39 protein-coding genes and 2 tRNA genes are annotated in these 56,674 nt (G+C 42.3%); 34 read left to right on the forward strand and 7 right to left on the reverse strand.

The genetic code is table 11. The features are described from left to right. The first annotated feature begins 280 nt into the window (after nucleotides 1–280). From M2135_RS13020 to M2135_RS13085, 14 genes are all read left to right on the forward strand, one after another. Nucleotides 281–1,111 carry an MBL fold metallo-hydrolase gene (locus M2135_RS13020; RefSeq protein WP_280748954.1) on the forward strand — a complete coding sequence of 277 codons (831 nt, stop codon included), beginning with the start codon at nucleotides 281–283 and terminating at the stop codon, nucleotides 1,109–1,111. 59 nt (nucleotides 1,112–1,170) lie between these two features. Beyond that, entirely contained in the window at nucleotides 1,171–3,651 is a 2,481-nt protein-coding gene (locus M2135_RS13025) for a prolyl oligopeptidase family serine peptidase (RefSeq protein ID WP_280748955.1), read from the forward strand. Between the two features lie 127 nt (nucleotides 3,652–3,778). After that, nucleotides 3,779–4,198 (forward strand): PH domain-containing protein, encoded by a 420-nt coding sequence (locus tag M2135_RS13030; protein WP_280748956.1) that lies wholly within the window; start codon nucleotides 3,779–3,781, stop codon nucleotides 4,196–4,198. A gap of 34 nt (nucleotides 4,199–4,232) precedes the next feature. Beyond that, nucleotides 4,233–5,585: a dihydrolipoyl dehydrogenase gene (gene lpdA / locus M2135_RS13035; RefSeq protein ID WP_280748957.1), complete on the forward strand. Its 1,353-nt coding sequence runs from the start codon at nucleotides 4,233–4,235 to the stop codon at nucleotides 5,583–5,585. 657 nt (nucleotides 5,586–6,242) lie between these two features. After that, a tRNA-Gly gene (locus M2135_RS13040) sits at nucleotides 6,243–6,315 on the forward strand. Between the two features lie 419 nt (nucleotides 6,316–6,734). Continuing rightward, nucleotides 6,735–7,361: a hypothetical protein gene (locus M2135_RS13045; protein WP_280748958.1), complete on the forward strand. Its 627-nt coding sequence runs from the start codon at nucleotides 6,735–6,737 to the stop codon at nucleotides 7,359–7,361. A 7-nt stretch (nucleotides 7,362–7,368) separates the two neighbouring features. Next, nucleotides 7,369–8,811: a leucine-rich repeat domain-containing protein gene (locus tag M2135_RS13050; RefSeq protein WP_280748959.1), complete on the forward strand. Its 1,443-nt coding sequence runs from the start codon at nucleotides 7,369–7,371 to the stop codon at nucleotides 8,809–8,811. Between the two features lie 349 nt (nucleotides 8,812–9,160). Continuing rightward, a complete protein-coding gene (locus M2135_RS13055) occupies nucleotides 9,161–10,213 on the forward strand; it encodes an SPOR domain-containing protein (RefSeq protein ID WP_280748960.1) in 1,053 nt (350 codons plus the stop codon). A 45-nt stretch (nucleotides 10,214–10,258) separates the two neighbouring features. Continuing rightward, nucleotides 10,259–12,262 (forward strand): tetratricopeptide repeat protein, encoded by a 2,004-nt coding sequence (locus M2135_RS13060; protein WP_280748961.1) that lies wholly within the window; start codon nucleotides 10,259–10,261, stop codon nucleotides 12,260–12,262. A gap of 93 nt (nucleotides 12,263–12,355) precedes the next feature. Continuing rightward, a complete protein-coding gene (locus tag M2135_RS13065; RefSeq protein WP_280748962.1) occupies nucleotides 12,356–15,688 on the forward strand; it encodes a TonB-dependent receptor in 3,333 nt (1,110 codons plus the stop codon). Between the two features lie 176 nt (nucleotides 15,689–15,864). Further along, nucleotides 15,865–16,629, forward strand: a complete 765-nt coding sequence (locus M2135_RS13070; RefSeq protein WP_280748963.1) for an AAA family ATPase — start codon at nucleotides 15,865–15,867, stop codon at nucleotides 16,627–16,629. A gap of 77 nt (nucleotides 16,630–16,706) precedes the next feature. After that, nucleotides 16,707–17,588, forward strand: coding sequence for a ParB/RepB/Spo0J family partition protein (locus M2135_RS13075; RefSeq protein ID WP_280748964.1), 882 nt, complete (start codon nucleotides 16,707–16,709; stop codon nucleotides 17,586–17,588). Further along, a complete protein-coding gene (locus M2135_RS13080; RefSeq protein ID WP_280748965.1) occupies nucleotides 17,585–18,316 on the forward strand; it encodes a DUF5683 domain-containing protein in 732 nt (243 codons plus the stop codon). The genes M2135_RS13075 and M2135_RS13080 overlap by 4 nt, the downstream gene beginning before the upstream one ends. Before the next feature lie 11 nt (nucleotides 18,317–18,327). After that, a complete protein-coding gene (locus M2135_RS13085; RefSeq protein ID WP_280748966.1) occupies nucleotides 18,328–19,899 on the forward strand; it encodes a lytic transglycosylase domain-containing protein in 1,572 nt (523 codons plus the stop codon). Here the strand turns inward: M2135_RS13085 and M2135_RS13090 are convergent. Then, complete coding sequence (locus tag M2135_RS13090; RefSeq protein ID WP_280748967.1) at nucleotides 19,896–20,801, reverse strand: CPBP family intramembrane metalloprotease; 906 nt, start codon at nucleotides 20,799–20,801, stop codon at nucleotides 19,896–19,898. The genes M2135_RS13085 and M2135_RS13090 overlap by 4 nt on opposite strands. A gap of 415 nt (nucleotides 20,802–21,216) precedes the next feature. On the opposite strand from M2135_RS13090, the gene tig reads away from it, so the two are divergent. The 11 genes from tig to mutL all read left to right on the forward strand — a co-directional run bounded on the left by tig (nucleotide 21,217) and on the right by mutL (nucleotide 36,364). Then, nucleotides 21,217–22,569: a trigger factor gene (gene tig / locus M2135_RS13095; protein WP_280748968.1), complete on the forward strand. Its 1,353-nt coding sequence runs from the start codon at nucleotides 21,217–21,219 to the stop codon at nucleotides 22,567–22,569. Nucleotides 22,570–22,747: 178 nt separating this feature from the next. Beyond that, on the forward strand, nucleotides 22,748–23,410 hold the full coding sequence (gene clpP / locus M2135_RS13100; protein WP_280748969.1) for an ATP-dependent Clp endopeptidase proteolytic subunit ClpP: 663 nt from the start codon (nucleotides 22,748–22,750) through the stop codon (nucleotides 23,408–23,410). A gap of 83 nt (nucleotides 23,411–23,493) precedes the next feature. Next, nucleotides 23,494–24,726 carry an ATP-dependent Clp protease ATP-binding subunit ClpX gene (gene clpX, locus M2135_RS13105; RefSeq protein WP_280748970.1) on the forward strand — a complete coding sequence of 411 codons (1,233 nt, stop codon included), beginning with the start codon at nucleotides 23,494–23,496 and terminating at the stop codon, nucleotides 24,724–24,726. Nucleotides 24,727–24,757: 31 nt separating this feature from the next. Beyond that, nucleotides 24,758–26,938: a DNA helicase RecQ gene (recQ, locus tag M2135_RS13110; RefSeq protein WP_280748971.1), complete on the forward strand. Its 2,181-nt coding sequence runs from the start codon at nucleotides 24,758–24,760 to the stop codon at nucleotides 26,936–26,938. A 224-nt stretch (nucleotides 26,939–27,162) separates the two neighbouring features. After that, complete coding sequence (gene guaB / locus M2135_RS13115; RefSeq protein ID WP_280748972.1) at nucleotides 27,163–28,638, forward strand: IMP dehydrogenase; 1,476 nt, start codon at nucleotides 27,163–27,165, stop codon at nucleotides 28,636–28,638. Nucleotides 28,639–28,768: 130 nt separating this feature from the next. Next, nucleotides 28,769–30,343, forward strand: a complete 1,575-nt coding sequence (locus M2135_RS13120) for a peptidylprolyl isomerase (RefSeq protein ID WP_280748973.1) — start codon at nucleotides 28,769–28,771, stop codon at nucleotides 30,341–30,343. A 10-nt stretch (nucleotides 30,344–30,353) separates the two neighbouring features. Beyond that, entirely contained in the window at nucleotides 30,354–31,205 is an 852-nt protein-coding gene (locus M2135_RS13125; RefSeq protein ID WP_280748974.1) for a peptidyl-prolyl cis-trans isomerase, read from the forward strand. Nucleotides 31,206–31,250: 45 nt separating this feature from the next. After that, nucleotides 31,251–32,615 carry a peptidylprolyl isomerase gene (locus M2135_RS13130; protein WP_280748975.1) on the forward strand — a complete coding sequence of 455 codons (1,365 nt, stop codon included), beginning with the start codon at nucleotides 31,251–31,253 and terminating at the stop codon, nucleotides 32,613–32,615. Then, nucleotides 32,612–34,201 carry an OstA-like protein gene (locus M2135_RS13135; RefSeq protein WP_280748976.1) on the forward strand — a complete coding sequence of 530 codons (1,590 nt, stop codon included), beginning with the start codon at nucleotides 32,612–32,614 and terminating at the stop codon, nucleotides 34,199–34,201. Before M2135_RS13130 ends, M2135_RS13135 begins: the two co-directional genes overlap by 4 nt. A gap of 13 nt (nucleotides 34,202–34,214) precedes the next feature. Next, entirely contained in the window at nucleotides 34,215–34,520 is a 306-nt protein-coding gene (locus M2135_RS13140; protein ID WP_280748977.1) for a hypothetical protein, read from the forward strand. After that, nucleotides 34,517–36,364, forward strand: coding sequence for a DNA mismatch repair endonuclease MutL (mutL, locus tag M2135_RS13145; RefSeq protein ID WP_280748978.1), 1,848 nt, complete (start codon nucleotides 34,517–34,519; stop codon nucleotides 36,362–36,364). The genes M2135_RS13140 and mutL overlap by 4 nt, the downstream gene beginning before the upstream one ends. A 9-nt stretch (nucleotides 36,365–36,373) precedes the next feature. Here the strand turns inward: mutL and argB are convergent, their stop codons facing one another. Continuing rightward, entirely contained in the window at nucleotides 36,374–37,141 is a 768-nt protein-coding gene (gene argB / locus M2135_RS13150; protein WP_280748979.1) for an acetylglutamate kinase, read from the reverse strand. 1,455 nt (nucleotides 37,142–38,596) lie between these two features. On the opposite strand from argB, the gene M2135_RS13155 reads away from it, so the two are divergent. Further along, nucleotides 38,597–39,565 carry a helix-turn-helix domain-containing protein gene (locus tag M2135_RS13155; protein WP_280748980.1) on the forward strand — a complete coding sequence of 323 codons (969 nt, stop codon included), beginning with the start codon at nucleotides 38,597–38,599 and terminating at the stop codon, nucleotides 39,563–39,565. Nucleotides 39,566–39,735: 170 nt separating this feature from the next. Here M2135_RS13155 and miaB read toward each other — a convergent pair whose 3' ends face one another. Next, on the reverse strand, nucleotides 39,736–41,094 hold the full coding sequence (miaB, locus tag M2135_RS13160) for a tRNA (N6-isopentenyl adenosine(37)-C2)-methylthiotransferase MiaB (protein ID WP_280748981.1): 1,359 nt from the start codon (nucleotides 41,092–41,094) through the stop codon (nucleotides 39,736–39,738). Between the two features lie 272 nt (nucleotides 41,095–41,366). On the opposite strand from miaB, the gene M2135_RS13165 reads away from it, so the two are divergent. The 3 genes from M2135_RS13165 (at nucleotide 41,367) to M2135_RS13175 (ending at nucleotide 44,449) form a co-directional block, all read left to right on the forward strand. Then, a complete protein-coding gene (locus tag M2135_RS13165; RefSeq protein ID WP_280748982.1) occupies nucleotides 41,367–41,810 on the forward strand; it encodes a hypothetical protein in 444 nt (147 codons plus the stop codon). Between the two features lie 79 nt (nucleotides 41,811–41,889). After that, entirely contained in the window at nucleotides 41,890–43,383 is a 1,494-nt protein-coding gene (locus tag M2135_RS13170; protein WP_280748983.1) for an acetyl-CoA hydrolase/transferase family protein, read from the forward strand. A 160-nt stretch (nucleotides 43,384–43,543) separates the two neighbouring features. Continuing rightward, nucleotides 43,544–44,449 (forward strand): hypothetical protein, encoded by a 906-nt coding sequence (locus M2135_RS13175; RefSeq protein ID WP_280748984.1) that lies wholly within the window; start codon nucleotides 43,544–43,546, stop codon nucleotides 44,447–44,449. A gap of 3 nt (nucleotides 44,450–44,452) precedes the next feature. On the opposite strand, the gene M2135_RS13180 is transcribed toward M2135_RS13175, so the two are convergent. Then, nucleotides 44,453–45,679 carry a DcaP family trimeric outer membrane transporter gene (locus M2135_RS13180; RefSeq protein WP_280748985.1) on the reverse strand — a complete coding sequence of 409 codons (1,227 nt, stop codon included), beginning with the start codon at nucleotides 45,677–45,679 and terminating at the stop codon, nucleotides 44,453–44,455. A 145-nt stretch (nucleotides 45,680–45,824) separates the two neighbouring features. Here M2135_RS13180 and M2135_RS13185 point away from each other — a divergent pair, with 145 nt between their 5' ends. Then, nucleotides 45,825–47,186, forward strand: a complete 1,362-nt coding sequence (locus M2135_RS13185; protein WP_280748986.1) for a TrpB-like pyridoxal phosphate-dependent enzyme — start codon at nucleotides 45,825–45,827, stop codon at nucleotides 47,184–47,186. Between the two features lie 10 nt (nucleotides 47,187–47,196). Here the strand turns inward: M2135_RS13185 and dacB are convergent, their stop codons facing one another. Next, nucleotides 47,197–48,672 carry a D-alanyl-D-alanine carboxypeptidase/D-alanyl-D-alanine-endopeptidase gene (dacB, locus tag M2135_RS13190; RefSeq protein ID WP_280748987.1) on the reverse strand — a complete coding sequence of 492 codons (1,476 nt, stop codon included), beginning with the start codon at nucleotides 48,670–48,672 and terminating at the stop codon, nucleotides 47,197–47,199. Between the two features lie 57 nt (nucleotides 48,673–48,729). On the opposite strand from dacB, the gene M2135_RS13195 reads away from it, so the two are divergent. The 4 genes from M2135_RS13195 (at nucleotide 48,730) to M2135_RS13210 (ending at nucleotide 52,700) form a co-directional block, all read left to right on the forward strand. Then, nucleotides 48,730–49,884: an AI-2E family transporter gene (locus M2135_RS13195; RefSeq protein ID WP_280748988.1), complete on the forward strand. Its 1,155-nt coding sequence runs from the start codon at nucleotides 48,730–48,732 to the stop codon at nucleotides 49,882–49,884. A gap of 76 nt (nucleotides 49,885–49,960) precedes the next feature. Then, nucleotides 49,961–50,036, forward strand: a tRNA-Lys gene (locus M2135_RS13200). A gap of 689 nt (nucleotides 50,037–50,725) precedes the next feature. Beyond that, a complete protein-coding gene (locus M2135_RS13205) occupies nucleotides 50,726–51,541 on the forward strand; it encodes a KilA-N domain-containing protein (protein ID WP_280748989.1) in 816 nt (271 codons plus the stop codon). A 73-nt stretch (nucleotides 51,542–51,614) separates the two neighbouring features. Beyond that, entirely contained in the window at nucleotides 51,615–52,700 is a 1,086-nt protein-coding gene (locus M2135_RS13210) for an alpha/beta hydrolase-fold protein (RefSeq protein ID WP_280748990.1), read from the forward strand. Between the two features lie 68 nt (nucleotides 52,701–52,768). Here the strand turns inward: M2135_RS13210 and M2135_RS13215 are convergent, their stop codons facing one another. Both M2135_RS13215 and M2135_RS13220 read right to left on the reverse strand, forming a co-directional pair. Next, nucleotides 52,769–54,148: an aldo/keto reductase gene (locus M2135_RS13215; RefSeq protein WP_280748991.1), complete on the reverse strand. Its 1,380-nt coding sequence runs from the start codon at nucleotides 54,146–54,148 to the stop codon at nucleotides 52,769–52,771. Nucleotides 54,149–54,161: 13 nt separating this feature from the next. Continuing rightward, nucleotides 54,162–55,703 (reverse strand): 4Fe-4S binding protein, encoded by a 1,542-nt coding sequence (locus tag M2135_RS13220; RefSeq protein WP_280748992.1) that lies wholly within the window; start codon nucleotides 55,701–55,703, stop codon nucleotides 54,162–54,164. Nucleotides 55,704–56,674 lie beyond the last annotated feature (971 nt).

The raw sequence follows: 56,674 nt of genomic DNA on the forward strand, positions 1-56,674 counted from the left end.
ACCCCGGGTCGATCCGCTACGCTCCTCTTCACCCGGGGTTATGCACATTAAATCCCTGCGGGATTTGGCCTTTGGAAAACCTTCAATTCTTACACAATCTGAAGATAAATCTTTAATCGAATTCACATTAAAATAAGGATCATTTGACAGTAAGCCTAAGGCTGTGATTGAGGAGTATTTAAACTACGACAGGATTACAATTCAGAGAGAACACTTTTCGGCTCAGCTATTCACAAAACACTTTATAAGCTAAGATTTTGTACCTTTGAAATAAAAAACGATGGTTATCCGACTCATTGACACCGGATATTTTTATGCCGACGGAGGAGCGATGTTCGGTGTCATTCCCCAAACAGCTTGGAGCCGCCGGTATCCCTCTGAAGATAACAACAGCTGTGTACTGGCGATGCGTACACTTTTGATCTGCACCGATGAAGGGCGGGTGATACTGATCGATAATGGAGCCGGCAACAAACAGTTGCTTCAACTTGATTATTACCGATTCTTCAATATGTCTGACCTGCATACTTCGCTGCGAAATTACGGGATCGAACCGGAGCAAGTCACCGATATGATACTGACGCATCTGCATTTCGATCATTGCGGATATACGACACATCAACAAGATCAAAAAGAGAAGTATACACTCGCTTTCCCGAATGCCACACATTGGGTCGGGAAAAAGCAGTGGGAAAACTTCCTTCATCCCAACGCACTGGAAAGAGACTCCTATTTTCCGGAAAATATGCAACTTGTCGAAAAAGCCAGTCTACTCCAACTCGTCGAGTGCGATATGCAACTATGCGATTGTGTTCAACTCCGATTGTATGACGGACATACGCCCGCGCAACTGGTTCCCTATATCACGACAGCCGAACAGACCTTTGTTTTCGCAGGTGATGTGATCCCGTTAGCTGCCAGTATCTCTCCCCAATGGATCTCCGCTTATGACACCTATCCGGTGACCTCCTATACAGAAAAAATCAGGATGCTCGACGAAGCTGTTGAACAGAAACAGGCGATTATTTACTGTCACGATGCTTACACCAGTTGCTCGACCATAAAAAAGGTCAACCACTTTTATGTGAAAGACCAACTCCTCTCACTTTGAGTATCGCCTAAAAATATGTACTATTGCAAATCAAATAAAGATTAAATACTTACAGGAGCATGAAACACAAGTACGCCTTTTTATTCATCGCCTTATTCTGTTGCATAAATGCCTTCTCTCAGAAAATAACAGTAAAAAATTATTACTACTCAGGCCCTCACCCTATCCATATCCCTTTTATTGCCGATAGCACCAATGTGCAAGGACAAAAGTTCAATGACAAAGAGTTACTGAATACCCCCCTGTCGCTGAATCTGGCTACCCAAAAGGGAGAAATCAAAGAGACCTCTTCCGATGGGGAACTGATCTTATCCGCATCCGCATCTTATGCCCTGCACCTTGTCTCTTTCTATATTCAGAGCAACGGGTACGGAAAAGGCACCTTGACGTTGAAAGGCCCGGAACTGAAAGAGGTATATATCAATCAACAAAAACAAAATAGTCATTCAACGATTCCATTAACACTCGAACCTCAACAGTATGAGGTGGTGGTTAAATACCTGACAACCGGAAATGCTGTCGATACACTTCAAATAGTTCTTACACATGATGACTTCCTGACGGTTGAGGCTGGTCTCTTCAATAAAAGAAACTATACGTTAAGTGATGTCACGGATGGAAAACGCGTTCAGTCCGCTTCTATTTCGCCTGACGGTAAATTTGTGATCGTCAACTACAACGAAGTATTTCCCGGAGGACGGAATACATCATACACACACATCATAGACAGAACAAACGGTATGTTGATCCTCAACAGTGGGAATCGCCCGTTGCAATGGATGCCGCGTAGCAGTAAAGCCTATTACACCCGGCAAGGCATACATGGAAAAGAGTTAATCCTGGTGGATCCCGTAACGAAAGAGGAAACAGTTTCAGCAAGCAACTTGCCCGACGGGACTTTCCGCTTTTCTCCAACCGAAGATTTCCTTTTATTTTCCATTCAGGAAGAAGGACCATCAGAACGTCGTGATGTTCAACAGGTTCTGGTACCCGACGATCGTCAGCCGGGATGGCGGAACCGTTCGTTTATTCACCGCTACGACCTGAAAACGGGCTTACTCGAACGCCTAACATACGGTTACCTCTCGACTTCCATTCAAGACATCTCGGCCGATGGGAGATTTCTATTGTTCAGTTGCTACGAATCGGTATTGACCGAACAACCGTTTAGCCGTACCTCATTATACCAAATGGATTTAAATAGTCGCCAGGTGGATACGATTCTGCAAAGTGCGAAATATGTGGATAGAGCCTCTTTTGCCCCGGATGGGACACAACTATTGATCACCGGATCAGGAAATTCATTTGAAGGAATCGGTCTGAATACCCAATCGGGTCAGCAAGCCAACATAAGCGATGGGCAACTATTCCTGTATAATCCGGCTAACCAGCAAGCGACACCGCTAACGAAAGATTTCAATCCGTCTATCGATTACGCACGATGGAATCCCTTTGATAAACAAATCTATGCATTGGCTAAAGACCGTGATTATGTGCGACTATATACTATTGACCCGGTAAAAAGAACGATCCGGCAGCTCCCTGTACAGGAAGAAGTATTAAATAATATCTCTTTGGCCACAAACGCGCCGGCGATGGTCTATTATGGCATGAGTGTTTCTAATCCGCAACGGTTGTATGCGATGGATCTAAAAAAAGGAGCCTCCACCTGTCTGATAGATCCGGCACAGGAACTGATGAAGGATATTCAGTTGGGAGAAGTGCATGACTGGAACTTTGTCTCCGCATCCGGAGACTCCATTTACGGACGGTATTACCTCCCACCCCATTTCGATCCGAACAAAAAATACCCGATGATTGTCAATTACTATGGAGGAACCACCCCTACGGCAAGAGTCTTGGAGAGTCGTTATCCTTCACACGTCTATGCCGGCATGGGATTCATTGTTTATATCGTACAACCGAGCGGAGCCACCGGGTTCGGACAGGAATTCTCAGCCCGTCACATCAATGCGTGGGGGAAATATACCGCGGATGAAATCATTGAAGGAACGTGTAAGTTTTGCGAAACACATCCGTTTGTCGACCCAAAGAGAATCGGTTGCATGGGCGCCTCCTATGGTGGGTTCATGACGATGTATCTCCTGACACAAACCGACCTCTTTGCCGCCGGTATGTCACACGCCGGCATCAGCGACATTACCAGTTATTGGGGTGAAGGGTATTGGGGATATTCATACAGCGAGTTAGCCAGCGCCAACAGCTACCCCTGGAACGCACGGGAGATGTATACCCTTCAAAGCCCTCTGTTTCATGCCGATAAAATAAACACTCCCCTTCTTTTCTTACATGGTGCAGCCGACACGAATGTGCCTGTAGGAGAAAGTATTCAGATGTTTACGGCCTTAAAACTGTTGGGTAAAGAAACCGCCTTCGTTCAGGTGGAAGGTGAAAACCATCATATTCTGGATTACGACAAACGTATTCGTTGGAATCAAAGCATTTATGCCTGGTTCTTCAAATGGCTGAAAGATCGCCCTGAATGGTGGGAGGCCTTATACCCGGCTAAAAAATTATAGTTGAAGAAGGAAGAGATAGAAGTTAGAAGTTAGAAAATAGAAGTTGGGAGATAGGAGATGGGAATGAGTCGTATTCTTTTTTCTTCATTAATCTCAAGATCACAGTTCATTCAAAACAAAAAATAGTATGGAGAGAGAATTTAAGTCAAAAATAGGATGGTGGTACCACTTCCTGATTATCCTGATCATCGGAGGATGTATTGTCGCTTTTCTGAGTACAAATATTGGAGCCATGATCGGTATGTTGTTGATTGCCGCATTGGCTTTACATGCGATGATGAATACATACTACAGAATTACAACAGACGGGACATTGATTGCACATTGCAGTATTTTCCCGGAAAAGAAAATAGCTATTGCCGATATTCAGGCGTTAGAATCTACCGTTATGCCGATGTTCAGCTATGCGTTATCCATGGAACGGATTATGATCTGGATCGATGATAAGCCATGGATGATGGTTTCACCAAAAGAAAAACAAGATTTCGTCAAAGCTCTAAGGAAAATCAATCCGAATATTGTTATTAAAAAAGATAATCTCTTTTAAAGAAAATACGTAACACCATAAATCGACAAGACACATGAAATATGATGTAGCCATTATCGGCGGGGGACCTGCCGGATACACCGCAGCCGAGCGTGCTGCCCACGAAGGTTTATCAACCATTCTTTTCGAGAAAAACGCACTCGGAGGCGTCTGCCTCAATGAAGGATGTATTCCGACAAAAACATTGTTGTATTCCGCCAAATTATACGATAGTTTTAAACACGCCTCTAAATACGGCCTCTCTGTCGAACAGCCGGATTTTGATCTCGGACGCATCGTTGCCCGGAAAAATAAAGTAGTCAAGAAACTGGTTGCCGGCATCCGCATGAAGATGAACGATGGCGGAGTGACCGTTGTCAATGGCGAAGCCAGTATCCAAACACAGGGTGCAGACGGTTCACTCTTGATCGCCTGCAACGAGGAGACATTCGAAGCGAAACACCTGTTGATCTGTGCCGGATCCGAACCGGTTATCCCTCCTATTCCGGGATTAAGCGACACCGCCTACTGGACAAGTCGTGAAGCTTTGCAAAACAAAGAATTACCAGCTTCTATTGTGATCATCGGCGGCGGTGTGATCGGTATGGAGTTTGCATCGTTCTACAACAGCATGGGCTGTGAGGTGCATGTGGTAGAGATGATGGATAAGATTCTCGGTCCAATGGACAGGGAACAGTCCGAAATGCTTCAAGCCGAATATGCCAAACGGGGTATCCGGTTTTACCTCAAACATGCAGTCACGGGTGTGGATGGAAACAAAGTGACCGTCAAACATGAAGAAGAGACAATGGTTTTAGAGGCAGAAAAGATACTCGTCAGTGTCGGACGCAAGCCGGTAACCACTGGTTTCGGTCTGGAGAATCTAAACCTGGAGTTACACGGCAAAGGCATTCGGGTGAATCCTTTTATGCAAACATCCCTTCCGAATGTATATGCGTGTGGTGATATCACCGGTTATTCCCTACTGGCACATACGGCCGTTAGTGAAGCCGAGGTAGCCATCAAACATATTGCCGGAAAAGCCGACAAAGGCATGAGCTATAAAGCAATTCCTGCTATCGTATACACCAATCCGGAATTAGCCGGAGTCGGAAAAACAGAAGACGAACTGCAAGCGGCCGGTGTAAAATATACTGTGAAAAAACTACCGATGACCTACTCCGGTCGCTTTGTGGCCGAGAATGAGCTCTTCAACGGACAGTGTAAAATCCTCTTAGGCGAAGAAGATCAGGTGCTTGGTGTACATCTGTTGGGCAACCCATCTTCCGAGTTGATTGTACTGGCCGGTATCGCGATCGAAAAAGGAATGACGGGTGATGAACTTCGTTCGTTTGTCTTCCCCCACCCGACCGTAGGAGAGATTCTTAAAGAGGGATTGTTTATTTAAAGAGGACTCGTTTCATTTTGTCAAAATGTCAAATAAACCTCGCCATAAGCACGTATATCACGGGTAACATCCTTCAAAGAACAAATATCGCCTTCTCACACGATTCACCACGAACAAAAAGAGCGCTTTTCAATCGATAAACAGTGAATTATCAACCCCCTTCGGAGATGATCGCAATCATTCTCCGAAGGGAGTTATCCGACCGGCCGGTTCGACAGAAAAATGTCAGTTGAAAACGGATCGATATTTTACGGCTTCCAGCCGGAAAACAGGCCATTTTCAGCGCGTTTTTTTGCCGTTCTCCCCCATAAACAAAAAGAATCCAGGGAAACACACAAAATCATTCAAATGATTTTAGTAAAGGTTCTCAATGTTTTTAAAATTCTTTTAGACAACTCCAAGTGATCATCTGCATCATTTGGAAGAGTTCCTGTTTTTTTCACTTCACGCGACCCCAAATAGGGGCTATTGAGGGCTATTTGACCGTATATACAGACTTTATGGGTTAGTAAATATGTGAATTTAGCATCATAATGACAGCCTTTCGCTTATATTGTTTCACTTTGTCACTTAACTCAAAGAGAACCAATCCGAAAATTCGTATCACTTTCGACTATTTTTTTCAAGGTCTTTTTTGTATCTTTGCATACAACATACGCGAAAGTAGCTCAGTTGGTAGAGCACAACCTTCCCAAGGTTGGGGTCGCGGGTTCGAACCCCGTCTTTCGCTCCGCTCCGAAAAGGATACTCTAAAGAAATAAATTCAATCCGAAGATAAGGTGAAGACAAATCTTGATATGAAATTCATGCAAAAACCATCTTTTTGTTTGCAAAAACAAAGTAAATCACTCAAAATGGAGGAGATATGTAATAAATAATACGATAAATTTTGTATTAAATCTAAAAATTATTCTATTTTTACGCCAGCTACTTATACAAAAAAAGGGAAAATTTGAACTTTACCCTGCAAACGAAAGAATAAACCAGTGATCAGAACACAACTATCGATAGTTGAATTACTTGTAGCAGACCGGTTATACGCAATGCTCAAAAAACACCAACAGACAGCAACCGTTGCTACTGACGGTCATTGTATATCACGTCCTCCTTCCCGCTACTACTACATAAACCACCTAAATAAAATAACAAATGAAACGAGCATGTATTCTTATTTTGACTTGCGTATTGGCAGCGGTTAACACTGCCGTTGCGCAAGATGGAGAGGATTCTCCTAAACGAAACACATACCTGAACGTTGGATATGTGTTTCAACAACTCAAGGGTGTAGACAACAATATGCTATTCAACAGCGACTATGGAGTATCATTCTCCATCGGCCACACGTACTATCTGCACCGCAAACCGATTGCTAACCTGATGAAGGTAGGACTGGACGCGACCTTCTTCGATCTCAACGTGGCAGACTACACCGACTACAACTCGCGTCACTACAATGATGGCGAAGATAGCGACCGCACTATGCAAATAGCGGCCGGTATGCAGATAGGGCCATCACTGACATTCTTCCCACCGGTCAATGAATTGAAAGGGCATCTCTACGTCCGCTATGCACCATCGTTCTCAGGAATTGTGGCTAATGAGGACTTATACGCTAATTATGCAGGCTTCTGGCTCTCTGGCTTGGCCGTATCTTACAAGATGATCTCTGCCGGAATGGAACTCCGATGGGGGTCGGCCAATTACAAAACAGGAGATGAGGTAAAAGAGAAGTGGCAAACACGTGCCACAAGGTATTATGTAAGTTTTAGATTTTGAGAATATTATGAAAAGAACAGTTATAACAATGGCATCCTTGCCGTTAATGAAGACATTTAAAAATACCCTGTTGGTATTGTTTTGCGTGGTGCTTGCGGGCTGTAACTTGATAGCCGAAGATGAACCGGACTGGGATAATCCGCCACCGGACACCGAAAATAACTTCCGTATATACAACGGTACGTTAATGGGTTATAATGGCCACGGCGGAGATATAACTATCCCTTCCGGGGTGGTCGCCATCCACATGGAAGTATTTGAAAACAACAAGGCCATCACCTCTGTGGTAATACCCGAAGGCGTGAAAATTATCGGTATGTATGCGTTTTACAACTGCACAAATCTGAGATCAGTCAGTTTGCCTTCCACATTGCAATATATAGGAAGTCAATCTTTTACAGGATGCACTGCACTCACATCCATCACGATACCGACTTCAGTAAAAGAGATCAATTACGGAGCCTTTGAGAATTGCACGGCCTTGAATACGGTTTCGGTAGGATGGGGCATGCCTTTGTATTCGGCCGAATATGCCTACGACGATATTTTTGATCTGTCAGCGATGACAGGAAATATAATCCCTGACGATTTTCGTGGAACTACTTATACTTATCGCTTCGCTGATGCTGACATTTTTAGCAATGTCGACCTGAGCCGTGCCACCTTAAAAGTGCCGAAAGGAGTAAGTTTTCGATATGAAAACACTCTCGTATGGAACAAATTCGGAACGATTGTAGAAGATGCCAATATAACCATACCAGCCGATGGTATTACAACGAAACCACAGGCACACAGCGCTTACGACAATCAAAGCGGAGGAATTTACAAAGGGGTCGTGGCAGGTACTACCGGATCATTTATGATTGACCTGCAAGGCACCAAACCGCAAGCAATGCTCTTCTATGACGGCATGCTTACCGACCTGATGAAACCATGGGGAGATGAAATTTTCGAATCCGGCCAGGCCATAGATTTATCATTCTTTGCCTTCTGTGGAGAGAATAATGGAGTTTCAAATACTGTATATCTCACTTTTAGCGTTGAGGCCGACGGCAGTAACCCGCAAGTCCGTATATCGGATATGAAAAGCGAAAAGATGGTGACTGTCGTAGAGAAAGAGACCTCTACGATGCATATTGAAGTCTACGAAGGCACATACTCTGGCGTGGTAAACGACTATGGCACTACCAACGGCATGTTCAACGTATTAATCAAAGGGGATGAGATAAAAGGGCTAAGCTGTTCGAATCAAGATTTTATGCCTTATACCTTGATTGGAACGATTAGCGGCAGCGACCTCTCCGTAACAGGCACGGACGGGAAAGAAGAAACACCACCGCTTATTATCACAGGCACTATCGCAAGCGGTACCATCTCCGGTTCTTATAGTCAAAATTTAGGTGAAGAACGCATGAATAACGGCACATGGTCGGGACGAAGACTCTTTTGAACGACCTATCGACACAAGCAAAACACGACGTCTAACCCGGATAACAAAAAAGAGAGCTGTTCTTCTCAGAGCAACTCTCTTTTTTTGTAAGGAACGGTAACCAATAAAAAAACCGTTCACCTGATGTTTATCATCTTACATGCTTACAATATTAGCAAAGGATTTTGGTCATAGCGATTATACTAATAGTGTCATATTCTTCACAATGCAAAGATAGGGCGAGCGGCATCCCTCCGCAATACCTATAAATGAGTAAAAACAACACGACTCACTACCCATCTTTGGTGATGCTCTGATAATTTTCAAGGCAATACTTGTTAATTCACCAAAAAAATCTTATCTTTGCAGTATGCATCGAATAGCGACACATATCGAACACTTGTTATTGATACATGATTGTGTGATCATTCCAAGCTTCGGCGGATTTGTTTTGCAATCCGTATCCGGAGAGTACAATGCGGATGAACACAGCTTTACACCTATGTGGAAAGAGGTTGTTTTCAATACGGCATTACAACATAATGACGGATTGTTAACCGAGTCATACATGCAAGTATACGGTGTCGATTTTCAAAAAGCCTGTCGGATGCTGGAGGAAGATGTTCATGAGTTGAAATCGGTATTAAAACATTACCGGAAAGCGACATTCGGTACGGTTGGATCATTTACAGTCGGTACGGAAAAACAGATCATCTTTCAGCCCAACAAAAACGAATCGTTCGATATCAACAATTACGGATTGTCGACATTCACACTTCCTTGTTTAATAGTTGCTCCGGAAGAAAAAGAGACACACGCTTTCCCGGCAAAAACCCACAAGAGAGAGAGACTTCATATCCCGATCAATCGGCGCTTTATACAAACAGCCGTCGCCTCAGCTGCTGCTATCGGACTGTTCTTATTGGTATCCACTCCCGTGAAAGAAGTGAACCAATCAGCATATACTGCCAGCTTTATTCCTTCGGAGATTATATCATCTACGGTTTCCACACCTGAACCTGAGCCTGTCATTGATTTGCCGGAAGAGGTCGTTTCGGAAGAGATGGAAGTCGTTTCGGAAAATACGCTTGATGCAGTAGCTGTTGAAACAGAAAAACCCGCTACAACATTCACTCCGGTTGAAGAAAACACCAACACGGTTGTAGAAATCGCCCAGCCAGAGGCACCCAAACCACTGATGTATCATGTGGTTATTGCCAGTTTCCCATCGGAGAAACAAGCTAAACAGTTTATTAATCAGGCCGACCGCAATCGTTTTCATACGATCGACATGATCTACCGCGACAAGAAATACAGAATATACGCCGACAAATTCGACAACCGGCAAGAAGCTGAAACGTATATTGAACAGCTCCGTTTAAATTCGGCTTACCGGGATGCGTGGGTGTTCACAAGCAGGTAAAATAGCGCCTATCTCTTAACCAGTCACATTTAATCTGTTGTTTTTTTGGAATTTCAATTAGACACAAACAACAAAGAGTTTCAGGATGCGTTGCAACTGATCACGCATACCCGTCAATCGGTCTTTCTGACCGGAAAAGCCGGGACAGGTAAATCTACATTTTTAAAATATATCTGCTCGCAAACCAAAAAGAAACATGTCGTATTGGCACCTACCGGCATCTCAGCCATTAATGCAGGAGGGGTAACTTTACACTCTTTTTTCAAATTACCCTTCCGACCGATTTTGCCCGACGATCCCGATCTCAGCCTGAAAAACGGACGTATTTTCGATTTCTTTAAATACCGGAAACAACACCGCAGAATTATCGAACAGGTGGAATTAATTATCATCGATGAGATATCCATGGTTCGCGCAGATATTATCGACTGCCTGGATCGTATTTTACGTGTTTTTTCAGGACAGATGCGACTACCATTCGGCGGAAAACAGTTGTTATTTGTCGGTGATATCTTCCAATTGGAACCTGTAGTTCCGAATGATCAAAAAGAGATTTTAAGTCTGTTTTATGCCAGTCCGTTTTTCTTTTCGGCGCGGGTGTTCAAAGAGATCAACCTTGTCCCGATTGAATTACAGAAGGTATACCGGCAGACCGACTCGACTTTCATCAATATATTAGATAATATCCGGACGAATACGATCAAACAGCAGCAGTTGGAAATACTGAATGCCCGTTATTTCCCGTCGTTTGTCCCCCGAAATGAAGATATGTATATCACCTTAGCGACGCGGCGCGATCAGGTAGACTTCATTAACGAAAAAAAACTGGCCGAACTGCCGGGAGAGGAGTTTATATCAAAAGGCCGTATTGATGGAGAATTCCCGGAATCATCCCTACCGACGCAACTCAACCTCTCCATTAAAGAAAATGCGCAGGTGATCTTTATCGACAACGATCCCGACCGAAGATGGGTGAACGGGACAATCGGCATGGTGTCGGGCATCGATGAAAATGGGAACATCTACGTCGTCCTTGAAAGCGGAGTAGAGTATCTGGTAGGCCCAACATCCTGGAGAAACTACAAATACAAATACAACGAAAAAGAGAAACGGATAGAAGAAGAAATTGTCGGCACGTTTGAACAGTTACCCATTCGGCTCGCTTGGGCCATCACCGTACATAAAAGCCAAGGACTCACCTTTCATCGAGTCGTCATTGACCTTACCGGAGGGGTTTTTGCCGGAGGGCAGACCTATGTAGCTTTAAGCCGATGCATCTCATTGGAAGGAATCGTCTTGAAGAGTAAGATATCCTTACATGATATTTTTGTTCGAAAAGAGATTGTCGCATTCAGCCAGGTATTCAACAATCAGCAATTAATCGAAAAGAGTCTGCAGGAAAGTGAAGCGGAACTAAAATATGCAGAGGCACTCAAACTCTTTGACTCCGGTCAGATGAGAGAAGCCGTCAATGCCTTCTCTATAGCCGTCGGCAAACGAAACGAACTGACAAACCCGATCGTTCAACGGCTACTGAGCGCCAAACTGCAAAAAATCAACAGCCAGCAAAAACAGCTAAAAGAGCTACACAAACAGTTGCACGAACAGCGCGAAATTCAGAAAGAGTATGCACGTGAATACTATCTGATGGGCAATGAATGTGTCACAAAAGCAGGAGACCTACGCGCTGCCATTCGAAATTTCGACAAAGCGTTAACACTTTATCCCGGTTATCTGGACGCCTGGGTACGAAAAGGGATCACATTAATGGATTTAGGAGAAGACTTCGAAGCCCAGACCTGCTTAAATAAAGCTGTCAAACTGAATGCACACTCTTTCAAGGCACGCTACAACCGGGGAAAATGTTTATTGCACCTCAAATATCACGAAGAGGCCATTATCGACTTCCAACATGCAATAAGTATAAAGCCGACCCATATTGCTACTCATGAATATCTTGCAGAAGCCTTCAGTGCAATCGGAGATAAAGAAAATGCACTTCTCCACCAGGAGATGGCCGATCGTCTGCGCCAGTCCGGAAAGATTTAGTCCAAAATTAACTCGTATTCTTATGCCACGAATATATAATTTCATAATTTTGCGACAATTATAAACAATAACTATACTTAGTTCATTATCCACATGGAAAAGAGTCGGCTATTGCCTATTATTCTATTTCTCTTTTTGTCTATTTCTACCACTATCCACGCTCAAGTAACGACAGCGACGATCAACGGCCAGACACAGGAATTCTCCGGAAATTATTTAGTCGGAGTAAACATTAAAGCGACCCATACTCCTACAGGAACAGTTTATTATACCATTTCGCAACAAGATGGTACTTACCACCTGAACAACCTTCGCATAGGTGGCCCATACACAATCGAATACACCTATATCGGCTTCAACAAAGAGACCAGAACCGGTATCGATCTGACATTAGGAGAAAATGTCAGACTAAATATCATCATGCAGGAAAACACCCAGGCCTTAGAAGAAATAACCATTACTGCCGACCGAAACGCCGTCATCTCAAGAAGCCGCACCGGCGCGCAGGAGACTATAACCAGGGATAAATTAGATAAATTACCGACCATAAACAGGGCTTTGGCAGATTTCATAAAATTAACTCCGCTCAGTAACGGTATGAATTTCGGAGGTATCTCCTACCGTTTTAATAATATTACCATAGACGGAGCCTCTTTCAACGATTCGTATGGTTTAAGTCCTGCCGCCACGCCAGGATTAGGAGCAGCAGGTATTGAACCGATCTCATTGGAGTCACTCGAACAAATCCAGGTCATGATTGCGCCATACGATGTCAGAAACGGTGGATTTACGGGTGCCGGGGTTAACTCTGTCACAAAATCAGGATCCAATGAATACCAGGCATCGGTCTATATGTATACCAAAAGCCCGTCTTTAAAAGGGTACCGGGTAAAAGATGAAATATTGAGTGTGAAAGAGTTCTCTAATCACCAATACGGAATTAGTCTTTCAGGACCTATTATCAAAAACAAACTGTTCTATTTTGTCAACGCCGAGATGGATCGCATTGAGGAACCGATCACTTATACCACAGAAAATTCGGTTGTTACGGAGAGTGATCTACTAGATATCAGTCAGTTTCTATATGACAATTTCAATTACAACCCGGGAAAATACAATGTAACAAAAAAAGAGACATATGCCGATCGCATAACAGCAAGAGTCGATTGGAATATTAATCCTAAAAATGCGTTAAGTATCAAGTATTATTACCTCAAATCGTATGCAACAAGTACTCCCTCCCCTTCCGGAGCTCCGGCGAACGGCAGAGGACCGAATGAATATGCGATACCTTTTTCATCCACATTCTACAGAAGCAATAACAACTTCAACATCTGGATGGCCGACCTCAACACCATTATCAACGACCGGATGAGCAACTACCTAAAAATCGGCTTTTCCCGCCTACGTGATTTCAGAGACATGGATGGAGGATACTTCCCGCAGGTAGATATATTAAACGATGGGAACCAAGCGTATACCACATTCGGAACAGAAGCCAACTCATACAACAACATGATCAACACAGATCTCTGGCAAATACAAAATAACTTTGTCATGAATCTGGGCAAACATCAGATAACCATAGGCACACAAAGTGATTACAGAGCATTTAAGAACGGGTATGCACAAAATTATCCGGGCGCATGGGTATTTAAAACAATCGATGATTTTAAATTCAACGTCAGAGCCACACAGGATTATCTGAAGAACAACAATGGCAATATCAACGGCTTTGACATCCGCCATTTCGACCCTGCAGATTATGGATACGCATCTACAGTAACAGGTATTACCAATTCGGCCTCTACCGGCAATCAATATTATCAACAAAAATATGCGATCGGCAATACGTTTCCTTTCTCCGAAGTCAAAGTGTTTCAGATCGGATTGTATGCACAGGACAGATGGATTATAAGCAATAAACTGAATCTAACATTGGGATTACGCATAGATATCCCTCTATTTGTCACAGACCTTCCATCGAACGATCGCGTGGCGGCCGAAACTTATCGGGATGGCATAAAAATCGATGTATCCAAATATCCCAATGCCAAACCTCAGTTTTCGCCAAGACTTGGATTCAACTACCAACCACTGGATGACAACAAACTACAAATCCGCGGAGGTTCGGGATTATTTACCGGAATGCCGCCATACGTCTGGATAGGCAATCAGGCCGGTAATAACGGTGTATTATTCGGAGATATCAATTATTCCGGAGATGATTTAGCCAAATTAGGGTTTACCGGCAGTTTTGACACCTACAAACCAACAGACGGCACCCCTTCACGTGCAGATATTTCGATAACTGATCCGGATTTCAAATATCCCAATCTGTGGAAAAGCAATATTGCTGCCGATTATCAATTTTACGATGGCTGGATAGCTACCGTAGAAATGCTCTATTCAAAAGATGTAAACGCTATTTATCACGACAATATCGGCATCATAAAAACCGAACATAAAGTCAACGACGGAAGTCCGGCTATGGATCGACCGTTCTATAACGGGTATTACAGTAATATGGAAGGAAATCAGCGAGCGGCCTACAACGTTGTGATGTTGCGCAACACAAATAAAGGTTATGCTTTTTACACCACTTTCCAGTTACAGAAAACTTTTAAGACAGGCGTCCTGAAAGGATTCGCTTTAAATGGCTCCTATACGATCGGCAAAGCCAAAAGCGTAACCGATGGCTCTTCCTCTGTTGCCATGTCGTCCTGGAAATACCGCCCGGCTTTAGATCCGAATTCACAAGAACTGGGATACAGCGCCGCCTCTTTCAACGGAAGAGTTCTGCTTTCAGCATCCTATACGGCGAATTGGAGTAAATATGCAGCAACAAATTTCGGTTTGATTTACCAGCGTTACCGTCCTTTCCGCTATACCTACTCCTACAATGGTGATGCAAACGGTGACGGACAATTTGCGAATGATCCGATTTATATCCCCAGAAATTTTGATGAAGTAAAAGATCATTTATTACCTGACGGTTTTGAGTCGCAGGAGGAAGCGTGGCAAGCCATGGATCGATTCATCGAACAGGATCCTTATCTGAAAAAACACAGAGGAGAATATGCCCAACGTAACGGAGCATCAGCCCCTTATGCCAATCAGTTGGATTTAAGCATCTCTCATGACATCAGAGTGTTTCAAAACAACGGACGTCCGCATACACTACGTTTCAGCTTTGATATCGCCAATTTCCTGAATCTGATCAATAAAGACTGGGGCGTTCAGCAAACAACCACTTTAGGCAATCAGCAATACCAGTTCCTCGAAGTGGATAAAAACAAACCCAGTGCAGCCAACAATTATACGCTTAAGTACAAAATGCGTAATAACCTTTCTGAGACATTCAGGGATAATATGACAGACGTCTCCTGTTGGCAAGTGCAATTCGGAATTAAATACATTTTCTGACAAACGGTCTCTCCAGCCCATTTTGCAGAAGAGATGCGAACAAAACGATATATCTTTGTAAGTTATCAACAGTTTGGGTGACTTTTCAACAAAACGGTTAAAAGTTTTAAACCAAGTGATTCTCAATCTATAGAGAATCATTAGTTTTGTCCCCCGAATAAATTAAGGAAATAGTAATGGGAAAAATTATCGCTTTAGCGAATCAGAAGGGAGGGGTTGGAAAAACAACCACAGCAATCAATCTGGCGGCATCACTTGCTGTTCAAGACAAAAAAGTGCTGGTCGTTGATGCAGATCCACAAGCCAACGCATCCTCCGGTTTAGGTATCGATATCCGGAAAGTTAAACTTTCAATCTACGAATGCCTGGTCAATGGGAACGATGCCAAAGAGGCTATTATCCCGACTGAAGTAGAAGGATTAAAAATTATCCCTTCACACATCGACTTGGTTGGTGCGGAAATTGAGATGTTAAATATGGATAGCCGGGAAAAAATACTAAAAAGTGTTTTAGTCCCCTTAAAAGAGTTCTACGATTATATCCTGATAGACTGCTCTCCTTCATTGGGTCTGATTACCGTAAATGCGCTTACAGCAGCCGATTCAGTCATCATTCCTGTACAATGTGAGTATTTCGCCCTTGAAGGGATCAGCAAACTGCTTAATACCATTAAGATTATCAAATCGAAACTCAACCCGTCACTCGAGATTGAAGGCTTCTTATTAACGATGTATGATTCACGTCTGCGTTTAGCCAATCAGATCTACGAAGAGGTGAAACGACCGTTCCAAGAGTTGGTTTTCAATACCGTTATCCAACGCAACATCAAACTCAGCGAAGCTTCCAGTTATGGAAAACCTGTCATACTATATGATGCAGAGTCTAAAGGGGCTTTGAATCATATCCAGTTAGCACAGGAATTAATTAGTAAAAATAGTTGACAAAAATCATTAATTGGTTTCCGGTACAGATACAGGCTAACCGTATTATACTTATTTTTGTACATTAAGAATAGATTATGGCAGTAGGAAAAAAGTCAGCACTTGGCCGTGGATTAGATGCGTTGATAACAATGGATGACCTGACAACAGGCGGATCATCGTCTATTAGTGAGATAGAACTGAGCAAAATACAACCCAACCCCGACCAGCCCCGTACCGTATTTGAGGAAGAGACACTGGAAGAACTGGCTACATCGATCCGTTCACTTGGAATCATTCAACCGATTACACTAAAAGAAATTGGTACGGATAAGTATCTGATCATATCCGGCGAACGCCGTTATCGGGCGTCCCTAAAAGCCGGACTCGAGAGAATCCCCGCCTATATCAAAACAGCAGAAGATGAGAATGTGATGGAGATGGCGTTGATTGAGAATATTCAACGCGAAGACCTCAACTCCATTGAAATTGCTTTGGCGTATCAACGACTACTCGATCAATATGGGCTGACCCAGGAACGTTTAAGTGACAGGGTAGGAAAAAAACGAACAACGATTGCCAATTACCTCCGTCTCTTAAAACTTCCCGCCGATATTCAGATGGGGATTAAAGATAAAAAAATCGATATGGGTCATGCACGTGCATTGATCTCTGTTCAGGATCCCGAAGTGCAATTGGCTCTATACGAACAAATACTGGAACAAGGATTCTCTGTGCGTCAGGTAGAAGAGTTGGTTCGCGGCACAGCCGACAACAACAATGCCAAACCGGAAATAGAGAAATCCCGTAAACAAAAGATGTCTGAAGAGTTTGATTTACTCAAAGACCATCTCTCACAATTTTTACAAACGAAAGTACAATTATCCTGTAACGAAAAAGGAAAAGGAAAAATTACTATTCCATTCAACTCTGAAGAAGAATTGGAACGATTGATCGGACTACTGGATAAATTGAAATGAAAAACAGTATCATCCTCCTGCTGATCCTCCTGTTCTCCTTTCCTTTTGGAATAAAGGCACAGGAACTTCGGGTGGAGTCCCCTGATTCTATAACTATTGAGGCCTCCAATTCGAACGAGGCCTTTTTGTCTTTACCCGACAGCAGTATCAGTTCCGCTACAGACTCCATTATACAGGATGTACTGACAAAAGGCAACACATCCGAAATACCTGTTATTAATCCGAAAGCCACCTTTATACCGAATCCGACAAAAGCCACTTTACTGGCCATTGTTCCGGGATTAGGACAAATTTATAACCGCAAATACTGGAAACTACCGCTTGTCTATGGAGGATTAATGGGTTGTGTATACGCCGTAACCTGGAACAACACCAACTATCAGGATTACAAACAAGCCTACTTCGACGTCTTATCGAGCGATCCTGAGAAAAACGACAGCTGGAAAGACTTTGTCTCCTGGGGAGAAGATCCTGAAACAGCCAAAAACAGTTCTGCTTTTTGGGACAGACTGAAAAGACAAAAAGATTATTTCCGGCGTTACCGGGATTTAAGTATTATCATTATGGTAGGCGTTTATGCGATTTCTATTATAGACGCATATGTCGATGCCCAACTATTCACATTTGATATCTCTCCTGATTTATCTATGCATGTCGAACCCGTTTATATGCCGAAAACTCCCTACAACGGACATACATACGGTATCAACTGGAGTGTCAACTTTTGATTATTATCCTTATGAAAAAACAGCTATTTATACTTTTAGGCCTTTGTTGTTTTACTCTTCTCTCCCATGCACAAAATTTGGTTGAGTCGTCCGAAACAGAATTCAGCGAAGAGCAAACCGACGAAGAGTTGCAATACTCCACCCTCTCGGAAGATTCCGATATTACTGCCGAAATCGGCCTCATCCCGGAAAGTCTGGATGCCAATGTAGACAGCCTTCTCCATTCATGGCATGTCCAATATTTCAGTAAACGAGATGATTTCTGCCACGACGACGAGTCCAATGTCTTTTTCCCCGATTCGATCTATATAGACCGATTGCAAAGCATGCCCTGTATCATTCCTATGACTTATAACAATATTGTCAGAAACTGCATCGATATCTATGCCGAACGGCGACGTAGCCTGATTCGCTATATGCTGGGAATGGCCGATTTCTATTTCCCGATCATCGAACAAATTTTGGACGAACACGGTCTGCCACATGAACTGAAATACTTAACCATTGTGGAAAGTGCGCTAAACCCAACCGCCCTCTCCCGGGTTGGAGCAAGCGGGATCTGGCAATTTATGCTGCCGACAGGGAAAAACTACGGTTTGGAGATCAACAGCCTGGTCGACGAACGCCGCGATCCGGTGAAAGCAACTCATGCCGCCTGCCGCTATTTTAAAGATATGTATGCGATCTATGAAGACTGGCAGCTGGTCATCGCCTCCTACAACTGCGGCCCCGGAAATATCAATAAAGCGATTCGCCGGGCGAATGGGAAAACCGACTTTTGGGACATCTACCCCTATCTCCCCCGCGAAACCCGTTTGTATGTACCCCTGTTTATTGCGGCAAATTACATCATGACTTATCACTGCGATCATAACCTATGTGCGGTAGAAACCAACCTCCCTTTAGCCACCGATACGGTAATCGTCAACAATATGCTTCATTTTGAACAAATAGCAGATATACTCGACATCAATATCGAACAATTACGTGTATTGAATCCGCAATATCAACGCGACATTGTTCCGGGAAACACCCGCCCTTCCATCCTCAAACTACCCGTAAGAGATACGTATACATTCATTGACAAAGAAGATACGATCTACACCCATCGAGCCGAAGAGTTATTAGCCCATCTCCGCCCAATCAATAGTCCGGAGGGGAATACTTCCAAAACAGCGACCCGTGAAAAAATCACCCATACGGTGCTCAATGGCGAAAACCTGTATACAGTAGCCAACCGCTATGGTGTGACTGCCAAAGATATCCGCAAATGGAATGGTTTAAGATCCAACCGTGTTGCTAAAGGACGACGACTCACATTATATGTAGATAACGGAGGAGTCAGCTTTGCTTCCAATACAGCCAAAAAGACAACACCTTCCACAGCTGCCACACAAAAAGAATCCACTTTAGAGAAATCCGAAGGCGGTTATATCACCTATATTGTTCAATCGGGAGATTCACTCTATTCGATCGCAAGAAAATACCCAGGCATCTCGGCTACGACGATTCAACACGCCAACAACCTTTCGAATTCAAGAATCCATCCCGGCCAGAAACTCAAAATCCCTGCAGCCGGTTAATTCGAACAGTTTAACACCTTTTTTAATCGGCCTGTCAAAAGCCAAAAGAAAAGAAAAGAAACAACAGCGATTAATGTAAATGGTAATAGTTCGACCTCTTCGGCTTCGCCATTGAGATAAGGGTTATTTTTCAATGTATCATCGCTCATCACCAGGATAGCAAACGTATTGTTGGCAAAATGGGCAAATATCGGAACCCATATATTTTTACTCCAAAACAATAAATAGCCCAAATAGGCTCCTATCATCATCCGGGGGATCAATCCAAAAAACTGCAGGTGAATCGCACTAAAGACAAAAGCGGCAATCCAGATCACCCAATGATGGTTCAACCCCCATTTTTCAATTACCCGTTGCAATGCACCCCGAAAAAAGAACTCTTCGGTCACTCCCGCAGCAACACCTATCACTAAAACATTAAACAACAAAGATACGATATCCGTATCTGCCAGTAACAGCTTGGTCAGATCCCCCGCCGCCTCTTCCTTGGCACGCATCCAATGTTCCACAGGCTCCATAAAAGCCGGAAATTCCATCTGCCGGTTCAACATTTCCGTCAGTCCGATCATCGGAGACAAAAGCAACATGGAGACAAAAACAAGTAAAATCACGCGCAGATTCGGACAACGCCCAAGAGAAAGATATTTCGCCGGTTCTTTACTGCACAGCCAGGACATCCCCAAGGCCGGCAAAAGGAAAATCCCGACAGCAGATATCAGCTGAACCCACCGCAACATATGAGGATATTTGTACAGATCGGCCGTCCATCCGTAAAATGGATAAAAAATCAAAAAACCGATTAAAGAAGAGAAAATCATCCCTATCAAAACCAATGAAATCAATACAAACAATTGACTCCATGCCGATTTGTCGGCAAAAATACCCTTCAGTTTCATATGCATATAATAGCTAAAATTTGACCAAAGATAGAGAGAAGTTTTTTAGGGATCGTCATCATTCCTTGGTTTATTCTGCAACTATTTTTCCAATTAACTGACATACTTTTCTGTTACACGTAGGTCTGTTTTCTGTTAGAGGTACGTCTAAAACAATTTAGAGGTACGTCTAAATCTGTTTAGAGGTACGTCTAAAATCATTTAGAGGTACCTCTAACAAAAAACTCATTTAGACGGAACACTTATTCGTCGCTTATCAGTGAGAAAAACGGCCGTATAACTTCAAATTATGCACCCATTTTTCATACAATTAACGAATCGTGCCGACAAATTCCCCGAAGCATTTGCGAGATTGAAAGAATAAATCTAATTTTGCAGGCTAAATCCGGAAGGAGTAAAACAATTAAATAAATCATTCATAATGAACGTTTCGCTTAAAAACAATGATGCCGTCAGTGGTATTATTACTTTGGAAATTGCAAAAGCTGATTACACCGAGTTGGTAGAAAAGAATTTACGCAACTACCGCCAGAAAGCAAATATACCAGGGTTCCGTAAAGGAATGGTTCCCATGGGTATGATCAAAAAAATGTATGGCAAATATGTCTTGATTGAAGAAGTAAACAAACTTGCTTCTGAGAACTTGTATAAATACATCCGTGAAAACAAGCTGAATCTTTTAGGTGAACCCATTCCGAATGAGACTGAACAGAAAACGATCGACTTCGACACACAGGAAGATTTCGAATTTTGCTTCGATATTGCTTTAGCTCCGGAAATCAACATCACGCTGAACAAACGCGACAAAGCACCTTATTATCAAGTGATCATCGATGAAGATATGATCAATAAACAGGTTGATTCGTATCGCTCAAACTTCGGCAGTTATGAAAAAGCCGACAATGTTGAAGAGAGAGACATGGTCAAAGGAACTGTTGCCGAACTGGAAAATGGTTCTCCGAAAGAAGGAGGAATCGTTGTAGAAGAAGCCGTCTTGATGCCGATGTACATCAAAGAGGAGTCGGAAAAAGGAAAATTCATTGGAGCGACAGCCAATAGCGTGATCGTTTTCAATCCGCACAAAGCCTACGAAGGAGCAGAAACAGAGATCGCTTCATTCCTGAAAATCGATAAAGAAAAAGTGGCCGAAGTAACCGGTGATTTCAGTTTTGAAATAAAAGAGATCACCCGTCATAAAGATTCCGAATTAAATCAGGAACTGTTCGACCGCGTGTTGGGCGAAGGAGTTGTCGCTTCAGAAGAAGAATTCAAAGCCAAAATAAAAGAGATACTTGCCGGACAATTCACTCCGCAAAGTGACTATAAGTTTTTGCAAGATATCCGTCAGGTACTGTTGAAAAAAGCGGGTGAACTGACTTTTGCCGATGATATTCTGAAACGTTGGTTGTTAATGGCTAACGAAAATAATACAAAGGAGAAAATCGAAGATGATTATCCACAGATTATTGAAGACCTGAAATATCAGCTGATAAAAGAACATCTGGTAAAAACAAACGAGTTGAAAGTAGAAGAGGCAGATATAGAAGAGTTGGCCAAGCGTGTTGCACAATCTCAGTTTGCCCAGTACGGCATGCTCTCCGTTCCCGACGATATTCTGACGAACTATGCCAAAGATCTGTTGAAAAATAAAGACACTTTACAAAATGTTATCGACCGTGCCATTGAAGACAAGCTGGCCACCTGGTTGAAACAACAGATCAAGTTAGAAGAAAAAGAGATCACAGTAGACGATTTCAACAAGCTTTTTGAATAAACTATTTTTCGAAAGAAGTTTTTCTTAAGAAAAAGAGGATTTCTCTCTAAAAAATACCTTTGCGGACAATAAATAAATTGTTTCTTTAAGAAATTTATTTATAACTTTGTTTTCCGTTAAGATTTTAGGAGAAATCCTCTTTTTATGTCTTTACGGAAATAATCAGACAATAAAAGATATGGAAGATTTTAGAAAATATGCGACAAAGCATTTAAGGATGAGTGGTACGGCTCTTGACAGCTATATGAAGATCACCAGCAGTTACATCTCGCCGACGATTATTGAAGAACGTCAGTTGAATGTAGCACAAATGGATGTATTCTCCCGGTTGATGATGGATCGCATTATCTTTTTGGGCACACAGGTCGACGACTACACTGCCAATGTGATCCAGGCTCAACTGCTCTATCTTGATTCCAGTGATCCGGGTAAAGACATCTCGATCTATATTAATTCACCGGGAGGATCTGTTTATGCCGGATATGGCATATACGACACCATGCAATTCATTGGTAGTGATGTCTCTACGATCTGTACCGGAATAGCAGCATCGATGGCCTCCGTATTGCTGGTTGCCGGCACAAAAGGAAAAAGATTCGGACTGAAACATTCACGCGTGATGATCCATCAACCGCTGGGAGGGACTCAGGGACAAGCCTCTGATATTGAAATCGCAGCACGTGAAATAATCAAAGTCAAAAAGGAATTGTATACGATCATTTCAGAACACTCAGGCAAACCGTTTGAAGATGTTGAGCGAGATAGCGACCGCGACTACTGGATGACTGCCGTCGAAGCCAAAGAGTACGGTATGATCGATGAAGTTTTAATGCGCAAGTAATCAATATAAAATATAGGTGCATCAAAAACATTCGCGTTTTTCAGGATGTTTTTGATACACCTTCTTAAAAAAACAAAGACTCTATGGCCAAAACAACAGGTGATTCATGTACGTTTTGCGGAAGAAACAGTAAGGATGTTAAACTATTGATCAATGGACTTTCAGGTGCGATTTGCGATGAATGTACACTACAGGCATACGAGATCGTTCAGGAACAAACGACCTCAAAACAGAGTTCATTCCACATCGACCAGAAAGAACTCCCCAAACCAGGAGATATCAAAGCTTTTTTAGACCAATATGTAATCGGACAAGATGAAGCCAAACGATATCTTTCTGTCTCTGTATACAACCATTACAAACGTTTACTTCAGAAAGTGACCTCCGATGATGTGGAGATTGAAAAGTCCAATATCATTATGGTAGGTGCTACGGGAACAGGAAAAACATTGTTGGCACGTACAATAGCCAAATTATTACATGTTCCCTTTACCATTGTCGACGCGACCGTACTGACTGAAGCGGGTTACGTCGGTGAGGATATCGAAAGTATCCTGACACGCTTGTTGCAGGCCGCTGATTACGATGTCGAGGCTGCCCAAAGAGGCATTGTCTTTATTGATGAAATAGATAAAATTGCCCGTAAAAGTGATAACCCTTCGATCACACGCGATGTCAGCGGTGAAGGTGTACAACAAGGATTATTGAAACTACTCGAAGGATCCATCGTGAATGTCCCTCCACAAGGAGGTCGTAAACATCCCGAACAACGTATGATCGCGGTAGATACCAAAAACATTTTATTCGTTTGCGGAGGAGCTTTCGACGGTATTGAGAAAAAAATCGCCCAGCGCCTCAATACACGCGTAGTGGGTTATGCTGCCAGCAAAGAAACAGCTACTGTAGACAGAAATAATCTGTTGAGATATATTACTCCGACAGATCTGAAATCATTCGGGCTTATTCCCGAAATCATCGGACGTTTGCCGATTTTAACCTACTTAAATCCGCTGGATCGCAACACCTTACGCAGCATTTTGACCGAACCGAAAAATTCGATCATCAAACAATACAGCAAATTGTTTGAAATGGATGGGATAAAGATTATCTTTGATGAAGCGGTCTATGAATTTATTGTTGATAAAGCATTAGAATTCAAACTGGGTGCACGCGGACTCCGCTCCATTGTTGAAGCTATTATGATGGATGCCATGTATAGTATGCCGTCGGAAGAAAAGAAAGAGTTACACGTCACACTGGAATATGCCAGGGTCAAATTTGAAAAATCGGATGTTAACCGCCTACAAGTCGCATAGTTAACCGGTTCATTATTTTAAGATACTAAGAATGGTAAAAAAGGACTATTTATCTGAAAAACTCAAATTACATTTTGGCTTCGATACATTTAAAGGGAATCAAAAGCCAATCATCGAAAATGTATTAAACGGCAACGATACTTTTGTGTTGATGCCTACCGGAGGCGGAAAATCGTTATGTTACCAGCTACCCTCTTTATTGATGGAAGGAACAGCTATCGTGATCTCTCCATTGATCGCCCTGATGAAAAATCAGGTCGATGCCATGCGTAACTTCAGCGAAGAAGACGGAATAGCCCACTTTATCAATTCGTCACTCAATAAATCAGCGATCGATCAGGTCAAAGAGGATATTTTAGGCGGCCGGACAAAACTATTGTATGTGGCTCCGGAGTCATTGACCAAAGAGGAGAATGTCGATTTTCTACGTCACATACCTATCTCTTTCTATGCTGTAGACGAAGCACATTGTATTTCGGAGTGGGGACATGATTTCCGCCCCGAATACCGACGCATCCGCCCGATTATTAACGAGATAGGCAAACGTCCGTTAATCGCCCTTACAGCTACGGCTACCCCCAAAGTACAACACGATATCCAGAAAAACCTGGGAATGATCGATGCGACCGTATTCAAATCATCATTCAACCGCGAAAATCTTTACTACGAAGTACGGCCTAAAACCAACACAGTGGATAAGGATATCATTAAATTCATTAAGTCGAACGAGGGGAAATCGGGAATCGTTTATTGCTTGAGCAGAAAAAAAGTTGAAGAATTCAGTGATATACTCAAAGCAAACGGTATAAAAGCATTGGCTTATCATGCCGGGATGGACTCTCATGTCAGATCATCCAATCAGGATGCATTCCTGATGGAGTCGGCTGATGTGATTGTGGCGACCATCGCTTTTGGTATGGGCATAGATAAACCGGATGTCAGATATGTGATCCATTACGATATCCCCAAAAGCCTGGAGGGGTATTATCAAGAAACCGGCCGAGCCGGTCGCGATGGCGGTGAAGGACACTGTATCGCATTTTACACGTACAAAGACCTTCAGAAACTCGAAAAGTTCATGCAGGGAAAACCTGTAGCCGAACAGGAGATAGGCAAGCAATTGTTACTCGAGACAGCAGCTTATGCCGAAACGGCCGTCTGCCGTAGAAGAGTTTTATTACATTATTTTGGAGAAACCCATGATGTCGAGAATTGTGGTAGTTGTGATAATTGTTTGAACCCCAAAAAGCAAGTGGAAGCAAAAGATTTATTAGTAGCAGTGCTAGAGGTTGTCAGCACACTCAAAGAAAAATTCAAAACCGAATATATCGTAAATATGCTAACAGGAACGGAAACGTCCGAAATGCAGTCGTATAAACATAATGAATTGGAGGTATTCGGTTCAGGTCAGGATGAAGATGAAAAAACCTGGAATGCCGTTATCCGGCAAGCGTTAATTGCAGGGTATCTCACTAAAGATATCGAGAACTACGGCCTATTAAAGATCACCAAAGAAGGTAAAAACTTTCTGGCAAAACCGGTCTCTTTTAAGATCACAAAAGATAATGAATTTGAAGAAGAGGATGAAGAACCTCCAGTTCGTGGCGGAGCATCCGGAGCTGTAGACCCGGCTCTCTATTCCATGATGAAAGATCTTCGTAAGAAATTATCTAAACGTCTTGAAGTGCCTCCTTTTGTCATTTTCCAGGATCCTTCTCTGGAAGCTATGGCGACGACTTATCCGATCTCACTGGATGAACTGCAGAATATTCCCGGAGTTGGAGCAGGCAAGGCAAAACGTTATGGAAAAGAGTTTGTCGAACTAATCAAAAGACACGTTGAAGAAAACGAAATCGAACGGCCGGAAGACCTGCGTGTTCGGACGGTGGCCAACAAATCAAAACTGAAGGTCTCAATCATTCAGCGTATCGACCGGAAGGTAGCGTTAGATGAAATAGCCCTGACAAACGGATTGGAATTTTCAGAACTGTTAGATGAAATAGAAGCAATCGTTTACTCCGGTACCCGGATCAATATCGACTACTTTATCCAGGATGTCATGGATGAAGATCATGTGGAGGATATTTATGAGTATTTTAAAGACTCTGAGACCGATGATCTGGAAGACGCCATAGAAGAGTTGGGAAGCGACTATACGGAAGAAGAGATCCGATTGATCCGTATTAAATTCCTATCAGAAATGGCCAACTAAGACAAATAAGTATCAGATAGATTGATCAAAAGGCTGTCCAAAAACAAAATTGGATAGCCTTTTTCTGTACATCATCTACGTTTTATAAAAAAGAATACAGAATAGCCTACTTATACACTTTTATACTAATAATTGTCAATTATCACCGACCAAAACCCGCTTCTGCTTTGTCAAGTCTGTATTAATTCGTAAGTTTGCGCGCAATAATTTTAAAACCTGTTTTTATGTCATTTATTGCAGACAGATTTGTAATGGATGGATTAACATTCGATGACGTTTTGTTAATTCCGGCCTATTCGGAAGTACTCCCCCGTAATGTAGATCTTACAACAAAGTTTTCACGTAACATCGCTTTGAATATCCCCATGGTTTCGGCAGCGATGGACACCGTTACCGAAGCGAAAATGGCGATTGCCATCGCCCGTGAAGGCGGCATAGGAGTTATCCACAAAAATATGACTGTCGCCGAACAGGCCAAACAGGTGAAAACGGTCAAACGTGCTGAAAACGGGATGATATATGATCCGGTGACAATTACCAAAGGGAAACATGTCGCGGATGCTTTAGCCATGATGGCCGAATATAAGATCGGTGGCATTCCGGTGGTCGACGATAACGGATACCTGGTAGGCATTGTGACCAACCGTGATTTGCGATTTGAAAGAGATATGAATCGCTCTATCGATGAGGTAATGAGCAAAGAGAATCTGGTAGTCACAGAGCAATCGACCGATATGGAAGCTGCTGCTCAAATTCTCCAGAAACATAAAATAGAGAAACTACCGGTAGTCGACCAACACAATAAACTCATCGGGTTAATCACCTACAAAGACATTACCAAAGCGAAAGATAAGCCTTATGCATCCAAAGACTCAAAGGGTAGATTACGAGTTGCGGCAGGCTTAGGAGTCACTTTCAATACATTGGAACGCGCAGCTGCACTTGTGGATGCCGGAGTGGATGCTTTGGTGATAGATACTGCTCATGGACATTCTAAAGGGGTAGTCGATGTTTTAAAAGAGATCAAAAAAACATATCCGCACATCGATTGTATCGTTGGCAATATTGCCACCGGTGAAGCTGCGACCTACCTGGCGAAAGCCGGAGCCGATGCGGTAAAAGTCGGTATTGGACCGGGATCTATTTGCACGACGCGGGTGATTGCGGGAGTGGGCGTACCACAATTATCAGCCATCTATGATGTGGCTAAAGCATTGAAAGGGACTGATATTCCATTGATCGCTGACGGCGGACTACGTTACTCGGGTGATATTGTAAAAGCAATTGCAGCCGGCGGATCTACCGTCATGATGGGTTCGTTACTGGCCGGCGTGGAGGAATCTCCCGGAGAAACAATTATCTTCAATGGACGAAAATTCAAATCATACCGTGGAATGGGTTCACTGGAAGCCATGCAGAAAGGGTCTAAAGACCGCTATTTCCAGGATGTGGAAGATGATGTAAAAAAACTGGTACCGGAAGGGATTGCTGCTCGTGTACCGTATAAAGGCAGTCTGTTGGAGGTGATCTATCAAATGGTCGGAGGTCTGCGTGCCGGTATGGGCTATTGTGGTGCTCATACGATCGAGGAGTTGCACCAGGCAAAATTTACCCGTATCACCAATGCCGGTATACAGGAAAGCCATCCACATGATGTGGCCATCACCCGCGAAGCTCCGAATTATAGCCGCGGAGAATAACAAAAGAGTGTCACAACTCAATAAAAAAAGCTAATATAAGTACTCCCCTATACTTTTATGCGTCATTCTTCGTTATTGTAGAGGTTAATTATGTTAAAAGTATAAAGTGATTATGAAAAGAGATTTTTTGATGAAAAATTTGTTTGTATTCTTTTGTTTTTTCGTAGGATTAACGGGTTACGCTCAAACTCTTCCGGACTCTGTCATAATGAAAGTAGCCGGAGACAATATTCCGCTGGCTGAATTTATCTATATTGGCCAGAAAAACAACGAATTGGATCTATCAGATGCCAATTCGGTCAAAGAATATGTTGAATTATTCAAAAACTTCAAACTGAAAGTAGCAGAAGCTAAAGCTTTAGGCTTAAACCGATCCAAAGAGTTTGAAAGGGAATTAAGATCTTACGAGACTCAGCTTTATGCCAGTTTTATGAGCGACAAACCGGGTGAAGAGATTGCGGTAAAAAAGATTTACGACCGGGGAAATGAGATTTTGGAATTGAGTCATATTCTTTTCAGATTACCGGAACAGACTGTATCCAAAGACACCGTTGCTGTTTACGAAAAAGCGATGGAAATATACAACCGTATTCAGCAAGGTGAAGATATTGATGCGGTTGGCTCGGAGTTATTCGAGAATGACTCGGAACAGATCGGCTATGAATATGTTCGTGCATTGTCTCCGATGCGTTCGTTAAAAGCTTTTGAAGAAGCAGTTTATGCATTACCGGTAGGAACCGTATCCAAACCGATTCGTACATCATTAGGATTTCACATTGCTAAAGTACACAGCCGTCGTCCACATCCGGGCAGACTTATGCTGGCACAAATCGCATTTGCTTTTCCTCAGAAGGCTACCCCGGAACAAAAAGAGGCAATTGCCAAACAGGCAGAAAGCATCTATGAAAGAGCCAAAAACGGAGAAGATTTTGCCGAACTGGCCAAAGCTTATTCTACTGATACTGTCTTTGGGGCAAAAGGAGGCGTTCAACCGGAACTACTCCCTGGGGATGTACCTTTGAATATTGAAAAGCAACTATTTGCTCTGAATGAACCCGGGGAGTTAAGTCCGTTGATTAGCGCTAATAATGGCTATTTCATCTATCAACTGATCGAAAAGAGAGGAAGAAAAACATTTGATGAAGAAAAAACAGTGCTTACCTCTCAGATGAGACAAGGAGAACGGAACTTCGAGTTATTAAAGTCGTATGATGACAGATTAAAAAAAGAGTATGGCTATACCTTCTATCCGGAAAACTATGCCGAACTGGAAGCCTTATGCTACGATATATTCCCTATCAGTCAAGAGTTTCATGACAAAACGGAAGGGATGAACAAAACGGTATTTACATTGGACACTCTTAGTTTCCCGCAAAATGAATTTGCAACGTTTATGGGAATCAGTCAGCTATCGACCAAAACATACGCTTGTGATTTTATGAAAGAGAATTATGATCTTTTTGTAAGGGAGATTCTGACAACTTTAGAAAAACGGAACTTTGCTGAAAAATATCCGGAATACAACCATCTTCTACAAGAATATCGGGACGGGATTCTGCTTTTTGAAATCAGTAATGATAAGATCTGGAGTAAACCAACTTCCGAACAACAGGCTTTGGAAGAACAATGGATTGCCGAATTAAACAAAAAGTATCCTGTAGAAATAAACTGGAAGATCCTGGAAAAATTACAAAAACAAAAATAGAAACCATTCAATGAGACACAGTTACTTCATTATAACACTATTGATCGTATGTCTGAGTGCCTGCAAGCAAACCCCAACGATAAGCGACGCTGAAGTGATCGCAACCGTAGGAGATCGAGCTTTAAGGATTTCCGAAGTAACTCAAATGATTCCAAGGGGAGCAACACCGGCCGACAGTCTCCTGCATGCAGAAAGCTATGTAAAGAAATGGGTGAAAGATGCATTGGTCGATGATATCGCCTCACGCAATTTAGGAGATGAAAAAGCGGAGATAGATCGGTTAGTGGATGACTACCGGCGTTCATTAACCCGCTATCGCTACCTCGAACGGTTGATTAGGGAACGTCTGAGTGCAGACATTCGTGAAAGTGATAAACTCAACTATTACGAAGAAAATCAGCAAAAGTTTGTATTGGAAAAAGGGTTAGTCAAAGGACTTTTCTTAAAACTACCCATTGATGCTCCGGGACTTTCCGATGTAAAAGGATGGTATAAATCAACCTCTAACGAGTCTTTAGAAAAAATTGAGAAATATAGTGTACAGAATGCCATAATTTATGACTACTTTTACGACAGATGGGTGGATTTCGATGAGGTCATGGATAATATCCCTATGCGGATTACCAACTCAAACGAGTTTCTCCGAACAAACAAACACATTGAAGTGTCCGACAGTAGCTATTGTTACTTATTGAATATCAATGAATATATACCATCCGGAAAGATCGCACCCTATGACTACGTAGGTACACAGATCGTCGATTTATTAATCAATCAGCGAAGGATGGAATATCTGAAGCAATTCGAAGATGAGTTATATAATGATGGAATTAAAAATGGTCGCGTAAAACTCAGTAAATAGAGTAACTATAGGCGACTTCTAGTGATATTAGAAATGAAGATTGACATGATGAAAAAAATTTTTATTGTATTTTTTCTTACCTGTTGTGTCTCTGTGGGAATAGCACAGGACAATGTGATCGATGAAATTGTGTGGGTGGTTGGAGACGATGCTATATTACGTTCAGATGTCGAAAGTATGCGTTTGCACATGCAAAATGACGGAATGCGCTTAGAAGGCGATCCGTATTGTTTCATCCCGGAACAGATGGCCATTCAGAAACTCTATCTGAATCAGGCAAAAATAGACAGTATTGAAATTGCAGAGACTCAAATTATTCAGCGCGTCGACGCATGGATGAGTTTTGCAGAGAGCCAAACCGGCTCAAGGGAAAAACTGGAAGAGTATTTTAATAAAAAATACTCGGAGATTAAAGACGAACGCAGAGAGATGGTGCGAGAAGAGTTGGTTATTCAACAGATGCAACAAAAACTGATCGGAGAAATCAAACTGACTCCTTCTGAAATACGTCGTTTTTACAATCAAATCCCTGAAGATAGTTTACCTATTATCGCAACAACTGTAGAGGTGCAAATCATCACCATGGAACCTCAAATCTCATTTGAGGAAACCGATGCCATTAAAGCACGCTTACGTGAATTTACCGATGACATAAACAACGGGCGAATGGAGTTTTCTACACTGGCACGCCTTTATTCAGAGGATCTTGAATCGGCCAGACGCGGAGGAGAATTGGGTTTTACCGGCAAAGCAAATCTACTCCCCGAATTTGCCAATGTGGCTTTTAACCTGAATGATCCCAAACGGGTCTCTCAGATAGTCCAGACAGAATACGGTTTTCATATCATCCAACTGATTGAAAAAAGAGGTGACCGCATCAATTGTCGCCACATTCTGCTGAAACCGAAAGTATCAGAGACCGAACTAATGGAGGCGACCGCTCGGCTGGATAGTGTCTACAATGATTTAAAAATCGAAAAATTCTCTTTCGAAGATGCCGCGACTTTTATCTCCTACGATAAAGATACACGTAATAATAAAGGGTTGATGGTCAACTCCGATTATGAAAGCAGTTATTATGGTACCCCTAAATTCGAGATGCAAGAGTTGCCGCAGGAGATTGGGAAAATTGTGAATAATATGGAGGTTGGAGATATCTCCAAACCGTTTACAATGATCACCAAAGCCCAGAAAGAAGTAGTTGCCATCGTTAAACTTAAAAACCGGATCAATCAGCATAAAGCAAATATGTCGGACGACTTCCAAGCCTTAAAAGCAATGGTTGAAGCTAAAAAAAGAGAAGAACTTCTGGATAATTGGATCAAAAAGAAACAACAAAGTACTTATGTACGTATTGCAAACGGATGGAGCGGTTGCGACTTCCGTTATCCTGGTTGGGTAAAAGAATGAGGAGATTAAGCTATTTGTATGCAACGTTGTTCTGTTTTATCTCTGTTTGTCTTTCCGCTCAAACAGACGAATACGTCACAACCCCTACCGACACAGTAAAAAAGACAAAGGTATACCTCGAGCACTCTGATATTCTGTCATTTGACCAAAACATCAATCCGGACGCACAAGTATTGACCGGAAATGTAATCTTTCGTCACGACAGTGCATATATGTATTGCGACAGCGCCTATTTCTTTGAGTTGACCAACTCGTTGGAAGCATTCAGTAATGTACGGATGGAGCAGGGAGATACATTATTTGTCTACGGCAATTATCTGTTTTATGACGGCAATACGCAGATAGCCAACCTACGTGAAAATGTACGTATGGAAAACAGACAGATGACACTATTTACCGATAGTTTAAACTACGACCGCACAGCCGACATCGCTTACTATTTCGAAGGAGGGTTAATTGTGGACGAAGAAAACGAACTGTCCTCCTATTACGGACAATACTCGCCAGCAACCAAAATGGCCATTTTCAATGACAGTGTCCGGTTAGAGAATCTTCAGTTCACTCTGTATTCTGATACATTACATTATAATACAGACTCAAAAATAGCCGATATCCTCGGACCTTCAGTGATAGAATCCGACAGCGGAACAGTCTATACCTCACGAGGCTGGTACAACACGACAAACGACTATTCGTTACTCCTAGACCGTTCTGAAATAGTCTCCGGCAACCGCATTTTAATTGGAGATTCGATTATCTACGACCGCGAGAACGGCTATAGCGAAGTATTCGGTAATATGCTCTTACGCGACACCGTTCAGAAGGTGATCATGGAGGGACAATACGGATTCTTTAACGAACGAACCGAATATGCTTTTGCGACCGACAGTGCCCGTTTCATCGAATACAGCCAGGGAGACACCCTATATCTGCATGCCGATACATTGGAGATGGCAACAGTAGACTCTACCTTCAGAGAGATTAAAGCCTATTATGGCGTGCGTTTCTTCAGAACCGACCTGCAAGGGGTATGCGACTCCATGCAATTCAACACCAAAGACTCAGTCATGTTTATGTACAACGACCCTATTGTCTGGAATGAAGCGTATCAGTTATATGGAGACACAATCGTTCTTTTTATGAATGACAGCACAATCGATTATGCACATGTAAGGCAATTCGCCTTTGCCGTGCAGCTGGTCGACACCACCTACTACAATCAACTAAAAGGCAATGACTTAAAAGCATTTTTCGAAGGGAAAACAGTCCGGCAAATCGATGTTGAAGGAAATGCCGAGTCCATTTTCTATCCATTGGAAGAAAGTGGAGCAATGATCGGCCTAAATGAGACTAAAAGTGGTTTTCTGTCGATCTGGGTACACGAGAATAAACTGGAAAAGCTGAAAATCTGGCCCAGTCCCACCGGAAGTCTGACTCCAATACCCGATTTAGATCCCACCCAGAAAACATTAAAGGACTTTTATTGGTTCGACTATATCCGGCCTCAACACAAAGATGATATCTATCAGGTTGTTAGGCGAAAAGAGGGTGAAGCCCCGAAAAGAAGTAATAAATTTATACGTTAAAAGGAGGTAAAAGATGGCACTATTTTCATTTTACAATACGCGCAGACCGCGTCAATTCGAGCATAAACCCATCTATTGGGATCCGCGTAAAGAAGACTTGGAGGAACGTACCCGTCGGATAAAAAAAGAGTTAGGAATGGAGGAACCTTTAGAGGAGTACAAGCCACAGATCAAAGGCTCTTTTATACATGGTACATCGCATCTTAAAAAAAGCCTCTCCCGTGGAGAGACTGTTCGTTCCAGAAAATACAAAAGCGTTAAACTGGGAGTAATCCTGTCGGTATTAATCTTCATCTTTTGGGCACTCTTTTTTAGATGAGCGATATTATCCATTTATTGCCCGACAGCATTGCCAATCAGATTGCTGCAGGTGAAGTGATTCAACGTCCTGCCTCTGTTGTCAAAGAATTGGTAGAAAATGCTGTTGACGCCGGCGCATCGCATATCCGCGTAAATATCAAAGATGCCGGTCGTACATTGATCCAGGTGATCGACAACGGCAAAGGGATGTCGGAAAGCGATGCACGGATGGCATTCGAACGACACGCCACCTCAAAAATAGCTGTTGCGGCAGATCTATTCGCATTACAGACCATGGGATTCCGCGGAGAAGCATTGGCTTCCATAGCTGCTGTTGCCCATGTCGAACTACGCACACGCCAGGTCGGATCAGAACTCGGCACACGCCTGACAATAGCCGGATCAACCTTAGAAAACATCGATGCCGATGCCTGTGTTGAAGGCAGCATCTTTTCTGTCAAGAACCTTTTTTTCAATGTGCCGGCTCGTAGAAAGTTTCTGAAGTCGAACGAGACCGAATTCCGTAACATCATTCAGGAATTCGAACGTATCGCCCTCGTCAACCCACAGATAGCCTTCGCCCTGTATCACAACGATGCTGAAATACTCAACCTGCCTGTCTCTGGCCTCCGCCAACGTATCATCAATATATTCGGAAAAAATTTAAACCAGAAACTATTGACAATAGAAGCCCAAAGCTCCTTACTGACTATCTCCGGTTTTATCGGACGACCTGATTTTACACGTAAGCGGGGTGCTTTGCAATATTTCTTTGTCAACGGACGGTTTATGAAACACCCCTATTTCCACCGTGCAGTGATGCAAGCCTATGAACAGCTGATCCCTACCGGGGAACATCCTAATTATTTCATCTACTTCACCCTTGATCCACAGTGCATTGACGTCAACATCCATCCGACAAAGACAGAGATCAAGTTTGAAAACGAGCAGGCAATCTGGCAGATCATTCTTTCTGCCACCCGGGAGTCTCTGGCCAAATCAAGCGCCATCCCAACCATCGACTTCGACAAAGAAGATGCCATAAACATACCAGTCTACAACTCTTCTTCAGAAGATAGTATACATAAGAGCCCACAGGTTCAGCTTGACCCTTCTTACAACCCTTTCAAATCCGGATCCTCTTATAAAAAACCTGAATTCAACTGGGACAAACTCTACCAAGGTTTTGAGGCCGACCACTCTTCACAGGAGAGTAGTCCGCAACAAGACATTCATATCGAATCAGCCACTGAAACGGATCAGCCAACAGAACTGGAAAAGATGCTTTTCGAAGAAAATATGCAGCAGCCAGCGTATCAATACAAAATCCGGTATATTGTGACATCGCTCAAATCAGGTCTGGCTTTTATCGATCAACACAGAGCACATATCCGTATCCTGTTCGACCAATATATTCGATCCGTACAACAGCAGAAAGGATGCTCTCAGCAGGTTCTATTCCCGGAGATTGTTGAATTCACGCCCGCCGAAGCTGCTATGATCCCCTGCTTTATTGACGACCTCCATTTTATGGGTTTCGATCTAAGTAACTTAGGAAACGGCAGTTATGCGATCAACGGATTACCGTCCGGTACAGAGCACCTCAATCCGATCACACTCTTAAAAGACGTTGTCGCCCGAGCCATTGAAACGGGCTGCGAAGCAAAAGAAGAGATCTGTGAAACGCTGGCATTATCATTGGCTAAAGCAGCAGCCATCCGTTCCGGAAAGATCCTTTCGACAGAAGAGATGGAATATCTTATTGCCTCGCTCTTCTCATCTACAGATCCAAACCTCACACCCGATGGAAAAACAATCCTGACTATTTTAACAGACGAAGAATTAGAAAAACGTTTAAAATAAAGCAAGTCGCTAAAGGACGACCGTACCTCTCCCTTGATGAATCTCCGAAGCCTGAGTGATCACCACACGTTTCACTCCCGCATCGATCGCCTCATAAGCATTCTCCAGTTTGGGTATCATTCCTCCTTGAATAATACCGTCGGCGACATATTGGTGAAAACCCTCGCGATTAATCTCAGGAATCACACTCTCGTCGTCCTGCGCATCACGTAAAACACCTTTCTTTTCGAAACAAAAAACTAATGTCACCTCAAAATGATGCGCTAAAGCCTTCGCCGCCTCACCCGCAATCGTATCAGCATTGGTATTCAACAAATGGCCCTGCTTGTCGTGTGTCAATGGCGCTAAAACAGGTACAATCCCCTGCCCGATCAACGCTGCCAGCAGTTCACCATTCACCGCTTTTACATCGCCTACAAATCCATAATCGACCTCCGCCACCGGACGTTTATCCGAACGCATCAGATTCATATCTGCCCCAGTCAATCCCAGAGCATTTACATCGAGCGCCTGTAGACGAGCCACAATACTCTTGTTCACCAAACCGCCATAGACCATTGTCACCACCTTAAGCATCTCCTCATCAGTAATTCGGCGACCGTTCACCATCTGACTCTCAATGCCCAGCCGGGAAGCCAATTGAGTGGCCGATCTTCCTCCGCCATGCACCAGAACTTTATGTCCTTCAATCGCAGCAAAATCATTCAACAGTTGGCATAATGTGTCCTCTTCTTCCACAATTTTACCGCCTACTTTTATCAGGGTAAGTTTTTCCATCTCATTTTATTTATTCTGCCGACAAAGGTACAAAACTTATTCGTTAGCCAGTAATATGGGCGGCTGGTAGAACTATTGGGCGGCTGCATTGACCATTTTGGTCTGATGTAAGGGGTGTTTTTACCACATCGCGATTGAGTAGCGCCACGGACTACGCTTAGGCGCCCCTCCCTCAACCAACACAATATTACAGCAGGTTATATTACATTTTATTAAATACTCAATTCAAACACTACAGGTATATCATATTTCACATAAGATATAGTAATATCTCTATGTTTCTTTTACTATATTGCTTTATATATTTATATATCCTTCTTAGTATTTGATTTCAATACAAATTTCATTACATATCCCATACATACAATATATAAATTCATTAACTCACATAACATTGCATCGACATTTTATCATACAAGACAATATATATTCTTATTCTCATACGATATTGTACAAACATGTAAAATATACTATACATAACTATGCATTCTTATGCTACAATATCAATATATTCCATATATACATACGCTATCACATAAAATACATATTTATATCAAATAATCAATAATATTTTATTATACAAATTTCTATCAAACTCACAACAACGAACTAATATATAAATCAAACGTACACCGTCCCAGCCTCTACTAGATCTATTCCTTCGGATGATTTTCGAAAAATCTATATATTTTTCTACATCATGCAACAGAAATAAACACAGTATTCTGACTGTTTTTTCGTTATACCTACCTCTATTTTCTGTTAGAGGTACGTCTAAAACAATTTAGAGGTACGTCTAAATCCGTTTAGAGGTACGTCTAAAATCATTTAGAGGTACCTCTAACAAAAAAGTCTTATAAATGCTTCAAATAAACCGACAGCAACATAACAGGTTTTGTTGGGATTCGTTCACGGTATCATATAACAAAAGAGGAAGATTCTGTAGCCTTCTCCAGGGTCTATAAATAATATAGGTTAGAAAAAATCGTTTTTTCTCTAAAGCCTCCATTTAATACAATCGCCAAAACAGAACAAACAGGTTGTCAATCAGGCAATTAAACCAAAACGAGCCCTTAAATCCTTGCGTTTTGCATGAACTCCTTTACTTCCGCTTGCAAATAGACGAATGTCGGATGGGATAAAATGACAAAAAATTAAACGAACAATTTGTAACACCGCAAGACCAACAAACCATACATACCGTTTTTATACTCTTTAAGCAACTGATCCGCATTAAAAAGAACATATTTTTTTGCATATTTAGAAAACACCCGTATTGCTGGTTCTTTGAAAAGAGATTTTTTTTCTATATATTTGTAAAACCAAACAAAAAACATAACATGGAAAAGATATACAGGAACAACCCTAACTTCAGCTGTATCAATATGTGATAATCAGAAACCTTTAACCCTTATATTTACTCAAACCAAATGAAACACTTTAATCAAAAATCTTATGAACAAAAATTTATTACATGATAACTTTATCAAAGCTATCAAAGAGAAAGTACCCTCTAAACCTGACTTAACAAACAAATTAGTTGACTTATTATGCATCGAAAAAGAGGCTGTCTACCGACGACTGCGTGGTGAGGTCGCTTTCACTTTTGCAGAGATTGCCATTATCTCTCATAAAATGGGGATCTCTTTAGATAATACGATCAACTCTTCTCACACCTCATGCAACAGGCCTTTTCAACTGAGACTGATCGACTACATCAACCCGCAGGAAAGGGACTACATGATGATTCAAAATTATATTGATATTTTAAAAGATGCCCAGAAGGATGAGAGTTCTTCCCTGGTTGATTGTTCAAACATGCTGCCGATGGGACTTTATGACAACTTCAAGCAACTCTCCAAATATTATCTGTTTAAATGGATCTACCAGTGTGGAGATACAGAACATATCAAAACATTCAACGACACAAAATGCCCGGATAGAGTCACGGCGCTTCGACGCGAGTATGGCGTACAATCCCGACATATGAAAAATTCTGTTTATATCTTCGACCCGTTGATCATCCAATATATAGTCACAGACATTAAACATTTCAACTGTATCAATTTAATCACAGACGAAGAAGTCGGCCTACTCAAAGAAGATCTTCACAGTTTCTTAAACTACCTGGAGAATCTGGCTATAAAAGGACAATTTGATGATACGGGGAATAGCGTTTATTTATACATATCCAGTGTAAACTTCGATACGAGTTACTGGTATATTGATTCGGCACACTATCATATGAACGTCGTTAAAGCATTCATTTTGAACAACATCATTTCGGCTGACGACGCTTCTATGGCAAAAATCAAGAAACGCGTGGATGCGCTAATCCGATCATCCACCATGATCTCTATCAGTGGAGAACTCCAACGGATTGAATTTCTGGAAAAACAACGAATGATTGTAGATACTTTGTAATTCCATTATGTTTTTGGCTGAAAAAGCAATAGAGACAAACTGCCCCGGGTTTCACCCGGGGTTATGCACATTTAACCCACTACAAAACATCTATTTACAACTTATAAGCTATTCAAAGAGACACTGTACTTTTAGACATCCTTCCTCTTTGAAACATCGCTATCAGAGAATCAGTCATTCTCCGAGTTTACCGGCTCACCAAACAGTGTAGCAGAAGAGGCGCGTGTGATTTTCACCCTCACAAATTGTCCGACTTTATAGTCTCTTTTATCAAATATAACCACTTTATTTTGACTGGTTCGTCCAAACAACTGTTCACGTGAACGCTTTGAAAATCCTTCTACCAATACTTCAAATTCCTTACCGATATCCCGCAAATTACTCTCTTCCGATAATTGGTTTTGCAGATCAATCATCCCCTGAAGCCGACGCACCTTCTCTTCTTCCGGGATATCATCTTTCAGGGATTTGGAAGCATATGTGCCCGGACGTTCGGAATATTTAAACATAAATGCAGAGTCGTAGCCAACCTCCTTCATCAAAGATAAAGTTTGCTGATAATCATCCTCGGTCTCGGAGTGAAAACCGCAAAACAGATCTGTGGATAGGGCGCAATCGGGAACTATTCGCTTAATGGCGGCAATCCGGTCTAAATACCATTCACGGGTATATTTACGATTCATGACATCTAATATCCGGGAACTTCCTGACTGTGCCGGCAGATGAATATGCCGACAGATATTTTTGTTTGCCGCAATCACTTTCAAGGTGTCATCACTCATATCTTTGGGATGAGATGTGGTGAAACGAATACGCATTTCAGGTGCTTCCTGAGCCACCCGCTCCAACAAAAGCGGAAAAGTGATCTGCTCTTTTCCTGTATCATACAGATACGAATTGACATTTTGTCCCAACAGCGTCACCTCCTTAAAACCTTTGTCGCGCATATCCCTGAGTTCATTCAATATACTTTCCACATCCCGGCTTCGCTCACGTCCACGGGTATAGGGCACAATACAATAGGTACAAAAATTATTGCATCCGCGCATGATCGATATAAATCCGGAAATATGTATCCCGCCGATCTTTAGGGGAATGACATCTTTATAGGTCTCCTGAGTGGATAGTTCGACATTCATCGCCTTTTCACCCTGCTCGACCGCTCCGATCAAATTCGGGAGATCCAGATAAGAATCAGGACCGACGACCAGATCGACATGATGTACGCGAATCAACTCCTCTTTCACCCGTTCCGCCATACAGCCAAGTACGCCTATGATAAGCGTTTTTTTCTTTCGTTTTAAAGATTGAAAATACTGCAAACGACCATACACCCGTTGTTCTGCATTGTCTCTTACCGAGCAGGTATTGACAAAAATAGCATCTGCCTCTTCGATTTGTTCGGTGATTACATAACCATCCATCTGCATCACAGAGGCAACAACCTCACTATCTGCCACATTCATTTGGCAACCATACGTTTCTATGAATAGCTTTTTTTCAGAAAAAAAAGTGGAATTATCTGTCATAAACCTATATTATTTCTTTTTATTCTCAATTTATTAATAAAATTTAAACAAATGAACATTATTCGAAAAATATGTGCAAAATATTTGCATATTTCAAAACTGTCGTATATATTTGCATACGAAAAACGTAAATTTTTTCATAGTTAAGGTTTTGGTTAAATCGAATAAGGGTGGCTGTGAAGTTACCCTTATTTACTTTATATACTTTGTTTTGTCATTTTTGTTTCTTAATATTTATGCCTATTTTTGGAGGACAAAAGTAATCAAAAGTTATGGATAACATCGGAGACTGGCTTTATATTGTTTTTATTTTAGTGGCAGCACTGAGCGGTTTAATCAGTTCCGGCAAAAAAAAGAGACAACAGACAACGACTCCCGATCCGCCATACGAGACCTCAGATTCAGACGAATCAACCCCTACGGAGAAAGGCTTCTGGGAAATATGGGAAGAGATGCAACAGAAACAATCCTCACCTCCTCCATCCAAGTCGCGGCCGGCTACAGTTCAGAAAAAGACAAAAAAAACACCCCATAGAGTTTCTACTCCAACAACAACGTCGTTTCTGCCGAAAGGTGATCTTTTCGACCACGAAGAAACACCTCTTCAATTGATAGACGACTCTGAGCAATACAGTTTTGCCGACGAAAATTTCCAGAATGCGGACGAATTACGAAAAGCCGTTATCTATACTGAAATACTTAACCGCAAGTACTAATGTACGATCTTTTTTAATACCTTTGCGGCGATTTATTCAACGACAATTATTTACCTTAAAAAAATAAACCTATTGTATCATGGCATTAAAATTCATGACAGCTGAGGAAGCTGCCTTACTTGTTCATCATGACGACAACGTGGGTTTTGGCGGCTTCACACCTGCCGGATGCCCTAAAGTTGTCCCTACCGCTATTGCCCGAAGAGCAGAAGAGGAACATGCAAAAGGAAATCCTTTCCAAATCGGGATGTTCACCGGTGCTTCTACCGGAGATTCACTGGACGGTGCACTGGCTCGTGCAAAAGCGATTAAATTCCGCACGCCTTATCAATCAAATAAAGATTTACGTGCATTACTGAATGGACGTGAAACAGCCTATTACGACCTTCATCTATCCGAATTGGCTCAGAATCTACGTTATGGTTTTTTAGGTAAGGTCAATGTGGCCATCGTTGAAGCATCTGACGTCACTGAAGACGGAGAGATCGTTCCGACTTGTGGTGTTGGGATTGCACCAACCATTTGTCGTATGGCCGATTTGATCATTGTCGAATTAAACAAACAACATCCGAAAGAGATCCGTGGTATGCACGATTTATATGAACCGGCAGATCCTCCTCTTCGTCGTGAAATACCCATATATAAACCTTCTGACCGTATCGGCAGTGCTTGTATAAAAGTCGATCCGGCTAAAATCGTTGTTGTTAACACCGACAAGCCGAATGAAGGCAGTCCTTTCTCTCCGATCGATGATGTAACGATGGCTATCGGACGCAATGTGGCTAATTTCCTGGTATCGGAAATGAAAGCCGGCCGCTTGCCAAAAGACTTTGTGCCGTTGCAAAGCGGAGTAGGAAATGTGGCTAACGCCGTGTTGGAATGTATGGGAGCAAACAAAGAGATCCCTGCGTTCAACGTATATACTGAAGTTATTCAGGATGCGGTTATCACGCTTATGAAACAGGGACGTGTCAAATTTGCCAGCGGTTGTTCATTGACCGTAAGTAATGAAGTGATTGATGACATTTACAGCAATCTTGATTTCTTTAAAGATAAGATTTTACTTCGTCCGCAAGAGATCTCCAACAACCCGGAAGTGGCTCGCCGCATGGGTCTGGTGACGATCAACACCGCATTGGAGGCCGATATTTTTGGTAATATCAATTCCACCCATGTCTCCGGCACACGTATGATGAATGGCATTGGAGGCTCGGGAGACTTTACCCGTTCGGCGATGTTGTCTATATTTACCACCCCTTCTACAGCCAAAGAGGGCAAAATCAGTGCATTTGTTCCGATGGTATCCCACCTGGATCACAGCGAACATTCGGTAAAAATCATCATCACTGAATATGGTGTCGCTGATCTGCGTGGTAAATCACCGATTCAACGGGCAAATGCAATTATCGATAATTGTGTTCATCCTGACTACCAACCTATCTTACGCGAATATCTGAATATGGGCGTAAAAGGACATACGCCTCAGAATTTGAAATGCTGTTTTGCGTTCCACGAAGAGTTGGCCGCCAGCGGAGACATGCATAATGTAGACTGGAGCAAATACAACAAATAATTCCATTTAAACATACAACAACAGAGGGGAAACAACAAAAAAATGTTTCCCCTTGTTATTTGACAGGCAGAAGACCTATTAAAAAATGTATAAAAGAGATGAATTGTTTCTCTTATACTGATTAAATAGTAATTTTGCGTACTCATTCATTGCTTTCAATATGGATATAGAACAGAAAGAAAACAAAGAAATAAATAAATTATCATTGCTTATCGTTGCAGTGATCGTATTAATCCTAATTATTGCCGGAGCTGCATATTATATCTATCATCAGAAACAACAAATGACCGATCTGGTTCAGGGATACGAACTGGACAAAGAGACGTTGGAGGATGAATTCAACGAATTATCGCTCCAATATGAAGGGTATAAATTCAGCATCAGCAACGACTCCCTGGTGGCCTTACTCTCTACAGAACAAGCTAAAGTTCAACGCTTGATGGAAGAGTTACGCACCGTCAAAGCAACCAATTCCCGCCGGATCAATGAACTGAAAAAAGAGTTGGAGACTTTACGTAAGATCATGCGTAACTATGTGATTCAGATCGACTCTTTAAATCAGCTGAACGAACAACTAAAAAAAGAGAACAAACAAGTCGTTGCTCAATATCGACAGGCAACCACCCAAGCGGCCAACTTGCAAAAAGAAAAGGAACAGTTAACCGAGCGTGTGACTTTGGCGAGCCGTTTAGATGCCACAGAAATAAATGTTGCAACCGTGAATAAAAGAGGCAAGGCGGTAAAACGTATTAAGCAGATGGAACAGTTTGTTGTCAACTTCAAAATATCCAAAAACATCACTGCCCCTGTCGGCGAAAAAACAATCTATGTACGTATCATGAAACCCGACGACGACGTATTAGTCAAAAGTCGTGCCGATGTATTCCCCTTTGAAGGCAAAGAGATCAGTTATTCCATGAAACGAATGATTGAATACGACGGAGAAGAACAGGCCGTGACAATGTATTGGGATATCGAAGAGTTTCTTTCTCCAGGCGTCTTCCGCGTCGATATCTTTGCCGATGGTAATCATATCGGCCGCAAAACATTTGAATTGGAAAAATAGTTCTTAAAAACTATAAACCAATAATCCGACAATCCGATGATTAGAAACCCCATGTGTATTGATCACTTTGCCATCACTCAAATCATTCGTCCCATAAGAGGCGTTTGACCAACTATACTCCACTCCCATCCGCCAATGTGGAAGATTATAGGATAGACTCGGATTAACCATGATCAACTGATCGATATTCAACCCTTTGCCATAGAGTTTATCTGTAGCAACCAACTGATCGGATGTGCCTAAGTTTTTAGAATATCCGGCAAAAAATCCGACTTTCCATAATGTACCATACGTCATATTGACCCATGAGGTCGAATGTCTGAAAGCGGTATACTCCTGTTCTCCGTTTTTATCATTGACAGAACGCACACCATACCCTCCTAAAACAGCCGTATGATCCAATGAAGAGGCTAACATACTTTTAGCGGCAAACATAAAATTCCGACCGGAATATTTCAAATGAGCCATATAAGAAAAGGTGGTCATTCGTTCTTCCACCTTATACGTTTGATCATTCCATACAGAGGTTGTTCGCGGTTTTAAAGAGATCATATAAGCACCCGCTCCTACTGTCCAACCGTTTGAAGAACTATAGTCAGCGCCGATAAACAATTCAGGAATACAGCTGTTTTTGATATAATCTTCCGTCGCCCCAGCCGGTCCTGTTGACGTATATTGCAATTGCCAAACTGTTGCACCGGTAAACTTCAAATGATTCAGCTGATACTGATACCGCAACATCGGACTACGGTTAAACGGCTGAAAGGGTGCTCCGGAAGAGAGACTTAAAACAACAGGAGTCACACTACCGAACATCGGATGCCAGGTTTGACCGATCAAAAACTGACTCCTCTCCCAGTCCAAGGCAACATACGCCTGACGGATACGTAGCATGGTCGTACTCGATGAGAAACCGCCGAAATCCGTTTCCAGTTTTGCTGAGGTACGAGCTGTTCCGAGATTTGGTCCGGCAATGTCCATGCCAAGTCGTGATGTGAAGGTATAAAAACTCCCGTTCGGAGTTGCGTTAAGGTCTTTCCCTTCCGCGTCATACACCTTATCCATCGGATACATATAAAAATTCCCATCAACTGGCGCTACATTTGCACGGGAATTGTAAAACAAATCCCCCCTGACAAAGCCATAAAATTTATACGTGAAGTTTTTGTTTTGCGCCCCTAAGAAAGAGACAGAAGCTAAGCACAACAGCAGTAGAACAAGTCGTTTCATATAGATTTATCCGTTTAATATATACCGAGCCGCAAAGATATATATTTTTACATATCGATTTGAAGAACGAAATATTATTTGTTCCTTTGTTACCAAATTGTAAGTTTTTCGCCTAAAATACGATTAAACAGATATCATTATAAATATGAAGACAAAGAAATTTTTATTGGAGGAAAAGGAAATACCGACAGCTTGGTATAATATTGTTGCAGATATGAAAAACAAACCATTACCTCCATTAAACCCACAAACAAAACAACCCCTGAAACCGGAAGATCTTTATCCTATTTTTGCCAAAGAACTTTCCCATCAGGAGTTGAATGAAACCGACAAATGGATCGAAATTCCGGAAGAAGTCAGAGAACTATATAAAAACTATCGTTCTACTCCACTGGTGCGTGCGTATGGATTGGAAAAAGCATTGGATACTCCTGCACATATCTATTTCAAAAACGAAAGCGTGAGTCCGATAGGATCACACAAACTGAATTCGGCTATTGCACAAGCCTATTACTGTAAAAAGGAAGGGATTACCAACATCACAACCGAAACAGGAGCCGGACAATGGGGAGCAGCTTTATCTTACGCTGCCCGGGCATTCGATCTGGAACTGGCGGTCTATATGGTTAAAATCAGTTACCACCAAAAGCCTTACCGTCGGTCGATTATGCAGACTTTCGGCGCTCAGGTTATCGCATCCCCCAGTATGAGTACCAAAGCCGGTCGTAAGATATTGACAGAAAATCCCAATTACCAGGGTAGTCTTGGTACAGCCATATCCGAAGCGGTTGAATTGGCCTTACAAACTCCAAACTGTAAATACACTTTAGGAAGCGTATTAAATCATGTGATGCTTCATCAGACTGTAATCGGGCTTGAAGCCGAAAAACAGATGGAGATGGCCGGAGAATATCCGGATGTAGTGATCGGTTGTTTTGGCGGTGGTTCTAATTTCTCCGGCATATCCTTCCCTTTCCTTCGACACAAACTGACTGAAGGAAAAGAGATTCGTATCGTTGCGGCAGAACCAGCTTCTTGTCCTAAACTAACCCGCGGACAATTCCAGTATGATTTTGGCGACGAGGCAGGTTATACCCCTCTACTCCCTATGTTCACACTGGGGCACAATTTTGCTCCTGCACATATTCATGCCGGCGGATTGCGTTACCATGGAGCAGGCTCTATCGTCAGTCAGATCATGAAAGACGGATTGATGGAAGCAGTTGATATCAAACAATTGGAGACCTTTGAAGCGGCAAACCTGTTTGCCCGTACTGAAGGGATTATACCTGCTCCGGAATCGTCACATGCCATCGCTGCCGCCATTCAAGAAGCCAAACAAGCCAAAGAAGAAGGAAAGCCGCGCACTATCCTATTCAACCTTTCAGGACACGGATTAATAGATATGGCAGCTTACGATCAGTTTATCTCCGGTGATTTGACCAACCACGAACTGAGCGACGAAGAATTAAATAAAAGCCTATCTGTATTGGAGCAGATTATCTGATCTATTCTCTTTAGAATAAATCCAGTAACATTTTTTCCAGTGCATTGACTAAGACTCGCCCTTCACATGAATAATTATTTGTGAGAAGGGCGATCGCATATTCTTTTCCTTCTTTCTGTATATATCCGGCATAACATCGCACCCGGCTCATTCCTCCACTCTTAAGATAGGCTCGACCCTCCAACGCCGAACCTTTCAGAAAAAGACGAACCGACCCTTCCTGTCCGACCAGCGGGAAAGAGGCTTTATAGGCAGCCGAAGCAGAAGATTGTGTGCCCATATAGGTCAACAATTCCCCGATAAAAGCAGCAGACACTTTATCGGTAACCGCCAAACCACTTCCGTCATACATCCAAAGCGATGCGGTATCCATCTTTTTATCTGTCCAATGTTGATTCACCACCTTAATTCCTCTTCCAAATGAGGAGATCACCTCACCCGGTTTAGGCGTATACTGCAAACCCAGTTTTTTCAGTAGCGCATCTGCATAAAGGTTATGACTTCGTTCGTTGGTGATTCTAACGATGGCTTTCAACGGAGGCGAATAGGTCGTATACAACGTTTTCCGTTTCGTCGAAAGCGGCTTCCCCTTTTCTCTTTCTATACGTGAGGTCGTACAACCTCCTTTAATCTTTATTCCCACCTCTTTCAGACCGGTCGACAAATACTCCGCCAGAAACAAAGCCGGATCCGGAATATCCCCCTTCAATAAATAAGGATCCTGATTGGGTGAAACCGCTCCATAAAGAAAACGTTCCGGAGAAAAAGGGGCTCCGACAACAAACGAACTATCTGTTGGAACAGATGCTGTCTGCAGATAATTATGAAAACGCAAAGAGGCTATTTCCGGCACCCATTTTTTCACCACCGGACGTGACCCTGCCTTTCCAGTTGTCAAATGTATTTCTACTAAATTATCAAAGACATTTAAGCCATAACTACCTGCTCCATATGAACTACCCAGATCCTCCCGGACCCATTTGGGAGACAGACCTTCAGTATCAAAGACAGTTTCATCTGCGATAATCGACCCGTTAATTTCCTTTATTCCGGCCTTCTGAATAATCGATATCCACTCTCTGATAAATGCATTTTGCATATACGAACTTCTCTCCGGAACAAAATGAGAAGAGCCCAATGTCGGGTCACCACTTCCTCGGATATATAAATGACCATTCAACACTCCCGCTTTAATCTCCCCATCATATTCGAGGGTTGTCGCAAAACGATAATCATCTCCCAACAACTCCAATGCCGCTGCTGTAGTGACCAGTTTCATTACAGATGCAGGAATCAACTCCCTGTCGGGATCATAACTATACAAAACCTTACCATTCGCAATATCTTTCGCAATAAAAGAAAAAGATGCACCCTTCATATAAGAAGCATTCAACAATTGTTGAATGGGCAATGGTACTTGTCCATTCAATATAAACGGAAAGAAAAGTGTGCTTATAAAAAGTAGCGTAAAGATTTTCCGGATCATGGTTCGCTTTTTAGAGTTTATTCTATCTTTGTGAAAAGCAAAGATAAAAAATATACCATGAATTCCTTATTTGAAAGACCTTTTACATTCGATCGGGTAATGCGTATTCTCTTCGGCGGGGTAGCGATCGTCATAGCTGTCTACCTGATCGCCTTATTAAGGAATGCCCTTTTACCTTTTTGCATTGCCTGGCTATTGGCCTATCTGATGCAACCTATCGTTAAATTCTTTCAATATAAACTTCGTTTTAAAAGCCGCATCCTGTCTATTATGGCAGTCCTATTATCTTTACTTCTGTTTATCTCCCTTGTGGTGGCTATGGTGCTACCCTCTATCGCTCAGGAAGCAGAAAGAACGCTGGAATTGATCCGTAAATACAATCTCGGTAGCAGTTATATTCCATTAATTCCTGAGGCATGGATCGAGTATATTCAAATGAATGTAGATTTTAATCAGATATTGGAATTATTAAGCCGGGAAAATATCCTAAATGCCTTACGGCAAATAGCCCCTAAATTATGGTCGTTACTCTCCAACACCTTTTCGATCTTATTTAGCGTCACCATTATCTTTGTTATTCTACTTTATTTCATCTTTATATTACTTGATTACGAAAAAATAGCCAATGGATGGAAAAAATTGATCCCTACAAAATACCGCCCATTTGTAGAAGGGTTAGCCGATGATATGGAAACAAGTATGAATCGTTATTTTCGTGGACAATCGCTGATTGCATTTTGTGTCGGTATTCTTTTTGCCATTGGATTTAAAATCATCAATTTCCCTTTGGCTGTTACCCTGGGGTTATTTATCGGGGTACTCAACCTTATTCCCTATCTGCAAACAATAGGTATCATACCAATGATCATTTTGAGTCTGTTCCGTTCTGCAGAAACAGGACAAAATTTCTGGCTTATCTTCGGATCTGCTTTAGTGGTACTGGTCATCGTTCAAGTCATACAAGACCTGTTCCTTACACCTAAAATCATGGGGAAAGCGATGGGTTTAAATCCGGCTTTAATCTTATTGTCCCTCTCTATCTGGGGTACTCTTCTGGGGTTTATCGGATTAATTATCGCCTTACCACTAACGACGTTATGCCTCTCCTACTATAAACGTTTTATACTAATGGAAGAAGAGGATGAAAAAAACAGTCCAACTGTCGCATTACCATCTACTGAAATAGAAGAAAACAGAGAGCCTCCAGCATAAAATATGCGCAACACTCTTGCATAATTAAAAAATACTCCTACCTTTGCACCCGCATTCCACAAGAAATGCACCGGCAGATTTGCTAGCTCAGTAGGTAGAGCACATCCCTTTTAAGGATGGGGTCCTGGGTTCGAACCCCAGGCAAATCACCAGGCGGATCACAAGAGAAGCCAAAGAAAAAAGCAAATCAACGTAAATCCCTGATTCCCATACGGAATTAGGGATTTCTTTTTTTGTACGGGTTGCAGAAAAAAGCGAGAAAAAGCAAACGAATAGTGTCCAAATCGTGGGACTTTTTGCAAATCTCAAAAGTCCCACGATTTGAGTTTTATTTTACTGGATCACAGTAGAAGGCAGGACGTGTGATGTGCAAATTAAGCGCAGTGTAGCTGTTGCACAATGGAGTCAAGCCAAAGAATGCGTCAAATATACCGTGAACTGGAAGATGCGGATTGTTATTCCCAGTTCCCAACAATCAAAAAGACAATGGCCATCTCAAAGAAGTGGCTGATATATATGGAATAACGAAGTCAATCTCGTCGTATATCGCGAGACTCATATGCCACCTCAGTATCATGGAAAATGGAGTAAGCAAGGAAAATATCGCTAAAATGCTTGGGCACTCTGACACTAAAATGACGCAGCACTATGCACGAGCATTAGATAGTTCTATAATGAAGGATATGGAAGGGGTGGAGAAACTACTATCTACTCACAGTTCATTGACATTTAAAACCACAGGATAATGAGAACTGGAAGTATAAGGGATATCATTAATTTGAACTAAATTTGTAGAACTAAGTTGTGGCGATTTAGGAACAACGAAAAAACAGAAATAAAAATGGCTAAAAATAATTTAGATGTGCAAGGTAATCAGGTTAAGATGTTGCATATCAACAATGCTGATTACATATCTATTACCAACATCGCAAAAATACGCAATCCGATAGAACCAAAGGATGTAGTAAAGAACTGGATGCGTAGTAAGAATACGCTGATGTTCTTGGGCTTATGGGAAAAATTAAATAACCCTAGCTTTAAGGGGGTCGAATTCGACCCCCTTATGTACGAAGCCGGGACAAATGCTTTCACGATGAGTCCAACACGCTGGGTTGAACTCACTAATGCAATTGGAATTGTCACTAAAAATGGTGCGAACGGTGGAACTTATGCACACAGGGATATAGCTTTTGAGTTCGCCTCATGGGTTAATACAGAATTTAAGTTATATCTAATTACTGAATTTCAGCGCCTCAAAGAACATGAACAGCAACAACTTGGTTGGTCAGCCAAAAGGGAACTGTCAAAAATAAACTACCATATCCATACCGATGCAGTAAAGCATAATCTCATACCAGAAGAACTCACGGCTCAACAAATATCAATCGTGTATGCCAGCGAAGCAGATGTTCTCAACATGGCTCTCTTCGGTATTACTGCCAAGCAATGGCGTGATGCGAATCCGGATAAAAAAGGGAATATCCGTGATTATGCCACCATCAATGAACTTATTTGCTTATCCAATATGGAGAATATCAATGCCGTTTTGATAAATGAAGGAATCTCACAATCTGACCGCTTACTAAAGCTCAACCAGATAGCCATCCAACAAATGCGGGTATTGCATGAAGTGGATAATCGTAAATTATTGAAATGATTGTAAATTCATATAGCAAACAAAATAAAAAAGACACGAAAACAGAGATCTTTTACACACGAATACTTATCATATGAAAACGAAATTAATTCTTTTACTATCCGTTATGTGCTTTTCGATGGCAGGTCATGCGCAGTTCCCGAATCGTCCACGCACGGCTAACGACAGCCTGATCTCGACAGAGGTATTACCCGGAAACAAAATGGCTTTCCGCATCTATGCCCCCGAAGCAAAAGCGGTCTCTTTAAGTGGTGACATTATGGTCAGAGGATTGCAGTTTACGAAGGATAACCGTGGTGTTTGGGAAGCGATTACCGAAAGCCTAAACCCTGGCTCCTATCGTTATCACTTCGTGGTTGACGGTGTGAATGTTTATGATCCAAAGAACCCAAGTTTTAACGAAAACAGACCTTTGGTAGATGTGGCAACCATCAATAGCGAGTTCTTTTCTATGAAGAATGTTCCTCACGGTATGGTATCGCAGGTCTACTATCCGTCTGCTACAACAGGAACAACACGCCGGATGCAGATCTACACCCCTCCCGGCTATCATACGTCAACAGATAAATTACCGGTTTTGTACCTGATTCATGGTGGTGGCGATAGTGATGTAGCTTGGCCGAATGTAGGAAGAGCCAACTTTATCATGGATAACCTGTTGGCCGAAGGCAAAACAAAACCGATGATCGTGGTTATGCCCAATGGTAGTATGGATGTAGCTGAGTTCGCTAAAGAGATGATGAATGATATCATTCCTTATATCGAGAAGAACTTCCGTGTATTGACCGATAAAGATAATCGAGCCGTTGCAGGTTTGTCGATGGGTGGACTCGAGACTACCGAGATCGCACTCCCTAATCCCGACCAGTTCGGATACGTTGGCATATTAAGTTCCGGCTGGTTCGAAAACGACGAAGCGATGTATAAGAAATATGAAGCGATTCTGGACAAACAGGCGGAGACGTTTAAAAAGAATGTCAAACTGCTTTGGATATCAATGGGTGGACAAGAAGATATCGCCTGGAAAAACTGTCAGAAGATGATGCAAACGTTCGACAAATACGGGATCAAATACCACTATACCGAAATGGAGGGTGGCCACTCCTGGTACGTATGGCGCCACGACTTGAAGAACTTGGCACCGATGTTATTTCGTTAAAAAACAAGAAACGGAGACAAGAAGAGAAAACATTTCTCAAACTGATGACTATAGAGAAGGGACTGCCATTAAAACGCAGTCCCTTGTTTCAATAATTCAGCATACTGATCCACGCGACGCATTTCTTCAGTAATATTGATATTTTGCGGACATTTCACCAAACACTCTTCACATTCCGTACAACGGGCAGCTTGTCGCAATTTAGGTACACTACGGTCGTAACCGATCAGAAATTCCCTTCGTGCTTTTTTGTAATTTTCATCGTTCGAACTTTTCAATAACTTGCCGGCACTGACACAACTGTTATAATGCGCAAAAATTCCCGGGATATCCAGTCCAAAGGAGCAGGGCATACAGTATTCACAGGTCGTACATTGGATGTAGTCTGAGTCGACTAACACTTCCGTTACCTGATCGAGTACCTGATATTCTTGTTCGTTCAGAGGTTTGAGAGATGAATAGGTGACAACGTTTTCCTGTAAATGTTCCATATAGACCATACCGGTTAATACGGTAAGAACATGTTCGGGTGTTCCTGCAAAACGGAAAGCCCACTGTGCGGCGGTATTTTCGGGATGAATTTCTTTCATCATTGCAAGTGCCTGTTGTGGCACACGAGCCAGACGTCCACCAAGCAACGGTTCCATAATAATGGCCGGCACATTCTTCTTGGCCAACTCTGCATATAAATATTCTGCATTAACATTTCTACCTGTGGCATGTTCCCAATCTTGATAATTCAGTTGTATCTGACAGAAATCCCATTGTATATCCATCGCAAGCAGATGATCGAACACCTTTACGTCTCCATGAAACGACCAACCGAGGTTACGGATGCGCCCTGCTTCCTTTTCTTTCAAAAAGAAGTCGAGTAACCCATTATCAATAAAACGGCTTTCAAACAAAGAGACACCTTCGCCTCCGCCTACTGAATGAAGCAGGTAGTAATCGATATAATCCACCTGTAGATCTTCCATTGATTTGCGGTACATGGCTATTCCACTTTCCAGGGTATTGTTACGGGATGATTTTGTCGCAACAAAATATTTGTCACGCGGATGACGGCTCAAGGCAATCCCTGTTGCAGCCTCCGACCATCCCCGGACATACACCGGCGCCGTATCAAAATAATTCACTCCATGTGCTATCGCATAATCGACCAACTCATTGACAGCTTCCTGATCGACTTCATCCTCGCCATTCGCATTCTTACGGAGTGGCCAACGCATACATCCATATCCGAGCAGCGACACCACATCACCCGTATGCGGATTCGTGCGGTAAGTCATCTGATCTGTCGGCACCTCACCGATATACCCTCCAGCAGACACTCGCTTATCCGGCTTACATCCCATAAGTCCTGCAGTGGTAGTCACCGTACCTGTTCCTACTACTTTCAGAAAATCCCTACGGCATAGCTTGTTTTTATCTTTATCTACATTTTCCATGTTCGTCTTATTTTTATACGGTATGATGTCTGACATTTCCTTCGACATAAATGGCACTGAACGGCCGAGCCGGACAGAGATATTCACACGCTCCACAACCGATACACAACTCCTTATCGATCACCGGATACTTCAATACTGCAGGACGACGCATTCCGGGGAACTGTCCGCTTTGTTCTGTCGCTTCCGGATGGACGGGAATAAGCGTAATCGCCTTGGTCGGGCAATGGCGCTCACAGGCGGTACATGGCAACTCTTTCGTGTTGACAATACAGTTTTCTTTGATCCATACTGCCTGTCCGATCGAGACGGCCGATTTATCAGCAACCGTTATCGGTTGTATGGCGCCCGACGGACAAACCTCCGAACATTTCACACATTCCGGACGACAGTATCCTTTTTCAAAAGAGATTTCCGGCTGCATCAAAGTCGACAGATTTCCGGAAGGTACCAAGATATTGTTCGGACAAGCCGATACGCAAAGCTGACAGGCGACACATTTCTGTTTCATATTCTTCACTCCCAATGCACCGGGAGGAACGACTGGTGTTTGGCGGTTCGGAGATTTTTTATCTTCGATATCCGCAAGTCCCCCGTCTACCTGCAACTGTTGTTGCGCTTTGACAACAGAAGTCGTAAGAAGCAGTGCCGTAGCAGAAAGAAAACCGCGGCGAGCTTCAGTACCCTGTTTAGAGCATGCCACTTTATGCGTTGTTGTCTCTTTCGAAGCTGTTTTTAGTGTACACATCTTGTAACTGACGGCTCCCTGTTTACACGTTTCGAGGCAATTCATACAAGCCACACAACGGCTATGATCCACCCGAGCCCCCTTGTAGTCGATACAGGCCGCTTTACAATTACGAGAACAGAGGCTGCATTGATTACACTTTTCGGCATCAATGGTTATACGAAACAAAGAAAAACGGGAAAGCAAACCCAAGGTTGTACCTACCGGACAAATCGTATTGCAGTAGGTGCGCCCGTTACGCCAAGCCAGAAAGCCGATACCCCCGAATGTTAAAAGTGCAATCGCAAAAGTGATACCGCTCTTTATCCATACATCGGCTGTATAAAAGGTATAACTATCCATCCGTTCGGCCAAAAAGGCCAATAAATTATTCCCCCACAAATAAACCGGCGCCAATAGATTATTCGCTATCCGTCCATAAGCAGCGTATGGATCCAGTAAAGCGACAAATGCACTTATCCCAAGGAGAAATGCAAGAACAAAAAGTCCCAACATCCCATACCGCAACCAGGAAATGGCCGGCGAATAGGAAAAACGCCTCTTCTTTCGTTTACTGCCTACCCATGACACCAGATCCTGAAACACACCCATTGGGCATATCACCGAACAGTATACACGCCCAAAAAGCAAGGTCAACACAACCAATGCAATCACCACACCGACATTCAATGCCAACAAAGCCGGCAAGAACTGAATCTTTGCCAGCCAACCGAACCACCCGTGCAGTGTGCCGGTAAAATCTAAAAACAGCAATGTGATTAAGGCCAAACAAATAATAGCTGAAATAACTCTAATCTTTCGTAGCATAATTTAGTATAATCGTTTTTAGTAAATTTCTAAGGCACCTTCTTTACATCAAATCTATGCGCATCACAAACATACAAAATTTTCAACCGAACAGGCCACACACGCCACAGAATTGTTCGAAATCGCCTGTCCTACCTTCTGCCTATAACACACATAAATAGGATGTAAATATGCAAAAAATCCAATCCCTAAAAAGCAATATATAGATGAACGCGGCAAAATCGCTCCTAAAAACGAAAATCAACCTTATGACAGACATGGGCAGAATAACAGATTGTCAATTATCAAAATGTCAATCCAACCCCTTTCTCAAGTCCGTATTTGTGGCTGGACTAAGGGCTGTTTGCAAATATCGGATTCTAATGAAGCTTGACAAAAACAGAAGGTGATACTTTTTCAATAAACAGTTGCGTGGTGAACGGCTCGCTGAAATTCATGCTAGTGATTTTTACATAGTTGTTACGAAACATCCCGTTTAAATAACAAATGGTAATTTTATTTTGTGTCGTTTTTTTGAGGCAACGAGAAGTGAATAAATGTAAAAACAGCGGTTTTTGATTGTCTTTTTCATACTTCTGAAAAATCATTTGCATAACTCAACAGCGTTTTCTAAATGATTTTAAAAATGATCACAATGATTACCGAAGGTCTTCACAATGAATTGAAAGAATGATGCAGAAAAAATAAGAATAAGAGGCTGTTTTATGTCAAAAAAAACAGAAAAAGCCTTGTTTTTGGGCTGAAATTCACGAAAATGGACATTTGTTCATTTATCTAAAACAGGCAAAAGATGACAATTTGTTCAATTATCGTCATTTTTAGCGTCTAAATGATCATAAGTTGTACAAAAAAATAAATTCAATCCGAAGAATATTTGAAGATAGGATTCAAGCAAAATTCCGCAGGAATTCATATCCGTAACCCCCTGTGAGCGAAATAGAATGAGCCACAGGGGGATACAGAACGTATCT

It is taken from the genome of Parabacteroides sp. PF5-9, assembly GCF_029893105.1.
Classification (GTDB): domain Bacteria; phylum Bacteroidota; class Bacteroidia; order Bacteroidales; family Tannerellaceae; genus JARXWG01.

Coding starts and splice junctions, on each gene's coding strand:
- M2135_RS13185 (WP_280748986.1), top strand. CDS start 45,825: ATGAAGACAAAGAAATTTTTATTGGAGGAAAAGGAAATACCGACAGCT.
- lpdA (WP_280748957.1), top strand. CDS start 4,233: ATGAAATATGATGTAGCCATTATCGGCGGGGGACCTGCCGGATACACC.
- M2135_RS13215 (WP_280748991.1), bottom strand. CDS start 54,148: ATGGAAAATGTAGATAAAGATAAAAACAAGCTATGCCGTAGGGATTTT.
- M2135_RS13070 (WP_280748963.1), top strand. CDS start 15,865: ATGGGAAAAATTATCGCTTTAGCGAATCAGAAGGGAGGGGTTGGAAAA.
- argB (WP_280748979.1), bottom strand. CDS start 37,141: ATGGAAAAACTTACCCTGATAAAAGTAGGCGGTAAAATTGTGGAAGAA.
- M2135_RS13210 (WP_280748990.1), top strand. CDS start 51,615: ATGAAAACGAAATTAATTCTTTTACTATCCGTTATGTGCTTTTCGATG.
- guaB (WP_280748972.1), top strand. CDS start 27,163: ATGTCATTTATTGCAGACAGATTTGTAATGGATGGATTAACATTCGAT.
- M2135_RS13220 (WP_280748992.1), bottom strand. CDS start 55,703: ATGCTACGAAAGATTAGAGTTATTTCAGCTATTATTTGTTTGGCCTTA.
- M2135_RS13155 (WP_280748980.1), top strand. CDS start 38,597: ATGAACAAAAATTTATTACATGATAACTTTATCAAAGCTATCAAAGAG.
- M2135_RS13140 (WP_280748977.1), top strand. CDS start 34,215: ATGGCACTATTTTCATTTTACAATACGCGCAGACCGCGTCAATTCGAG.
- mutL (WP_280748978.1), top strand. CDS start 34,517: ATGAGCGATATTATCCATTTATTGCCCGACAGCATTGCCAATCAGATT.
- M2135_RS13130 (WP_280748975.1), top strand. CDS start 31,251: ATGATGAAAAAAATTTTTATTGTATTTTTTCTTACCTGTTGTGTCTCT.
- M2135_RS13120 (WP_280748973.1), top strand. CDS start 28,769: ATGAAAAATTTGTTTGTATTCTTTTGTTTTTTCGTAGGATTAACGGGT.
- M2135_RS13205 (WP_280748989.1), top strand. CDS start 50,726: ATGGCTAAAAATAATTTAGATGTGCAAGGTAATCAGGTTAAGATGTTG.
- M2135_RS13135 (WP_280748976.1), top strand. CDS start 32,612: ATGAGGAGATTAAGCTATTTGTATGCAACGTTGTTCTGTTTTATCTCT.
- clpP (WP_280748969.1), top strand. CDS start 22,748: ATGGAAGATTTTAGAAAATATGCGACAAAGCATTTAAGGATGAGTGGT.
- M2135_RS13075 (WP_280748964.1), top strand. CDS start 16,707: ATGGCAGTAGGAAAAAAGTCAGCACTTGGCCGTGGATTAGATGCGTTG.
- clpX (WP_280748970.1), top strand. CDS start 23,494: ATGGCCAAAACAACAGGTGATTCATGTACGTTTTGCGGAAGAAACAGT.
- M2135_RS13125 (WP_280748974.1), top strand. CDS start 30,354: ATGAGACACAGTTACTTCATTATAACACTATTGATCGTATGTCTGAGT.
- M2135_RS13025 (WP_280748955.1), top strand. CDS start 1,171: ATGAAACACAAGTACGCCTTTTTATTCATCGCCTTATTCTGTTGCATA.
- M2135_RS13080 (WP_280748965.1), top strand. CDS start 17,585: ATGAAAAACAGTATCATCCTCCTGCTGATCCTCCTGTTCTCCTTTCCT.
- M2135_RS13055 (WP_280748960.1), top strand. CDS start 9,161: ATGCATCGAATAGCGACACATATCGAACACTTGTTATTGATACATGAT.
- M2135_RS13020 (WP_280748954.1), top strand. CDS start 281: ATGGTTATCCGACTCATTGACACCGGATATTTTTATGCCGACGGAGGA.
- M2135_RS13175 (WP_280748984.1), top strand. CDS start 43,544: ATGGATATAGAACAGAAAGAAAACAAAGAAATAAATAAATTATCATTG.
- dacB (WP_280748987.1), bottom strand. CDS start 48,672: ATGATCCGGAAAATCTTTACGCTACTTTTTATAAGCACACTTTTCTTT.
- M2135_RS13090 (WP_280748967.1), bottom strand. CDS start 20,801: ATGCATATGAAACTGAAGGGTATTTTTGCCGACAAATCGGCATGGAGT.
- M2135_RS13030 (WP_280748956.1), top strand. CDS start 3,779: ATGGAGAGAGAATTTAAGTCAAAAATAGGATGGTGGTACCACTTCCTG.
- M2135_RS13195 (WP_280748988.1), top strand. CDS start 48,730: ATGAATTCCTTATTTGAAAGACCTTTTACATTCGATCGGGTAATGCGT.
- M2135_RS13170 (WP_280748983.1), top strand. CDS start 41,890: ATGGCATTAAAATTCATGACAGCTGAGGAAGCTGCCTTACTTGTTCAT.
- M2135_RS13085 (WP_280748966.1), top strand. CDS start 18,328: ATGAAAAAACAGCTATTTATACTTTTAGGCCTTTGTTGTTTTACTCTT.
- tig (WP_280748968.1), top strand. CDS start 21,217: ATGAACGTTTCGCTTAAAAACAATGATGCCGTCAGTGGTATTATTACT.
- M2135_RS13180 (WP_280748985.1), bottom strand. CDS start 45,679: ATGAAACGACTTGTTCTACTGCTGTTGTGCTTAGCTTCTGTCTCTTTC.
- miaB (WP_280748981.1), bottom strand. CDS start 41,094: ATGACAGATAATTCCACTTTTTTTTCTGAAAAAAAGCTATTCATAGAA.
- recQ (WP_280748971.1), top strand. CDS start 24,758: ATGGTAAAAAAGGACTATTTATCTGAAAAACTCAAATTACATTTTGGC.
- M2135_RS13045 (WP_280748958.1), top strand. CDS start 6,735: ATGAAACGAGCATGTATTCTTATTTTGACTTGCGTATTGGCAGCGGTT.
- M2135_RS13050 (WP_280748959.1), top strand. CDS start 7,369: ATGAAAAGAACAGTTATAACAATGGCATCCTTGCCGTTAATGAAGACA.
- M2135_RS13165 (WP_280748982.1), top strand. CDS start 41,367: ATGGATAACATCGGAGACTGGCTTTATATTGTTTTTATTTTAGTGGCA.
- M2135_RS13065 (WP_280748962.1), top strand. CDS start 12,356: ATGGAAAAGAGTCGGCTATTGCCTATTATTCTATTTCTCTTTTTGTCT.